Below are 47685 nucleotides of genomic sequence, written 5' to 3' on the forward strand. Positions count from 1 at the left end.
CTTTTTAATATTTTATCTCCTAATACAATTATAAATTATAATCGACTAATTTCGCCACACTTACGAAAAATTAATAAAATGCCATTTTTTATAATATCTTAATTATTATAAAACTGACATTTTATTTTTAATCATCTATTCAAATGTTAAATCGCTTGCTGTAAGCGTGATATAATTATATCCATTTTCACCATCAACAGCTATATGAAACTCATATCCTTTGTCGCATAAATACATTTCATCATAAACCCAATAACAACCTTCAACAAAGTTATTTTCTAATATCTCTGCATCTTTATATATTACTTTATTTATATTTGTAAATCCACCGCTATTATCTAATTCAAATACTATATCATTTCCTTCTTTTTTTATATCTAAAATTCTACAATCGTGGAAATTATAATTTTCTTTTATATTAGCTGGCACTTTATCACTTATACTATACCAGTGTTTATTATATTCATTGAATGCTTTTTCAAATCTTTTTTCACATTCTTGACTGTATTTTTCTACTAAATCCTTAACATTTTGCGTTGAAAGTCCAAGTGCTAGTACTCTTATATCCGCTACTTCATCTAGTATTTCTTTTGCTAAAGAAGTTTTTAAGTCTTCTATTTCACCTTGATGCATTTCTAAGAAATCTTTTGTAAGTTTCTCTTCATCATATTCTTCTACTTCATATTCTGCACTATCTTGTTCATTTTGTAAAAGCTCTTGTCTTAATTGTTCAAATTCTTCATCAGACATTATATCTCTAGCATTTACTATATTACCTTCATCGTCCATAAGTTGTATATCTTCCCAAGTTTCCGGTTCATATTCTATTTCTGATGCTTCCTTTTCAGCTTCTAAAAATTCATTTAATTTTTCATTATAAAGTTTTTTATAATAATCCTCTGATAATTGTTCTGCATTTGAATCAACATCTAAGTCTAAACAAATATCTTTATTTCCGTAATACCATTCTTTTGTAAGGTACTTCATATTTTTTCCTCCTAAAATCTTCGTATGTATTTAAAATTATAAATTATTTTACCTAAATTCATATAAAATCTCAACTCTTTTTAAAAATAAGCAACTCTTTCTTGTAAAATTTAAAATTTCATAAGAATTAAAAAATTCGCTTCGCTCATGTCGCCAACGAATCGAAGATTCCGTTGCTTAAGTTAAATAGGTTGAAAATTAAAAAAGCTACCTCATATTGAGATAGCTTTTTTTAAATTATTTACTAATAATTATTTTCTAGGATTTTTTATAGTCGCTCTTGCAGCAGCAAGTCTAGCTATTGGAACTCTATATGGTGAGCAAGATACATAGTTAAGTCCTGTATTGTAACAGAATTCTACTGAAGATGGTTCTCCACCATGTTCTCCACATATACCTAATTTGATATTGTCACCTTTTTCTCCTCTTGCTAATTTTGCAGCCATTTGAACTAATTTACCAACACCGTCTTGGTCTAATACTTGGAATGGATCTTTTTCAAGTATTTCTCTATCAACATATTCACCTAAGAATTTACCTGCATCATCTCTTGAGTATCCAAATGTCATTTGAGTTAAGTCATTTGTACCGAAACTGAAGAAATCTGCTTCTTTTGCTATTTCATCAGCTATCAAGCAAGCTCTAGGTATTTCTATCATTGTACCAACAGTGTATTTAAGTTCTACACCAGCTTCTTTTATAATTTCTTCTGCTGTATCAACTATTATTTGTTTAACTGTTTTAAATTCGTTTATAGCACCAACAAGAGGTATCATTATTTCTGGTTCAACGTTTAAACCTTCTTTATTTACTGCTATAGCTGCATTTATTATTGCTTTAGTTTGCATTACAGCTATTTCTGGATATGTTACAGCAAGTCTACAACCTCTGTGACCTAACATTGGGTTGAACTCTGCTAATTCTTCACATCTTTTCTTAATTGCTATAGGTTGTATTCCCATATCTTTAGCTAGTTCTTCTATAGTTTCGTCGTCTTGTGGTAAGAATTCATGTAGTGGTGGGTCTAATAGTCTTATATTAACTGGACGCTCACCCATAACTCTATAAATATCTTCAAAGTCTTTTTGTTGCATTGGAAGTAATGTTTCTAATGCTTTAACTCTTTCTTCTACAGTATTTGATAAAATCATTTTTCTAACTGCAGGTATTCTTTCTTCATCGAAGAACATATGCTCAGTTCTACAAAGTCCTATACCTTCTGCTCCAAACTCAACAGCAGCTTTTGCATCTCTTGGATTGTCTGCATTAGTTCTAACTTGCATTTGTCTTATTTCATCGACCCAACTCATTAATTTTTCAAAGTTACCAGTCATATCTGCTGTAGCTTTGTTTACATTTCCTAAATAAACTACACCAGTAGATCCGTCTAAAGATATATAATCTCCTTCTTTAAGCACTAAATCGCCAACTTCTAAAGTTTTTGCAACTTCGCTTACTTTTATTTCTCCACAACCAGCTACACAGCATTTACCCATACCTCTGGCAACAACTGCAGCATGTGAAGTCATACCACCTCTTGCAGTAAGTATACCTTGAGCACTTACCATACCTTCGATATCTTCTGGAGAAGTTTCTTGTCTAACAAGTATTGTTTCTGTACCGTCTTTTGATGCTTCAACTACATCTTCAGCACTGAAGTATATTTTACCGCTAGCAGCTCCTGGAGATGCAGGAAGACCTTTTGCTAAAACTTCAGCTTCTTTTAAAGATTTATCTTCAAATTTTGGATGTAGTAATTGATCTAATTGGTTAGGTTCAATTCTCATTATTGCTTCTTCTTTTGTGATTAAACCTTCTTGTACTAAATCAACAGCTACATTTATAGCTGATTTTGCTGTTCTCTTACCATTTCTAGTTTGTAATAAGAACAGTTTTCCTCTTTCTATAGTAAACTCGATATCTTGCATATCTCTGTAATGTTTTTCTAATTTGTCTGCAGTTTCTACAAATTGTTTATATATATCTGGCATTATATTTTCTAGTGTTGCTATTTTTTGTGGTGTTCTTATACCCGCAACAACATCTTCACCTTGAGCATTTATTAAGTATTCACCTAATAATTTATTTTCTCCTGTAGCAGGGTCTCTTGTAAATGCAACACCTGTACCACTATTGTCACCCATATTACCAAATACCATTGATTGTACGTTTACTGCTGTTCCTAAATTATTAGGTATATCATTTAATTTTCTATATACTATTGCACGAGGGTTGTTCCAAGATCTAAATACTGCCTCAACAGCTAACATTAATTGTTTTTTAGGTTCTTGTGGGAAGTCTTCTTTTACCTCTTTTTTGTATATAGCTTTAAATTCTTCAACTATTGCTTTTAAATGGTCTGTAGTTAATTCTGTATCAAATTTAAATCCATTTGTTTCTTTATATCTGTCTAATACGCTTTCAAATTTATATTTAGGCACTTCCATAGCAACATCAGAAAACATTTGTATAAATCTTCTATAACTATCGTATGCAAATCTTTCATTTTCAGTAGCTTTAGCAAGACCTACAACAGTATTATCATTTAAACCTAAGTTTAATATTGTATCCATCATACCTGGCATTGATATAACTGCACCTGAACGAACAGATACTAATAAAGGATTTTCTGTTGAACCTAATTCTTTACCTAATTCTGATTCTAATTGCGCTAATTTTGATTCTATTTGTTCTATTATTTCTGGTTTTATAGTTTTATTGCTAACATAGTAGTCATTACATGCTTCTGTTGAAATTGTAAATCCTGGAGGCACAGGTAATCCTATCTTAGTCATTTCAGCTAAATTAGCTCCTTTTCCTCCTAATAAAGATTTCATGTCTTTATTTCCTTCGTTGAAACTGTAAACATATTTAGTTTCCATTTTCTTTTCCTCCAATAACTTCTATTATTTTCTTTAGAAAAATTTTTATATTAAAGTCAATTTTAAAAATGCTATTAAAATCGGCTATTTAAACAATACTAATGATCTCTATGCGTCTTTATGTGTTTTTTTATGTATCCCTTTTTCTTTCATTATATCTAAAATATCACTTGCTGTTTCTTCGATTGCCTTATCAGATACATTTATAACTGGACAACCTATTTTTTTCATTACTTTTTCTGCATAATCAAGTTCTTCTAGTATTCTGTCAAACTTAGCATAATTTGCACTACTAGATAGTCCAAGAGCTTTTAATCTTGTTGTTCTAACTTGATTAAGCACTTCTGGTGAATTAGTAAGACCTATTATTTTTCTTGGATCTATTTCGTATACTTCTTTTGGTATCGGTATTTCTGGAACTAAAGGCACATTAGCTACTTTTATGTTTCTATTTGCTAAGTACATACTCAGCGGTGTTTTTGAAGTTCTTGATATACCTATTAAAACTAATTCAGCTTCTAATATACCTTTGTTTGGTTCTTTACCATCATCATACTTAACAGCGAATTCTATAGCTGCAATTCTTCTGAAGTAACTCTCGTCCATTTTTCTGATAATGCCCGCTTCCCCTTTTGGTGCCCTACCAGTTTTTTCAGATAATATTCTCAAGATATCTGTTAATAAATCTATTTTTAAGATACCATTTGCCTCACAGTAGTCACTTGCCATTTTTGCTAACTTAGGATTAACTAATGTATAAACAAACATTGCATTGCATCTTTTTGCGCTTTCTAATAATTCCATTAAAACTTCTTCAGTATTCACAAATGGATGTCTTCTTATATCATATTCATCTTCCGATAATCCAAATTGTGATATTGCAGCTCTAGAAACTTGTTGTGCTGTTTCTCCTATTGAATCTGAAACTGCATAAATTAGTAAATTATCCATCGGGTAATCCTCCTTATTCTCCAGCAATCTCTAAGAATAGTTTTGTTATATTTGTCTTTGAGATTCTGCCTATTACCTTCATTGTGTGGTTATCTTTATCAGTATCTACAACTGGTATAGAATCTATTTCATGTTCAATAATTTTTCTAGCTGCTAATACTATACTGTCTTCTCTTTCAACTGTCACAACATTAGGCGTTCTAGTCATAACCATTCCTATTGGCATTTTATTGATATCAAGACCCCCAATTGTTGCTTTTAATAAATCTTTACGTGAAACTACTCCACATAAATTTTCTTGGTCATCTATAATAAATATACTTCCTACATCAGATAAAAACATCTCTACTATTACATCGTATAAACTTACATCTTTTTTTACTACTACAGGCATTCCCATCATATCTTCAACTTTTTTTTCTTTTATGTCATTTCCTAATAAATTAATTTGGCTGACACCTGTATAAAAATATCCAACTTTTGGTCTTGCATCTAATATTCCTGTCATTGTTAAAATAGCTAAGTCTGATCTTAGTGTCGCCCTAGTAACGTTTAACATTGATGCTATATTTTCACTCGTTATAGGTTGATTTTCTTTTACTATTTCTATTATTTTTTGTTGTCTTTGATTAAGTTGAATTATAATCACCTTCTTTCAATACGCTATACTTTTTGCCATCTTTTTCCTATATAGTATATTATAGAACTCTATTTGCTATTCTGTAAACACTTTTTTTATTTAGTGTGTCCTATTTTCCATATTTTATATAAATGCTATATGTTATTTATGATAATTATTAAACATAATTAATTTACTTTTTTATTTTTCTAATTATTTCTACATTTATGTTGTATACTTTTAGATAAAATTTACACACACTTATATATCTTATTGTTTAATTATACTATATAATATATATTTTGGAATATATATATTAATTAAATACATACTAAATCAATTTTTTTTATATAAAAAGAGAATTTATTTTCATTTATAGTAGATAAATGTTTATTTTTGTTGATAATTATTATTACTCATTTCCGAAAAAAAACAAGCATATAGGTTTACTCATGTTTAATAAAAGTTTGCCTATATGCCTATTTTATTTTTAAGGTTATATTTAATAATTACATATACAGTGTTTTATAAGTATTATCTTTATTTATAAACTATTTTAGATAAATCACATATAGTTAACATTGTATCGTATATTTGTTTTAATAATCCTAATCTATTTTCTTTAACAGCTTCGTCTTTGTCCATTATCATTACATTGTCGAATAGATTATCTACAAGTGGTTTTATTGAAGCAAAAGCATCTAAAGCTTTGTTGTATTCTTTATTAGCTAAGAATCCTTCAACTTGTGCTTTTATTTCTTTAAATCCAGCATTTAATTTAATTTCTGCATCTTCTTTTAATAGAGATTCTTCAACTCTATCAGATTCAGCTTTTTGAGCTAAAGTAGAAACTCTGTTAAATGCAGTTAACATTTCAACTAATTCTTCTTTTTGAAGCCAGTTATTTAATTCAACTGCTCTTGTATGTATATCAGATATACTGTTTAAGTTAGAGCTTAATACTGCATCTATTACATCATATCTTATACCTAAATCTTTAAATAAGTTTTTGATTCTTTCTATGAAGAAGTCCATTATTTGAGAAGTAACTTCAGCTTTATCGAAAGCTAAGTGACTGTAGTTATCAAGAGCATCACTTATTAATTGTTCTAAGTTTATGTCTAGTTTTTGGTCTAATAATATACTTAATATACCTAAAGCTTGACGTCTTAAAGCATAAGGGTCTTGAGAACCTGATGGTTTTATTCCTATTGCAAAGAATCCTGCTATAGAATCTAATTTATCAGCTATAGATAATGCTATACCAGCTTTAGTTTGTGGAAGTATATCTCCAGCAAATCTTGGTAGGTAGTGTTCAAATATAGCTTGTGCTACATCGTCATTTTCACCACTAACTTTAGCATATTCACGTCCCATTACACCTTGAAGTTCAGTAAACTCGAATACCATATTAGTTACTAAGTCTGCTTTACATAATTTAGCTGCTCTTAAAGTGTCATTTAATGCTTCTTTTTCATCAAGATTATTTATTATATCTGATGCTAATTTTTCTATTCTTAAAGTTTTGTCATATACTGTTCCTAATTTAGCTTGGAATACAACAGTTTTTAAATTTTCTACAAATGATTCAAGAGGCTTTTTGATATCTTCATCATAGAAGAATAAAGCATCTGCAAGTCTAGCTTCTAAAACTTTTTCGTTACCTGCTTTAACTGTTTCTATTCCGTTTTTGTCACCATTTCTAACAGCTATAAAGTATGGTAATAATTTACCGTCTTTAGAAACAGGGAAATATCTTTGGTGCTCTTTCATAGGAGTTGTTACAACTTCTTTTGGAAGTTTTACATAATCTGCGTTGAACTCTCCATAAAATGCAGTTGGATATTCTACTAAATAAGTTATTTCTTCTAATAAATCGTCTTCTATCTCAACTTCTCCACCTAAAGATTTTGCTACTTCTTCAGCTTGTGCTTTTATAGCTTCTTTTCTTACATTTTGGTCTAAAACTACAGAGTTTTTACTTAATTGTTTGAAGTAGTCTTCTATTGAGAAAACTTCTATTTGGTTTCTTCCTAAGAATCTGTGGCCTCTAGTTATATTAGATGCTACTATTCCCTCTAAGTTTATTGGTAATACTTCATCATTTAATAAAGCAACCATCCATCTTATTGGTCTAGCAAATCTCATATTTTTTCCACCCCAACGCATAGCTTTTGGGAATGTAACACCTTTTATAGCAGCTGGAACTATTTCTTTTAAAACTTCAGAAGTCGCTTGTCCTTCTTGTTTTAAAGTACCGAATAAGTATTCATCTTTTCCAACTTGCTTGAAGTATACGTTAGCTTCGTCTAATCCTTTACTTTTCATAAATCCTAAAGCAGGTTTTGTAAAGTTTCCATCAGCATCTACTGATATTTTTTTAGATGGTCCTTTTAATTCTTCTTCAAGATCACTTTGTTTGTCACATATATTGTTTATAACAAAAGTAAGTCTTCTTGGAGTTCCATATTTCTCTATATTTTCAAATTCAACTCTATTTTCTTTTAATGATTTTTCTAAGTTTTCTTTTATTTGTGTTAATGTAGATTCAACAAATCTTGATGGTAATTCTTCTACACCAACTTCTAGTAAAAAGTAATTTTTCATTATTTTTCACCTTCCTTTATAAGAGGGTATCCCATTTCTTTTCTTTGATCAACATAAAGTTGTGAAACAGCTTTTGCCATATCTCTAACTCTTCCTATAAATGAAGCTCTTTGACTTACCCCTATAGCTCCATTTGCATCTAATGTATTAAATGCATGTGAACATTTTAAAACATAGTCATACGCTGGTATAACTAATCCTTTATCTAATATTCTTAATGCTTCTTTTTCATATATATCAAATAAATTGAATAACATTTCTGAATCACATTCTTCAAATGCATACATTGTGTTTTCAAATTCTTGTTTTTTGAATACATCGCCGTAAGTTATTTTGTCATTCCATTTTAAATCGTATACGCTATCTACATCTTGTATATACATAGCAAGTCTTTCTAAACCATATGTAATTTCACCAGTTTCTAATTCACATTCTATACCACCAACTTGTTGGAAATAAGTGAACTGAGTAACTTCCATACCATCTAGCCAAACTTCCCATCCAAGTCCCCAAGCACCAACAGTTGTTGATTCCCAGTTATCTTCAACGAATCTTATATCGTGTTCTAATGGATTTATTCCTATAGCTTCTAAACTTTTTAAATATAAATCTTGTATATCATCTGGTGATGGTTTTAATATAACTTGGAATTGGTGATGTTGATATAATCTGTTTGGATTTTCACCATATCTACCGTCTGCAGGTCTTCTACATGGCTCAACATAACACACGCTCCATGGTTCTGGTCCTAAAGAACGTAAAAGTGTGTTAGGATTCATAGTTCCTGCACCTTTTTCAACATCATAAGGTTGCATCATGATACATCCTTGCTTAGCCCAATAGCTTTGTAAAGCAAGTATCATTTCTTGAAAATTCATAATAATACCTCCTGTAATATTTTCTAATATATTATGAAAATTATTTATTTTATTTAATAATATTAAAGCCTCTCGCTTACACGAAAGGCTTTAAAGTACTTCGTTAATACGATTAGGATAACAAAAGTGCTTTAATTTGTCAATATTGTTGCCCTATCTACTATTATAAGCCAAATTGTATTTTTTTTACCATAAAATAAACTTTATTTAATATATAAAATTTAATATACAAAAAATTAAGGTAGAGATAAAAATTATCCTACCTAAAATTTTTAATATATAGATGTATTTTTAGTTTATTTTAAATTATTGTTGATTATTGTTGTCGTCTTTTACATCGTATGATTTTTTATCTAAACTTATTACTATTTCATCATCTTGTTTTTTCATTTCATCATTAGGATAAGTGTTTGATTCTTTATTTTTGTCCATAGCTTCTTTTACGTCTTTTGCTTTATTAGATACCATGTCTTTTATAGTGTTGAATTTTTCTTCACTAAATTCTCCTAAATCGATAACAGTATCTCCATCTTCATTAGCTATTTTGATTTTGCATTTTGAAAGTACTGCAGCTGATAATCCAACTAAAGTAAGCATTGGTCCTATTATAACACCTACTACACCTACAGTAAGTGGTATATTTAACATAGTTTCTCCTTTTCTTTCGATGATTAATCTAACAACATTACTTTTCTTTATTAGGTCTAAAACTTGTTCTTTTAGTTCGTCTGTATTTTTCCCAAAGATTTCTGTAGTTTTCTTTGAAGATCCTTTTAAATCACTGTAGTTTGATTCTAAGTATATAATAGCTTCAACTACATTTCCGTCAGTTTTTTGTAATGCTTCTTTAGCTTGTTTATAAGTTGCCTTTGGCAATCTAGCCAATACTTTATCTATGGCTTCTATTGTTACTTGACTCATATTATTCAGCTCCCTTTTTATTTTCTATGCTCTCTATTAAGTTTAATGACTTAAACCCTCTGTTGTCAATATATTGATTTAAATACCTTTTCAATAGTATATCCAATTCTTTTACTATATATTTTGATACTTTTGCTTTATTACATGTCAAAATGTCATTATTTAATATATATTCCATTAGTCTAATAGTTGTTAAATCTATTTTCATATTGTAGTCAAAAAGTTCTCTACAATTTTCGCAGATAACTCCTCCTTCATATATATTAAATACACTATTATTTAGATTTTTATTACCACAATTACTACATCTATTAACTACAGGTCTAAACCCTATATAATCTAAAAACTTTAATTCAAATACATCTTTTATATATATCATGTCTATTTCTTCTTTAGCAAATAGATATAAAGTCTGTGCTAATAAAATAAATAATCTGTTGTTAGTTATCTCGTCTTCTAAATTATAGTCAATAAGTTGAATAATATACGTAGCATATGAAAAAGCATCTAAATTATAAGATATTTCATAAAAACTCTTTATTATTTCAGTTTGAGTTACGCTATACATACTTCCTTGCTTTTTTAAAGTAAAGGTTGAATATGCAAAAACTTGACAAGATGATAAAAGGGCACTTTTAGTCCTTCTCGCACCTTTTGCTATTGCAGATATTTTGCCAAGCTTTCGTGTAAATATAGTTAATATTAAATCATTTTCCTTATATTTTACAGCCCTAAGGACTATTCCTTGGGTGTTTACAATCACCATTATTATTCAACGTCTCCCTTTTCTCGAATTTTTGTTTATTTAAAATTCGATAGTCATATAAATATAGATATGCTTCTATACTTCCAGTTTTTTTAAAAACTTCCCAAAGTAATTTATACATCTAAAAAACCCCCTTCTTACATTTTATTCGTAGTTTTTGTAAGAAGAGGTTAAAAAATTCATCTATTTAAGAAACAATTTTTGACAAAAATATTGTCGTAATTATGAAAAATAACACTACGCCTATCATATCTAATAAAACAGATATAAGAGGTGAAGATATTATAGATATGTCTCCTGATAAATGTTTTAGCATAAGTGGTGTAAAGCTACCTATCATAGAGCCTACAACCATATTTATTAATACACAAATAGCTATTACTACAGCCATATTTAAATTATCTAAGATTAAATAAGCCATTATTCCGATTATAATGGAACATAATAATCCTGTTATCAATCCAACAGCACCTTCTTTTAGTACTGTTTTAAAATCTATATTTTCCTCATTATTGGATAAAGTCATTATTGTAAGTGATGAAGCCTGCATTCCAACACTTCCACCCATACCTAAAATTACAGGTACAAAGCATAGAAATTTAACATAAGTTAACCCTTCTACAAAAGTAGTTTTAGTTAATATGATAGCAGTGAATAATCCCCCTATTAATATTAATATTAACCAAGGAATTCTAGCTCTTACTGATGATGCTATTTGCTCTAACATAGTTGAATTTGGTTTTTCTGCGACATCTCTTTCATGTTCAGAAGACCCAGCCAATTTATATAAATCCTCTGTTGCTTCTTCCTCCATAACGTCTATTATATCATCGACAGTTATTATACCTTTTAGAACATTTTCTCTATCTACAACAGGTATAGCTATTAAATCGTATTTTGATACTAATTTTACTGCTAATTCTCTATCGTCGTCATCGTATACTGAGATAATATTTTCACTCATTAAATCTCCAACAACAACAGAATCTCTAGCTGTTATAAGCTCTCTAAGAGATAATACACCTACTAATTTTTCATCATTATCGACAACGTATATGTAGTAAATAGTCTCAGCATCTTCTGCATTTTGTCTCATATGGTCTATAGCTTCTTTTGCTGTCATATTTTCGTTGACTTCGATATAACCAGTAGTCATTATTCCACCAGTTGATTCTTCTTCATATCCAAGAAGTTTTTTAACGTCTTCGGCGTCTTCTTTATTTAATAGATTTATTATTCTTTGTCTTTCATCTTCGTCTAATTCGCTTAATATATCTGTTAAGTCATCAAGAGACATCTGTTCTAATATGTTTCTTCCATGTTGTACGTCTATTAACGAAAGCATTGTTCTAAAAAAGTCTGATCCGCTTTCCTCTAGTATTGATGCTGATACATCAATTGGTAAAACCTCAAAAAGCTTTACTTTCATTTCTTCATCTAAGTTTTCCATTACATCTAGTATATCCATTGTGTGATATTCTTCTAATAGTTCCCTTAGTTCCAATACTTTATTGTTTTCTAATAAATCATTCACCTGTTCTAACAACAGTCTAGAATCATCATTTTTCCTATCCATATAATCCACCTTTATTTATCATTATATCCAAAATCACTGATGTAATTTTGTAGATTTCTCCAGTTCTCTTTTACTTTTACCCATAATTGGAGATTTATTTTTGAACCTAATAAAAGCTCCATGTCTTCTCTTGCTGATTTTCCTATACCTTTTAATTTTCTACCGTTTTTCCCTATTATGATACCTTTGTGAGAGTCTCTTTCACAGTATATAACAGCTGATATATCTACTATATCTTTGTCATTTCTTGATTTCATTCTCTCAACTTCTACAGCAACTCCATGAGGTACTTCATCATTTAAGTAGTGTAATACTTTTTCTCTTATTAATTCTGAAACAAGCACTCTTTCTGGTTGGTCTGTTATCATATAATCTGGGAAGTATTTTGGACCTTCTTCAAGATACTTTCCTATAACTTTTAATAGTTCATTTACATTTCTTCCTTTAAGAGCTGATATTGGAACTATTTCTTTGAATACTTCTTCTTTTGAATATAAATGCATTAATTCAAATAACTCAGCTTCTTCTAGTTTGTCTATTTTGTTTAAAACTAATATAACTGGAGTTTTTATTCCTTTTAAGTCTTCGATTATTTTTCTATCTCCAGGCCCGATTTTTTTAGAATCATCTACTACGAATAATACTAAATCAACATTTTTAAATGCATCTGTTGCTGATTTTACCATGAACTCGCCTAGTTTATTTTTTGGTTTGTGTATACCTGGTGTATCCAAAAATACAATTTGGCAATCTTCATCAGTGTACACAGCTTGAATTGTGTTTCTTGTAGTTTGAGGTTTGTCACTCATTATAGCTATTTTTTCCCCTACTACGTTATTCATTAATGTTGATTTCCCTACGTTTGGTCTACCTACTATACTAACAAATCCTGATTTGAACATTTACATTTTCTCCTAACTTTCTGTCTTTTACTAATTTTGTTTATTTTGTCATTGCTTAAAAGTCGCCCTTAGCAAAATAATTATGGTAATCATTTTTCGATATTAATCTTATTCATATTCTTACCATAATACTATATTATAACACAAAGATATAATTTAACTATTATCTATTTGCTTTAATTAATTTTTTTTAATAAAAATTAAATATCTTAATTTGGAAGACGAGCATTGCTACTAATATTCCGAGCAATGCTCCCGCTACAGTCTCCCAAAATGTATGTATTTTACCTTCTATACGGCTTTGTGCAACTAACACAGCCATTATATATCCTAAAGCTGCTACAATTGGATTTTCTATAATCATTGTTATAGATGTTGCAAGTGCAAATGCAAGTGCCGCATGACCACTTGGCATTCCACCTTGAAGCGGTGTACCCGTAGCTGTAAGCGCCTTTACTACAACTACAGAAATTAAAACTAATACTATGCATATTAAAGTTACATGCGGATCTGATTTTCTGATTGAAACTATTACTGACTGAGATAAATGCATAAATTTATTATAAAAAATCAAATATCCCACTGCCACCGCATTTAATGATGCAATTAAAACTCCACCTGCTGCTACATCCTTTGCGATTTTTGCCAATGGATGAATCTCATTTGTAGTTAAATCTACTGCATTTTCTACAGCTGTATTAAACATTTCTGATACGATTACTAAACTTATTGATAGTAATAATATCATCATTTCTACTCTACTTAAATTTAGAAATAGACTTATTAAAAGTACTACTACTGCTATAACATAATGGATTTTCATATTTCTTTCGTGTTTAAATGTATATATAACACCTTCAATAGCTGCATTAAATGCCTTTATTATATTTTGGCGTGGTTTGTTTCTTTTCATAAAAACCTACTCCCTTGTTATTCCTAACTTGTTTAAAATATACTCTTCCTTTTGTCTCATTTCTTTTGTATTTTCTTCAGTATCGTGGTCATATCCTAATAAGTGGAACATACTGTGGCAAACTAAGAAGCATACTTCCCTTTCAAAGCTATGGTTGTACTCTTGACTTTGCTCAAACGCTCTTTCTAATGATATTACTATATCTCCTAGAGATTCTTCTCCAAAATCTATACCAAATTCATCTTCTACTAAAAGAGGGAATGATAATACGTCTGTCGCTCTGTCTATTCCTCTATATTCATTATTTAATTGATGTATTTCTTTATTATCTACAAAAGATAAGCTTACTTCATAATTATCATCATAATCTTCATAATCTAAACATTCTAATATAATATCTTTTATTTTTTCTATTAATTCTTCGCTAACTTCTAATTTGTCTTGTCTATCGTCTATTATTAATTCCATAAATTCACCTACTATTTTAACATTTATCTTTCTATTTATTTTATATAGGAAATTATTTAATCCTATATTTGTTATTATCTTTATAATTTATTTTTAAATTCTTATCTTCTAGAATTTTTCATTGTTTTTTCTTTTTTACTTTTTTTGAATTCTTCTTTTTTTTCATACTTATCGTATGCTTTTATTATTCTTTGAACTAATTCATGTCTTACAACGTCTTTTTCTGTAAGTTCTATTTTACCAATTCCTTTTATATTTTCAAGTATTGTTGTCGCTTGAACTAGCCCACTTCTCTTTTTATCTGGTAAATCTGTTTGAGTTATATCTCCTGTTACTACAGCTTTAGACCCAAATCCAAGTCTTGTTAAAAACATCTTCATCTGTTCTGGAGTTGTATTTTGAGCTTCATCTAGTATTATGAAGGCATTGTCTAATGTTCTACCTCTCATAAATGCAAGTGGTGCAACTTCTATAGTACCCCTTTCTAGGAATTTGTTTACTCTTTCTCCACCAAGCATATCGAATAAAGCGTCGTATAATGGTCTTAAATATGGATCTACCTTATCTTTTAAATCTCCTGGTAAAAATCCTAAACTCTCTCCCGCCTCTACTGCTGGTCTAGTTAATACAATTCTATTTACTTCGTCCTTTTTAAAAGCACTAACAGCCATCGCAACTGCCAGATAAGTTTTACCTGTACCAGCTGGTCCTATTCCGAAGGTTATATCATTTTGATTTATTAATTCAATATATTTCTTTTGACCTAGCGTCTTAGGTTGTACTGCTTTTCCCTTTTTTGTTACAACTATAACATCATCTAGTTCTTTTATCATCATTTCACTGCCCTCAAGCAATAATGATAAACTGTAAGTAACTGACTGTTTATCTAGTGATTTTCCTTTTATAACAGTATCTTGTAATTCAGTCATAAGCTTATATGCTAAGTCTACGTTTTTTTCTTCACCCATTAAAACAATATTACCTTCTCTTAAAATAACATCAATACTTAATGTATCTTCTATTAATTTAATATTTTCATCGAAGTTTCCAAATAATTCTCTTTCAAATTCTTGTTCTGCAATTAAAAATTTTCTTTGTGTTATCAATTAAATTGTGCCTCCTTAAAAGTTTTACCCTTTTTATTCATATATTTTATTAACTATTCTTCGTTTCATCATCTTTGTTATTTTGTTGTTGTTCAAATTCATTTTTTATATCATTTATAGGTCTTTTAGTTGGGTTAGATGGCACTGGTTCTCCATCTTCACTCTTGTTATTTTCTTGTAAAATTTGATTTATTTCTTGCTTACTAAGAGAATATACTTTGGATATATCTTCACTTGCTTGTACTGTTACAATATATTCTAACATATTTTTACTAACTTTATGTTGATAATTTACATCCCCCATTTTAGCAGATGCAGGCATCATATAATATAAATCTTTCAATGCTTTTTGTTTTAATTCTTCTTTTAATTTGTTTGAATCTACTTCAACTTGTTTTTTTTGCACTTCATAAAATGTGCTCACTACTATCTTAATTGGGAAAGTATAATTGCCAAGTTTAATATCTTTAGTTTTATTTTCAATTATGTAATCTTTATATTTTATATTTCTATTTATTTCAAATTCTTTGTCATAAAAAGTTATAGTGTATACGTTTTTGCTCTTGCCTGTCTTTTTATTTATTGTTTTTATGTACGGTTTTTTCTGAACACTTTCATAAAAAGTTGTCGCCCATACTTCCGGCATAGATGTAGTATTTGCACCCTGAATTAGAAGATCTCCTTTTTTGACTATATCCCCTACTTGAACAACAGCTTCTCCACTTCTTGCAATTACCTTCTCTATTATACCATTTTTAGATGCAATAATATTACAATAATTAGAATTAGCTACTTTTGTACTCTCATCATCTTTTTTTGTAACTGTTACAAATACATTTGTTCCCTTTACATTGATAGATAAGTACGCAACTTCGTCTATTTCCTGCATTATATGATCTCTAATAATTTTTCTATCTATTGTATTTTTAAATACTCCAGGTTTTAATCCACATTCTTCTAACTCTGCTTTTAATACTTTTTTATCTATACCTTCAGGACAGTCTATGTATATATCTGTTACAAATTGAGTTGTCGAAAGAAGTAATAAAAGAGATACTATTGCAGAAAAAACCATTGTTTTGTATTTATATATTCTTCTTGCTAAAAATGGAATTCCTGTTTTTTGTTTTATTTTAACCTCAAACTTATTACCTCTATACATATTTTTTATTTTTTTCAAATCACTTCTAGATACACTAAATTCTACTTTTGTTTTATCAATTCTTTTTACATTATAAATAGGTACTCTATTTTTACAAATAAAATTTAAATATTTCTCTGTATCTATCCCTTCCACAACTAATACATAATATCCTTTAATATAATTAATCAATTTTATTCCTCCCCTTAATCAACATATTCTAGAGAATAAATTATCCCCTTTATGCCTATCTCCCCTTCGTTTATATACTTTAGAACAAGTTTATCGCCAGTTATTTTAACTATTTTTTCTTTTGTCTTTATTCTTATTAAATTATTATCAAATTCAACTATATTTACGTAATTTTCTATACTCAAAAACGTATTACTAACAATAGTAATAATAGGTTTTATAACTTGTAAATCTGATGATATCTCCATAAACTTCCTCCTTAAATAGATTTTCTTCATATATTTTATGAATTTAAATGCTTATAAATGTTATATGTTATATATTATGTATATGACACAAACTCTTTTTTAATATTTAAACAAAAAAAATTACTACCCTATAGGTAGTAAACTTATTTATTTAATATCCATATAAAATAGCTTAAAAATATTACAAAAAATATCCAAAGTAAATAAGGTATGTTTATTAAACTTGCTCTTTGATCTACTTTATAAAATTTATAAATCATTGCTATAAGGACAAGACCTAAAAGTATGCTTTCTATAAATGCAACAAATCTTAAGTTTAATCCAAAGAACAATATACTCCATAGAAAATTTAAAACTAATTGAAGATAATAAAAGAACATAGCATCATTTATTTTTTGAGTACTTTTCTTTGAACTTAGAATTATGTACGCTGATATACCCATCAAGATATATAATATCGGCCAAATAATAGGAAATACTGATGCCGGAGGAGAAAAATCCGGTTTTATTAATTGCATATACTGCATTTTAAAAGGCATTTGAGATAGTAAAACTGCAATTGAACTACTTAGTATACCTGTTACTAGCGGAATAGCAACACATATAATAAATTTTTTTATCTCTTTAACAGATATAATCAATATTTTCACCTTCCTAATAATTATTAAATATAAATCACTAAGTTTTTAATTTATTTTTATTTTAAAATTCTTTTATAATAATTATGTAGAAGGATTTAAATATATTACACTATAAATTTTATAGACTTATTTATTTTACAGTGTAAATTTTATAGTTTTATTTATTATTTTTAATAGATATAGTCTTATATTATTTGACGAAATTTGTCTTTTTATTGTTTTTAAAAACGTAAAAAGGTCTAGAATATTATTCTAGACCTTTTAATCTATTGTAAGTTTTTTCTAACTAATTCATTTATTAGCTTTCCATCAGCACGCCCTTTTACTTTAGGCATTATTGATGACATAATATGCTTCATATCTTTCATTGAAGTAGCTCCAACTTCTGATATAGTAGCAATTACGATTTCGTTTAGTTCTTCTTCGCTTAATTGTTGAGGTAGGTACTCTTTTAAAACTTCTATTTCAGCTTCTGCTTGAGTCATTAAATCTTCTCTTCCGGCTTTTTTAAACTCGTCTAGAGAATCTTTTGTTTGTTTTAGTAGTTTAGCTATAAGATCTATAATTTGAGAATCATCTAGCTCAACCCTATTATCGACTTCATATTGCTTAATTGAAGCCCTAATTAAAGTTACTACTGATTTTTTAGTATTATCTTTGTTTTTCATAGAAGACTTTAGATCTTCTTGTAACTTTTGTTTAAGGGACATTCCCTTCACCTCTTTATTTCATATTACTACTTTTAGATATTACTATCTTTTAGCATTTTTTCTTCTAGCTGCTTCAGCTTTTTTCTTACGTTTAACACTTGGTTTATCATAGTGTTCTCTTTTTCTTACTTCTGACATTATGCCAGACATAGCGCATTGACGTTTAAATCTTCTTAAAGCACTATCTAATGATTCATTTTCTCTTACTCTTACTTCTGACATTCTTTTTCCCTCCCTCCGATTTCGCGAATTATGTATAAAATCGTGTTAGTCCTTACAAAACCTCTGCGATTTCATACTTGTATATTATAAACTATATTTTTATATTTATCAAGTATTTTAATTAAATATAAAATGAAATTATTAATATACAAGAACATTTTTACTTTTTTCACCAAAAACATTCAATTTATTTGGCATCTTTTTCATACATTGGAAGTTTCTTTCCAGCTAACACGTGGAAATGAATGTGTTTTACCTCTTGACCACCATCAGAACCGCAGTTATTTATTATTCTAAATCCTTTATCTGCAAATCCTTTTTCTTTTGCTATTATATTAATTACTTTATGAATATGTGCAATAATATCCATATCTTCTTCATTAACATCTATCATACTATCATAGTGTTTTTTAGGTATTACTAAAATATGATATGGTGCAACAGGGTTTATATCATTAAATGCTAAAACCTTGTCATCTTCATATACTATATCGCCTGGTATTTCTCTATCTATTATTTTACAAAATAAACAGTCCATCCCCTCTACACCTCCTGTCTAATTATATGTATTTCTACATACTATACCAAAATTCCTTCTAAGAATTCATTTTTTACATCTGTTATTTTTACTTTTAAAATTTGTTCTGATAAATCTTTATCGCTTTCTACTATAACTTTAACATAGTTTTCTGTTAAACCTTCAAATTTATTATCTCCAACTTTTTGTTCAAATAATACATTAAATTCTTTGTCTAACATTTTTTGCCCAAATTTTTTGAAGTTTTCTTCGTTTAATTGAAGTAATTTTTCACTTCTTTCATGTTTTGTGCTTGGGTCTACTTGATTTTCCATAGTAGCAGCTGGTGTTCCTTTTCTTGGTGAATATTTGAAGATATGCATATGAGTAAGTTCTATATCTTTTAAGAACTCATATGTTTTATCAAATTCTTCATTTGTCTCACCTGGGAATCCAACTATAACATCTGTAGTTATAGATACATTTGGTATAGCTGCTCTCAGTCTATCTACTATTGTTTTATATTCTTCTGTTGTATATCTACGTTTCATTCTTTTTAAAGTTTCATCACATCCACTTTGAAGTGATAAGTGGTAGTGTGGACAAACTTTATCCATAGCTGAAACTGCTTCTACAAATTCATCTGTAAATAATATAGGTTCAACAGAGCTAAGTCTTATTCTCTCTATTCCTTCTATATTATTTATTTGTTTTATTACGTCTAGAAGTTTTATATCAGTTTCTTTTATGTCTTTTCCATAAGATGCAACATGTATTCCTGTTAAAACTACTTCTTTATATCCATTAGCTGCAAGATTTTCTACTTCTTTAACTATACTTTCTAAATCTCTACTTCTAACTCTGCCTCTTGCATATGGTATTATGCAGTATGAACAGTATCTATCACATCCATCTTGTATTTTTAAGAAAGCTCTAGTTTTTCCGTTAGTTTTGTTTATTTCGATTTCTTCGAAAGCTTTAACTTTCATTATATCGTCAACTGTACTAATTTTTCTGCTTGCATCGATTTTTTTAACTTCTTCTACGATTTTTTTTCTATCATTTGTACCCATAACAAGATTTACTTCGTCTATTGAAAGTATTTCTTCTGGAGATACTTGTGAATAACATCCAACTACAGCGATTATCGCGTCTGGATTTTTCTTTTTCATTCTTCTTATATATTGTCTTGATTTTCTATCACTCATATGAGTTACTGTACAAGTATTTATAACATAAACATCTGCATAATCTTCTGTTTCTGCTTTTTCATATCCTTCTTTTTCGAATAATTCAAGCATTGCTTCTGTTTCGTATTGGTTTACTTTACACCCTAAAGTATAAAATGCCACTCTTTTCATTAAATATTTCCTCCTAAGTCACTTAGTTCATATAAAACTATTGAAGAAGCGACTACTGATGCAGTTTCCGTTCTCAATATTCTCGGTCCTAATGATACAACTTTAGAATCTATATCTTGAATATTTTCTATTTCTTCTTCTTCAAATCCACCTTCAGGTCCTACAAAGATTCCTATTGTATTTATATCGGCATCTTTAATTGCACTTTTTATAGATACAGTTCTTTCATTTTCATAAGGACATATATTCATATCGTTGTTTTTCATGTCTTCTAAAGCTTCTTTAAATGGCAAAATACCTCTTAATTTAGGTATCTTACCTCTTTTACTTTGTTTAGCAGCCTCATACATAATTCTTTCCCAACGCTCTATTTTTTTGCCTTCTTTTTTGTCGTCAACTTTGACTACACTTCTCTTTGTAGATACTAAAATAATTTCATCAACTCCAACTTCCGTAAGTTTTTGAAGTATTAATTCCATTTTAGTACTTTTAGGAAGACCTTGATATAGTTTTACTTTTAAGTCTGATTCTCTTTTTATTTCTCTTTTTTCGATTATATCTAAATCTACTTGCTCTTTGTTTATTTCTGTTATTTCACAGATGTATTCAGAGTTGTCATTATCACATATTTCTAATTTTTCACCGATTTTACATCTTAAAACTTTAGATATATGTTTTACATCTTCTCCTACTATTACACATGTGTTGTTTTCTAAATTTATATTAGTCTTATCTACGAAAAATCTATCCATTATTTCACCTACTTAAGTTTAGAAACTATAGCTGACCATTCTCCTAATCTCTCAACTTTAACTATTTCAAATCCGTTTTCTTCTAAAGCTTGACAAACTTCATCTATTTTAGCAAGTATTATACCAGAAGATATGAATACACCATCATCTTTTAAGAATTTGCTTACATCTTTAGCAAGTATTTTTATTATATCTGCTATTATGTTTGCAACTATTACGTCTGCTTTAGAGTCTACAACTTCAAATAATGAACCATGTTTAACTACTACTTTGTCAGATATGTTGTTTATTTCACAGTTTTCTTTTGATACTTTTACTGCTACTTCGTCTAAGTCACCTGCTACTACTTCTTTTGCACCTAACTGTGCAGCTGCAATTGCAAGTATACCACTACCACAACCTATATCAAATACAGTTTTTGTTTCGTCTACGTAGTTTTCTAATTCTCTTATACACATAGAAGTAGTCTCATGAGTTCCTGTTCCGAATGCCATCCCTGGATCTAATTCTATTATTAGGTCACCTTCTTGTTTTTCATACTCTTCCCAGCTAGGTTTTACAACTATTTTTTTACCTACTTTTGTTGGTTTGTAGTATTTTTTCCATTCATTTGCCCAATCAGATTCGTTGACATTGCTTAAAGATACAGAACCTTCACCTATATCTAATCCGAATGATGGTAATAAAGCTATTCTAGCTTTTACTGTTTCGATTAATTCTAATACATTTCTTTCTTCTGGTATGTAAGTTTTTATAAGTACTCCGTCTTGTCCACTTTTGTTGAATACTTCTTCTTCAACATAATCCCAATCTAGTTCATTTTTCTTTTGGAATAAGAAGTCTTTTGGGTCTTCTATCATAACCCCTCCACATCTTTCTTCCATTAATATGTTACTTATTGCTTCTACAGCTTCTGTAGTAGTTTTTATAGTTACTTCTGTCCAATTCATAATATAATTATCTTCCTTTCTAGGTTTTATTATTTAAAGTTATAATTTTATACTTATGATTTTCAATTTTAAAAATTTCATTTAATTATTATATCATATTTAATCTATTGGTTAATTACTAAATTACATCTATCGCCAAAATTCTGCAATTTTTTTAGTTTTTAAATCATATAATTAACAGTTTTTTCTGTATTTATATATTTTGTCCTAAATATTGTAATTTTATAATTCATACAAAAACTTCTTATAGATTTAATAACCATTATTTCTCTTATTAAAACTTTTTAGTTTTAAATTTTTAGCAAAAAAAAGTATTTTAAATAGCAGTTAACTATTTAAAATACTTTTTAAATAAATTTATTTCTTTAAATTTTTGAAAAAAGTGTCTATCTTGTTCTTCCAATTCCTCTGTTTTTCGTGGACTTTGTTTCCGCAAGATTCATCAAATTTTCTTAATAATTCTTTTTGATCTTCGTTTAATTTTTTAGGTGTATCTATTATAACTTTAACGTATTGGTCACCTCTAGAATTACTTCTTAATTTAGGTATACCTTTTTCTCTAAGTCTAAATACTGTTCCTGTTTGAGTTCCTTCAGGTAAAGTGTATGAAACTTTTCCGTCTAGTGTAGGTACTTCTAATTTATCCCCTAATGCCGCTTGAGTAAATCTTATTGGCATTTCTATATAAACGTCGTATCCTTCTCTTGTGAATATATCGTGTTTTTGTACATTAACTACGATATATAAATCTCCTCTAGGACCGCCTTTTTCTCCTACTTCACCTTGACCAGAAAGTTTTATCATTTGACCATCATCTATACCTGCTGGTATATCAACTTCTATTGTCTTAGTTTTTCTTACGCTACCTTTTCCATGACATTTGTTACATGGTGATTCATTTATTTCCCCTTCACCATCACATGTAGAACATGTTCTTTGGCTAGCTATATTACCGAATGGAGTTCTTTGAACACTTTGAACTGTTCCTGAACCATGACAAGTAGGACAAGTTTTTTTAGATGTTCCTGGTCTTGCTCCACTACCATGACATTCTTCACATTCTTCACTTCTATTTATTTTAACTTTTATTTTCTTACCGAATGCAGCATCTTCAAAACTAATAGTAACTGATTGTCTTATATCTGCACCACGTTTTGGTCCTCTTCTTCTAGATGAAGAACTTCCGAATCCACCTCCAAAGCTAGAACCGAATATGTCTCCGAATATATCTTCGAATCCACCGAAGCCACTTCCTCCGAATCCGCCGAATCCTTGACCGCCGCCAAATCCGCCTTGACCATTTAATCCGTCGTGTCCAAATCTATCATAAGTACTTCTTTTTTCTTCATCAGAAAGAACTTCATAAGCTTCATTTATTTCTTTGAATTTTTCTTCAGCATCTTTATCACCAGGATTTTTGTCTGGGTGATATTTCATTGCTAATTTTCTATAAGCTTTTTTAATCTCTTTAGCGTCTGCGTCTTTGCCTACACCAAGTACCTCATAGTAATCTCTTTTTTCACTCAAGGATTTCACCACCTTTACATCTTACAAAATAATAGCTTGTAGAATGTTAAACTACAAGCTATTATAAATTTATTTTAACAGACTAATCTTCTTTACTAAGTACTTTTAAAAAGTACGTTAATTTTATTATACACAAATACTCTGTCTTTGTAACCTATTTATCATCAACTTCTGTAAAATCTGCATCTACTACGTTGTCATCGCCATTTCCAGCGTTTGAACCTTGGTCATAACCAGCATCTTGAGCTTCTGCACCTTGTGCTGCTTGAGCTTGTTGATACATTTGTTCAGATATTTTATGGAATTTGTTCATTACTTCATCCATTGCAGTTTTTAATTCTTCAGCTGTTGCGCTTTCTTTATCTTTAACTGCTTTTAAGTTTTCTAAAGCACTTTCTATAGCTGATTTATCTTCTGCACTTACTTTATCTCCTAATTCGTTTAAAGTTTTTTCAGTTTGATAAATAGTTGATTCAGCTTGGTTTAATGCTTCTATTTTTTCTTTCTTTTGTTTATCAGCTTCAGCATTCATTTCTGCTTCTTTAACTTTTCTTTCTATTTCTTCTTCTGATAAGTTAGTTCCTGAAGTTATAGTAACTTTTTGTTCTTTTCCAGTTCCTAAATCTTTAGCAGTAACGTGAACTATACCATTAGCATCTATATCGAAAGTAACTTCTATTTGAGGTATTCCTCTTGGAGCTGGTGGTATTTCAGATAATTGGAATCTACCTAATGTAGTATTATCGTAAGCCATTGATCTTTCACCTTGTAATACGTGTATATCAACAGCAGTTTGGTTATCTGCAGCAGTTGAGAATACTTGAGATTTTTTAGTTGGTATAGTAGTATTTCTTTCTATTATTTTAGTCATTACGTTACCCATAGTTTCTATACCTAATGATAATGGAGTAACATCTAATAATAATAAGTCGTTAACTTCACCAGTTAAAACACCAGCTTGTATAGCAGCACCAGCAGCAACACATTCATCTGGGTTTATACCTTTGTGAGGTTCTTTTCCTATGAAGTTTTTAACAGCTTCTTGAACTGCAGGTATTCTTGTTGAACCACCTACTAATAATACGTCGTCTATTTCTGAAACTGAAAGTCCAGCATCAGCTAAAGCACTCTTAGTTGGTCCCATAGTTTTTTCTACTAAATCAGCAGTTAATTCGTTGAATTTAGCTCTTGATAAATCTATATTCATGTGTTTTGGTCCTTCTGCAGTTGCAGTTATGAATGGTAGATTTATGTTAGTTGACATTGTTGAAGATAATTCTTTTTTAGCTTTTTCAGCAGCTTCTTTTAATCTTTGTAATGCCATTTTGTCTGATCTTAAATCAACACCTTCAGCTTTTTTGAATTCGTCAGCTAAGTAATCTATTATAACTTTATCGAAGTCGTCTCCACCTAATCTGTTGTTACCAGCAGTAGCTAAAACTTCGAAAGTACCGTCACCTATTTCAAGTATTGATACGTCGAAAGTACCTCCACCTAAGTCAAATACTAATATTTTCTTTTCTTCGTCTAATTTATCCATACCGTAAGCAAGAGCTGCAGCAGTTGGTTCGTTTATTATTCTTTTAACGTCAAGTCCTGCTATTCTACCTGCATCTTTAGTTGCTTGTCTTTGAGCATCTGTGAAGTATGCTGGAACAGTTATAACTGCTTCTGTTACTGTTTGACCTAAGTAACTTTCTGCATCTGATTTTAATTTTTGAAGTATTATAGCTGATATTTCTTGTGGAGTATATCCTTTACCATCTATATCTACTTTGTAATCTGTACCCATATGAGTTTTTATTGAAGTTACAGTTCTTTCTGCATTTGTAACTGCTTGTCTTTTTGCAGGTTCCCCTACTATTCTTTCACCATCTTTTGTAAATGCTACTACTGATGGTGTAGTTCTCATACCTTCGTTATTTGCTATTATTTGAGGTTCTCCACCTTCTAAAACTGCTACACAAGAGTTTGTTGTACCTAAATCTATACCTATTACTTTTGCCATGTTAATACGCCTCCTGGAATTTTCATTTTAATTAATTTATTTAATTTGTTAGCTATTTTCAATTATTAGCTATTTATTATTTACAAATTTATTAGCAAGATACTTTAACCATTGTTGGTCTTATTACTTTTGCACCAAGTTTGTATCCTTTTTGTAGTACCATAACAACTTTGTTTGGTTCTACTCCATCTATGTTTTCTTGCATTACTGCCATGTGAACATTTGGATCGAAATCAGCATCTTCTGCTTCTATTTCTTCAACACCAAATTTTACTAATGAATCTTTTAGTTGTTTATAAACTAAATCTACACCTTTATAAAGAGCTTCTTCTTTATCTGGGCAAGCATCTAATGCTCTTTCCATATTATCTATAACTGGTATTAATTCAGTTATTATTTTTTCATTAGCAAATACGCCAATTGTCTCTTTTTCTTGTTGTGTTCTTCTAATATAGTTAGAATATTCTGCTTGAAGTCTTCTATATTTATCTTCAGATGCTTCTACTTTAGATTCTAAGTCTTTTATTTTATCTTCAACTTTCTTTTCTTCTAATTTAGAATTTATATCTGTTACATTATCATCTTCAGTTTGTTGTGTTTTTACTTCCTCAGCCGCTTGTTCTTCAACTGAAGTGTTAGTATCGTTTTTAACTTCAGATTGTACATCTTTATTTTCCAAGATATTACACCCCTCGATTCTTTTATTTTTCTATTTATTATTAAGCAATATATTCATATAATTTATTATCGAATATATTCTAGAATAATCCATTCTCGTTGGACCTATAAAACTTATACGTCCGATTTGCTCATTGTCTACTTTGTATGTAGCTGTTACAACACTACAGTCTTGGGCTTGTTGACAGTCATTATCACTACCAATTATTATATTGGTATTGTCTTTTAATATTCCTTTTGATTGTATTATTTTAGCTACTGTTTCTTTTGTTTCAAGCATGTCTAAAAAGCTTCTAGCTTTTAATACATCATTAAATTCTGGATAATCAAGTATGTTTGTAACACCGTTTAATGTTATCGATACATCATCATCTGATACATTTGAATTTAATACGCTAAGCAATTTATCCACTATAGAAGAGTATTCTCCTATTTCATATTTTATAAAAGCTATTAAATTGTTATCAATATCTGTTATACTTTTTCCTGCAAGCTTTTTAGTAAGATTATCAGAAATTATATTCAACTTAGCTTGATCTAAATACTTTTTAGTAGGAATATCAGTCTTTTTAATATCTCCAATATCTGTTACAACAATTAATAATATACTGTGTTCACCCATGTTAACTAGTTGGATATGTTTAATCACACTTGGTTTTACTATTTTAGTAGTACCTATAGTTGTGTAATTAGTAAGCTGTGATAACATCTTAGAAGTTTCATGAATTAAATCTTGTATGTGATTCATGTTGCTTTCTACACATTTTTCAATTATTTCTTTGTCGCTATCATTTAATTCATTAGTTCCCATCAACAAATCTACATATAATTTATAACCTTTTTCTGTTGGCACCCTTCCTGCTGATGTATGTGGCTGAACTAAATATCCCAATTCTTCCAAATCCGCCATTTCATTTCTTATAGTCGCAGCGCTAACTCCAAGATTATGCTTTTTAGAAATTGTTCTAGATCCTACAGCTTCAGCTGTTTCAATATAATCTTTAACTATCGCTTTGAGGATTTTCATTTTTCTTTCATTAAGTTCCATTTTTCATTTCCTCCCTGCTGTTAGCACTCACTATTTTCGAGTGCTAAAAAGATTATATATATTATATAACACTTATTTTTATTTTTGTCAACAGTTTTTATTTAATCTATATAATCTAAAAAAATATTATTTGATATTTCTCTTCCCTTTTGAGTAAATTTAAATCCGCCCTGTGTCATTTCTATTAATTCTAAATTTAAATGTTTAGCTATTTGTTCTTTATATTTTTCTTCAAAGTTTATTTCAAATTCCTCAAAATCTTTAAAAATTATACCTTCATTCATTCTAAGTCCCATGATAATCTTTTCTTCTATTTCGTCTTTTTGAGTAAGAGTTTCAAAGAAATCTATAGGCTTTTGATTTTGTAATAATTTTTCATGATAATCATCTAAACTTTGTACATTGTTGTATCTAACATTATTAATATATCCAGATGCTCCCGGTCCTAATCCTATGTAATTTTTACATTTCCAATATAATATGTTATGCTTGCATTCATATCCCACTTTAGCATAATTTGATATCTCATATTGATTATATCCATTTTCTTTTAAATAATTTATAGCATATTCATACATTTTTATATCTTCATCTTCATCACCAAGATCAAACTCTTTTTTCATATACATGTCGTATAATTTAGTTCCTTCTTCTAAAATTAGAGAATACGCTGATATATGTTCTGGATTCAAGCTTACTATTTTATGTAGAGTTTCTTTCCAATCTTCAAAAGTTTGATGTGGAAGATTATACATTAAATCTATATTTATATTTTTAAATCCTACTTTTCTAGCTTCTAAATAGTTTTTTTCAAATTGTTCATAATTATGTATTCTACCTATATATCTAAGTAAATTTTCTTGCACAGCTTGAAGTCCTATACTAAGTCTATTTACTCCAATACTTCTCATAAATTTTAGTTTATCTTCTGTAAGTGTACCTGGGTTGCACTCCATTGATATTTCTGCATCTTCATCTATAGAGAAGTTTTCTTTTATTTCGTCCATTATAAATTGCATGTCATTATTGTTTAATATGCTAGGCGTCCCTCCACCAAAAAATATGCTATTTATTTTTCTATCTTTATTTTTATATAAAGCCATCTCTTTTTTTAAATCAGATAAAAATCTATCTTTTTCATTTACTATCATTTTATATGAATTAAAATCGCAGTATTTACATTTTTGCACGCAAAAAGGTATATGTATGTATAATCCAAGCAAAAAATCACCCTCTCTATTTTTATTTCTTATAGCTTTTATAAGTTTTTATTATCTTATTTATAGTTTTCACAATGAAATTATAAGTATACATTCTATTGCTATTATAAATTATAATCACTCTATATAAAATAACTTATTTTTTTAATTAAAAATTCATCAACAGACTTACTACATTGCTTTAGATAATATATAATTACCTTAAAATTAAAAAAGGTAAACTTAAAAAATAAGTTTACCTTTTTGTATTTATATTTACCATACCTCTAAGGCATGTTTTTTCATCTATTCCTAGTGCTTCTCCTACAGCAATAGATAAGGCAGCATTTTCTACAGATACATCATCATAATCAAATAAATCTAAGTATTTATATGTAATCTTTGAGTTATCCGCAATTATTACTTTAGTATTTCTCTCTCTTGCTATACTTTTAAAATAATCTGTGTAATTATTGTTAGTTGTTACTAAATATCCTTCATAAGGTATAACTTGCGCAAATGATTGAACAAGTTTATCATCTTCTTCTACATAATCCTCAGAAATCTCACTTATAACAGCTATATTTTCATTTAGCTCATTAAATTTAGATACTTTTTTAGAAGCTGAATCTGCATCTATATTTTCATAAATTACAGCATCGACGCCTAACTCTGATGCATTTTTTAAAACTGAAAATTTATCATTATTAGTTTTATGTTGTAATTTTGAATATTCATCATCTGAACCATTTTGTAGTCCTAAAATTATATCTGAAGATTCGTTTGCAGTTTTTCCTATAACTTTATAACCTGCTTCTATTAATATATTACTGACTAAATTAGTTATTATAGATTTCCCCTTTATTCCATTTAGACTTATTCTTATTGGTATTTTATCGATGATTTGTTGTCTTTGTGATTTATTTTTGTTAATTAAAATTATGCTTAAAACCACTATTATTGCTACGATTGCTATTATAATAAAAATAACTCATCCCTCCTAAAGATTTACTTTACATAAATATAATTTCCTATGCGCTATAAAATAAGCTTAAATGCTGTATTAGCATAAGTTTATTTTATATTATTTTATAACCCTTTTCAACTTATATTATAGTATAAAAATGATGTTAAAAAAGCTCTATAAAATAGATACTTCATCTTTTATAGAGCTTTTATTTATTTTAATCTAGTCGTCTAATTTTAAAACTGCCATAAATGCTTTTTGTGGTACTTCTACGTTTCCGATTTGTCTCATACGTTTTTTACCTTCTTTTTGTTTTTCAAGAAGTTTCTTCTTACGAGATATATCCCCACCGTAACATTTAGCAAGTACGTCTTTTCTAAGAGCACTTATAGTTTCTCTAGCTATTATTTTATTTCCAACAGCTGCTTGTATTGGCACAGCAAATTGATGTCTTGGTATTTCATTTTTAAGTTTTTCACACATAGCTTTTCCTCTAGCATATGCTTTTGATTCATGTACTATAAAACTTAGTGCATCGACTTGTTCTTTATTTATTAATATATCTAGTTTTACTAGTGTAGATGGAACATATCCTTTCATTTCAAAGTCTAATGAACCATATCCTCTTGTTCTAGATTTTAATGCATCAAAGAAATCGTATATAACTTCATTTAGTGGTAAATCGTAATGTAACATAACTCTCTTAGGATCTATATACTCCATATTATGCATAGTTCCACGTCTCTCTTGACATAATTCCATTACTATACCAACATAGTCTTTTGGTACTATTATGTCAGCTTTTACGATTGGTTCTTCTATCATTTTTATTTCTGATGGGTCTGGTAAGTTAGTTGGGTTTTGTATCATAACTACTTCACCAGTATTCTTAGTTACTCTGTATATAACAGATGGAGCTGTTGTTACTAGGTTTAAGTTGAATTCTCTTTCTAGTCTCTCTTCTATTATTTCTAAGTGTAATAATCCTAAGAATCCACATCTAAATCCGAACCCTAATGCTGCAGAAGTTTCAAGTTCAAATTCTAATGCTGCATCGTTTACTTGTAATTTTTCTAATGCATCTTTAACATTTTCATATTTTTCACCTTCACCTGGATAAATACCACAGTAAACCATTGGTGTAGCTTTTTTGTATCCTGGAAGTGCTTCTTCTGTAGGTCTTGATGCATCTGTTATAGTATCACCAACATGACAACTTCTTATATCTTTTATACTCGCTGCTATATATCCAACATCTCCAGCTTGAAGGCTATCAAGTTCAGTTGGATGTGGAGCCATAACCCCTACTTCTGTAACTTCGAATTTCTTTTTAGTATTCATCATCTCGATTGTCATACCTTTTTTAACTTCACCTTCGAATACTCTAACATATGCTACAACACCTTTATAAGCATCATAGTATGAGTCGAATATTAAAGCTTTTAATGGTTTTTCTATATCACCTTCTGGAGCAGGTATATTATTTACTATATCTTCTAATACGTCTTGTATATTTAAACCACTTTTAGCTGATACTAATGGAGCTTCACTAGCATCAAGCCCTATAATATCTTCTATTTCTTCTTTTATTTCGTCTGGTCTAGCACTTGGAAGATCTATTTTATTTATTACTGGTAATATTTCTAAATCTTGATCTAATGCTAAATATACATTTGCTAATGTTTGTGCTTCTACACCTTGAGCAGCGTCTACTACTAATAGAGCTCCTTCACACGCAGCTAAACTTCTTGATACCTCATAATTGAAGTCGACATGACCTGGAGTATCTATTAAGTTTAGATAGTACTCATTTCCATCCTTAGCGTTGTATTTTAATCTTATATTTTGTAATTTGATAGTGATTCCTCTTTCTCTTTCTAAATCCATGTTATCTAATAACTGATTTTTCATTTCTCTATCACTAACTAAACCTGTATATTGAATTAATCTATCCGCCAAGGTAGACTTTCCATGGTCTATATGTGCAATAATACTAAAATTTCTCGTTCTACTTTGTTTATTGTCCACCTTTTTTCCTCCTTAAAACTTAGTTTAAATTATTTTAATCATAGATTTTATTTTATAATATATCAGCTTTTCTGTAAATATAAGTTATGACAGAAAAATAAGACTTATTCATATATTAAGCCTTATTTTTCCAAGTTTATACAATCATTATAGTACTATCCTTTTATATTTAAGTTAAAATTTTTTAAAATTTCTTCTATAGAGTTTATTTTTTTCTGTATTAATTCTATATTCATATCTATTATTGATTTTTTATTAAGATTTTTATTCATATTATAATCTGTAAAAAATATACATCCTATAGCTATATTTATCATAAAAATTATAGATAATGTTTTAAAAGTTATTGTTCTCTTCTTTTTATTTTTTCTATTATTTATTCTTTCATCTAATGTAGGCATTTATTTATTCTTTCTCAATTATTTTTTATATTTTGTTCTTTAAAATATCCATCTATTACTTGTGCTATATATTTTGCACTCGCTTGAGCTTCTGCAGTAGTAGTACCATTACTTCCTACTTCTACTAATATAGCATTGTCTGAGATACTTTGATTGAATCTACCATAAGGTTTTAATACTACTGGCATTATTAAATCAGGATATTTTTTCTTAGCGTATTCAGTCAATCCATCAGCTAATTTTTGTACTTTTTCAACATCATCATTTCTAGCACCTACAACAAAGAAAAATTTAGCTACTTTTTCTCCATTTATTGTTGTAGTGTATTTATTGTGAATATTATTTTTTGTAGCTTGATTAGCTATATTAAGACCGTCTCTATGTAGGTCTATAGTTATATTTACATCATTATATTGATTCATTACAGATTTTATAGTTTCTGCACTTCTTGCATATGAATTATTATATGTAGGACTATCATGAAAAGTAGTAGAATGAACTACTCCCCATCCCAAGTTAGACAGTTGGTTTGTAAGTAAACATCCAACAGACATAACTGAGTGGTCCTTATCTTCAGAGTGATAATTTCCTTTTGGTGAATCAGAATATGTTTCACAACTGTGACTGTGGTATATCAAAATTTGTGGTTTATTGTTAGTAACTCTTAATTTTGAATTATATACACTACTGTCTAATGTTATACCATTAGCATTTGTCGTTTTTGCAACAGGAATATTATCTTCTCCTACATATACATTAACAAACTGATTATTTGTAGCTTTATTATTATTTGTAGTTGTATCTTCTTTATTTGATTGATCGCTTTTATCTGTATTTTGTTCATCTTTTTCTATAACTTTAACTTCGGGATAAGAATATTTTATTAAGTTTTTAAATAATCCATTCTTATCAAGCCCTAATGTAGTACTTGGTATTGTAAATAATAAAATAGCTATACTTATTACTTTAGCAAATTTATTATACATATTTCTCCTCCTTAGTTTTAAATCCTTCCTGGATGGAGGGACCTATTTAATCCTTCGCTTATTATTATCGCTAGATTTTCTATTGTTTCGTCTATGTCTTTTGGAGTTACAATTAAATTTTTATCATATGGGTCTAAAGAATCTTTAATTAATTGGTATTTTTCTTCTTCTTTTAATTTTTTAAGCATTGTATAAAATCCACTGCTTTCTTCAGATACTTCCATTAAATTATCTATAGCTAAATCTAGCACATCTATCGTAAGTGTGGCAGCATCTACTACTGTAGGTACGCCTATTGCAATTACATCTACACCTAAATAAGATTTATCTAATGCTTTTCTTTTATTACCAACGCCTCCTCCTGGTGCTATACCACCAGTTGATATTTGAATAGTTGCATTAACTCTATCCATTTTTCTAGATGCCAATGCATCTATTGCAACTACTCTATCTGGTTTAATTTTGTCTACGATTGATTTTACTATTTCTACTGTTTCAATACCTGTAATCCCCATAACTCCTGGACTCAATGCTGCTACTTCAGAAAAGTCATCATCATAGTCTTTGTTGTAGTTTTTAAAAATATGGCGAGTTACAAGTGTTTTTGATACTGCTCTAGGCCCTAGTGCATCTGAGGTAATGTTCCAGTTTCCTAGTCCTATTACTAGAGTTCGTTTAGATTGATCTGTTCCAAATATATCTATTAGTTCGTCTTTTAGATAATTTATAACTTTTTCTCTAGAATCGTCATCATCAAATTTCATTAAGTCGCTTTCTAGAGTTATATATTTACCTATTTCTTTATTCATTATTTTTGAACCAGTTTCATTTATTATTTCGACTGTAGTAACAGTGCAATCTTCTAGTTCTTTTGTGTCTACTACGACTCCATCAAGAGCTGTCGACTGTTCTTCACATATTTCTGTCGCCTCAAGTGCTAAATCTGTTCTTATACTTATCATAAAAACCTCCAAATGTTATTAAGTCTTATTGAAAAACATTTTAATCATATTTAGTAAACAGAATTATAGTTTTAATTTCTGTTTTTTAACTTTGGTTATAATTATTAACTCTTTTACGATTTTTAAACATAATTTAAATAAAAGTTAAATTAAATTAAAACTATTGAATATTAATACTTGATTTTTATTTTTATTTCTGTTAAAATCAAATATGTTGACGATGAGAATAATAAATTTTATGGGAGGTGAACAGGTTGGCTAATATAAAATCTGCTAAAAAGAGAATAAAAGTTATCGATAAGAAAACTGCTTTAAACAGAGTTAGAAAATCACAAGTTAAAACAGCTATAAGAAGATTCGAAGAAGCTGTTACTGCTGGTAACGTAGAAGAAGCTACTCAAAGATTCCAATTCGCTCAAAAGAAAATATCTCAAGTTGCTTCTAAAGGAACTATACACAAAAACGCTGCTGCTAGAAAAGTAGCTAAATTAGCTCAAAAATTAAACTCTATGAACGCTTAATAAGAAGTTTAATTTGTGCATAAATTGGCCCTTGATTAATTTCAAGGGTTTTTTATTTTGTAAAAATTTAAATAAAAGAAAAAGTCTTCCCCTTTTTAGGAAGACTTTAACTCACTCTTCTCTGGCAGTACTTACTTACTAACATTTCTATAGCAAGTGTATCCCTCATCAGACCATTTTTTATTTTATAATCACTCTCTAGTATATAATTTAACATATCTATTATCATATCTTCTGTAAAGTTCTTACTTATTTTTATCGATTTATTTACTATAAATAAAGAAGTTTTTAATTTTTCTGATATACTTTTATTATTTAGTCCTTTATTTAATAATTCTTTTACTTGGAGCACTGTTTTAAATTGTCTATTTATCATAGCAAAAATTCCTAAAACAGATTCCCCTTCATTTATCATATCATTTAGTATTTTTATAGCACTTTGTGAATTTTTATCTCCAATATAATCAATTAGTTTAAAAATATCATTTTCTATCTTTTTTTGTGAAAGTCTATCTATTATTTCATTTGTAACTTGTGTATCTGTTCCTGCAAAAGAACTTATCTTTTTTATTTCGTTGTCTATATCAGATAATGTAAATTCATTATTTTTATCTTTATATCCAGTAGACTCAATAAAGTACATAATTTGTGCATTTTCTATCATTATGTTGTTTTCTGTAAATTTCTTTTTAGACCATTTAAACAGTTCCATATCAGATATTTTTTCACAATTATAGACAACTCCATTTTTACTTATTCTGTTTACAATGCTTTTTCTTTTATCAATTTCACCATATACAGTAAAAACTAAAATAGTAGTATCAGGAATATTTTCTAGGTGCTCAGCAAGAGTTTTTTCTTCTTTATCAGAAAAATTCTTTTTCTTAGCTTTTGTAAGCAATTCGAAATCCTTTACTATTACTATTTTTCTTTCATCCATAAATGGAAGTGTTTCTATAGAACTAAGCAATTGTTCTAATGTAATTTCTTTGCCATCTATTATATCTAAATTGAAATCGATCATACTTTCGTTCAAAGATTCTCTAAATAATTTTATAGTATTATCTATTAAATAGTGCTCTCTACCATATAATAGATAAATTTTTTCAAAATTTTTAGCTTTTATATTATAGACAATATCCTTGTATTTCATTTTCTTGCTCCTTCATAGTTTTAATTTCTTTGTATATCATGTAAGAGAAAATTAAAACATAATAAATTATTACATATATTATATTAGGATTTTCAACTTCTATATATCCAATTTCTATTTTGCTCAACTTATCCAATATATAATATACCATATTAATAAGGTTTTTGTTTATATAAACTATAACTTTTGTAATATTTAAATTTACCTCAAATAATAAAATACTAAAAAGACTTAAATTCATAATAATGCCTATAAAAGGTATTATTACTATATTGCCTAAAATCGATAAAAGAGCAATTCCTCCAAATATATAGTAAACTATTGGCATAGTTAGAATATTGGCAGCTATAGTCATTGATATGATATCAAATTTCAACTTTCTTTTAATTATTTTATTAAAATACAAGATAGACAGTGTCGCTAAAAATGACAACTGAAAACTAATATTGTATATAGTGTATGGATTATTTATAATTAATAAACTAGCAATTAATGATAAAGTTGTTATTCCATCTCTTTTCCTAAATAAAAATATTGCTAAATACATAATTGTGACAAAAAATACTGCTCGTGTTATAGATGGAGAAAATCCAACCATTATACTATATAAAGCCATAATAATAACTAAGATAAATAATTTATATATTTTATTTATTCCTCTTATTATATAAGCTATCAATACACATAGTATTCCTGTATGAAGTCCTGATATTGCAAGTACATGACTCGTTCCTGTTTTAGAAAACATATCTTTTTCTTCTTTTGTTAAGTCGTCTTTTATTCCCAATAAACATGAATTTATAAAGTTAGATGAATCTTTATATAGATATCTAAATGTATCTCTCATGTATATTTTTATCTTTCCCAAATTTATATAAAATTTATTTTGTCCAATTACATTAAAGTAGTTTGAATTTATTAGTCCTTTATAACCACAACTTTTTATATATCTTCCATAATTAAAGTCGTCTAAATTTAGGTTATCTAAATCTTTTAAATTACCTTTTACTTCTACAATTTGTCCTATTTTAAGGTTGTATTTTCTTTTATAATCGTTTACTAAGTATCCATCTATTATATATTGAGTATATTTACTTTTTTCTTTTTTATCTTTTACAACTCCATTTATAGTTATGTTAGTATCAGAATTTATATTGTCTAATTCTTTATTTGATGTGATAAATAATCCTAAAATTAAAATTATTATAAAAATCAATAACAACGGTCTTCTCAAAGTCTCACCCCTAAAAGTTTATTTTTAGTATTATTGACCTTATTTAAAAAGTATACTCAATTTTAAATAATTATTTTTTTAGATTTCTATTATTTATAAAATCATATAATATTTAAGTTATCAAAACTACAACGTAATTTGATATATTTGTAATTAGACTATATATTAAAGAGTCTTAATATAGATTTTTATATGATATAATCCCAAAAAATAAAGGAATACATAGTTATATACTATCTATTCCTTTTTATATAAGAGTTTTGTATTTTTAAATTTTAGTACCAACGAACAATTGGTAAATCATTATTTACTCCTTTAGATACTAATATTTGATGGATATCTATTATTCCATTGTGGAAAATTGCCGCACAAGCTGAAAGATATAAATCCCACATTCGTACAAATTCTTCATCAAACATTTCTCTAACTTCGTCTATATGTTCTTTATAATTCTTTTCCCAGCATAAAAGTGTGCGATTATAATGATTTCTTAAGTTCTCTACATCTAGTGTATGGAAATTATCTTCTGCTAAACAATTCATTATTTCTCTTAAACTTGGGATAACTCCTCCTGGGAATATGTATTTTTTTATCCATGGATCGCCTGGATGCTCTTTCAGACCACTTATAAAGTGTAGTAAAAATAGCCCATGAGGTTTTAATACTGTATTTACACAGTCTATAAATAATTGATAATTATCGCGCCCTACATGTTCAAGCATACCTACACTTACAACTCTATCAAATTTTAAGTCACTATTTTTTAAATCTCTATAGTCCATAAGTTTTACTTCTAAGTAGTCTTCTAAACCTTCGTCTACTATTCTTCTTCTAAATTCATTGTATTGCTCAACACTCAATGTAATTCCTGTTCCATGAATTTTATATTTTTTAGCTGCTTCAATTAATAAAAATCCCCATCCACAACCTATATCAAGTAGTGTCATTCCTTCTTTTAAGTATAATTTTTTTAAAATGTAGTCTACTTTATTGACTTGAGCTTGATATAGAGTATCATTATCATTTAAAAAATATCCGCAAGAATAACTCATAGTTTCATCTAGCCATAACTTATAAAAATCATTTCCTATGTCATAATGACTTCTAACTTCTTTTTCTTGATTTTTCTTAGATATTGATGTGAAAATTAATTTTTTCATTGCCTTTTTATCTATAGAGAATTTATCCATTTCACTCATAAAGTAATCAAGGGCATGATATAAATCCCCCTCTATTTCTAAATTTCCACTCATATATGCTTCTCCTAATGCAAGAGATGTACTGCTAAGCAATTTACTTACTGGTATAGATTCTTTAAATTTTGCTGTAAATGTTGGTTCTCCCTCTCCTATTTTATACTCTTCTCCATCAACTATAACCAAAAAACAAATATCGTCAAATTTATTTAATGCTTTAACCATTAAATTTTCTTTTAACATTCTATACCCTACCTCCTATATTAAAAATTTTATATTATTAATCATAATATTTATGATAAAATACCTGTTTATGATAAATTGCCCTTAATTTATATATTTATGTATATTTTTATAAATTCTCCTATAAGTTATAAAAATAAGACATATATTTAACCATATGTCTTATTTCTAATTTTACAAGTATAAACTTTCTATTATTTTAATTCATTTTTTATAACTTCAGCTATTCTCTTTATACCTGTTACTATTCTGTCTTCATCCATATTTGAATAATTTAATCTGAAGTTATTAGTTTTAGTTCTTCCCGGATAAAAAGCAACACCTGGAACATATGCTACATTGTTTTCGACACATTTTTTCATCATTTCAGTAGTATTTATGCTTTCAGGTACTGTTACCCACATAAATAATCCACCTTCTGGATGAGTCCATTTTACTTCTTCTGGGAACTCTTCTTCTATTGTTTTTAACATTAAATCTCTACGCTTTTTATATAAATCTCTTATTTCTACTACATGTGCATCAACATCACATTCATCTAAATATCTACTAACTTCTAATTGAGAAATTGTAGATGTTTGTAAATCCCCATCTTCTTTACATCTTATATATTTAGATAATATTTCTGGCGTTGCACATACCCATCCAAGTCTATATCCTGGACATAGTATTTTTGAAAATGTTCCTAAATATACTACATATCCTTCTTTATCAAAAGATTTTAATGAAGGTAAAAATTCTCCTTCATATCTTAACTCACCATAAGGATTATCTTCTAAAGCAACTACTTTATATTTAGTTATTAATTCAACAAATTTTTTACGTTTTTCAATTGGCCACGTTCTTCCAGTTGGATTTTGAAAATCTGGTATAACATATATCATTTTTACTCTGTCAGTTGTTTGTAAAACTCTTTCTAAAGCTTCCATATTCATACCATCTTCATCTGTTTCAACTTCTATGTATTTTGGTCCATATCCATTAAATGCATTTAATGCCCCTAAATAAGTTGGACTTTCACATAATATTACGTCGCCTTCATCTATAAATATCTTTGCTGAAAACTCTAATGCTTGTTGTGAACCACTAGTTATTAATATATCATCAGCTTTAACATTAGTTTTTTGTTTATCATTCATTCTATCAGCTATCTGTTGTCTAAATTTTGGGAAACCTTGAGCTGAAGAATATTGTAAAGCTACTCTTCCTACTTCCTCTAAAACTTCGTTAGCCATTCTCTCCATATCTTCTACAGGAAATAATTCTGGCGCAGGTAGCCCCCCTGCAAAAGATATTACTTCTGGTTTAGCTGTTAATGCTAATATATCACTTATTTCAGATCCACCTTCTGTCATCATTCGTTTTGCATATTTTACTTCCATCATATATCACCCCAGTTATTTATTAATTGAATATCCAGTTATTTTTTATTCATGAATATATTGTATACTTATTTCTATTTTTTTCCATCATATTTTTAAATTTTTATATAAAAAATTCACTTTGTTCATGACGCCAACGACTTCGTCCGTTGCTTAAAATTTCACTTTGTTCATAGCGCCAACGACTTCGTCCGTTGCTTAAAAATTTCACTTTGTTCATAGTGTCAATGGCTTTTTCCGTTATTCTAGATAATACATAATTTCCTTAGAATTTAAATTTTTTCCTATTTTTTATTCTAAATAAAAAAAAATGGCATTTTACTTTTTAGTAAAACGCCATTTTTTTAAACAAGTTCATCTATATAGTTTACCTTTTTTTCAAATAAAATATTTAATAATTTTATTTGATTTGATGTTAAAGAATTTTCATCAATTTCATTTAACATAAAAATTTCTTCTATATTTAAATAAGAAAAAGCTAATTGCGTTATAGAGTTTATATCCAACTCTATATCATAACTTTCTTGTGTTTTTTCTATTTTTACTTTGTTGTCTTTTATATATATTTCAAATACATTATCATTTTGAGGTATATATTTATCTATAACTTTTATTTTTATAGATTCACCTTCAATATGGTATGTATTTATATTATCTAAATTTATACTTTCGATATATTTTTCAAAGTTAATAACTCTTCCCGCCATAAATGGAATTAATTTAATTTCACAAGTTTTTAAATTAGCAATTATTAATTTAATTTTGTCATCTACAGGTGCATTTATAACTGTATTTTTGCATTGTGTATTGTGATTGTATATATAAGCTAATATAGATTTTAATGACGAAATATTGTTGTATATAAGCTCTCTAACAAAGATTGTGTCTCCTTGTATATAATATGCTATATAACTTTTGTTTTCTTCATCAATATATATATATCCATCTTCAGATTCGATTTCTTTCATAAATCTATCAAAGTAAACTTCATCTCTCAATGCATATCCATTTAAGTTTTTCACTGCATTTGTATAAATTTCAGATAATATTTTAGAATCTTCAAAATCAGCTTTTCTCAATTTAGATGTTACTCTAAATCCTGAAAGCTCATCTGTTTTTATATTATATTGAATTTGGTCATAGCAATGGTCAAATCCATATCTTTTATACAGTCTATAATCAATCGCCATTAAAAGTGATACTATTTCTCCACTTTTATATAACTCTTCTAACGTATATGTCATTAGATGTTTCATATAACCAAGCCCTCTAACTTCAGGCTTCGATGAAACACCTACAACATAAGATACATCGTATTTTCTGTTTCTAAGGTCTATTTTGTATTTGTTTAATTGAAGCGCAGACAACACCTCATTATTTTCTTCTATTATAATAGTATTTTTTTTATCATATAAATTTTCAAAATAGTATTTTACAAAATCTTCTCCATCCTCAAAACAATAATTCCAAAGTGAAACTATTTGATTTTTATCAGTTGCTCTAGCATATCTAATATTCAATTAGTTAGCCTCCCTAACAGTGTATTTTTCAACAAGTTTACATGGATGGTAAGATAATTTTGCTTTTCTAAGTCCTTCTATTCCCATATCTTCTTCTCTATTTACAAATTCAACTTCAGGGAATTCATGAACTAAAAATTGTTGGTTTATATAAGGATATAATCCTCTTATTTCTGGATTAGCTTTTTCTATGTGAATTAAAGCCATATTTTTGTTTAATAATTCACCCATAGTAAATGCTTCTAATTTTCCATCTATATATATACCAGCTATTTTTAATCTGTCACATATTTGGTCATAGTGAGTAAATAATTTTTCTATACCAGATCTTTCATCATCTACCCCTTCTTCTATGTTGTCGTTTTCTTCTTTATTTATTGTCCACTCATCTAAAAGAGCTCTACAATCGTCGAAATCTTCTTTTCCAAGAAGTCTATATTCAAATCTTCCGTCGTATTCAGTTAAGAAGTAATTTATATGATTTCTTTTTTTGCTATTTTTTCTACCTTTTAGAGTTCTCATTATTTCACCATCATAAACATAGTCAAATAAATCTCTTTCTGCTATATATTCAAATCTATCTCCGTATTCTTCCTTTAAATAATCTACTACTTCTTCTGTAATACCTCTAAAGTAAAGTTTTTCTTCTATTTGTGCAAAGTAATCTAATACGAAATCTATTACTTTTGGTAAATCTTCTTTTTTAGCAAGAGGTAAGATTGAGAATACTTCACCGTCATACTCTCCTACTAAAACTGCAAAATTATCACCTACATAATATGCAGTTTTGTATGCATGTTGCCACATATATAATGTGTTGAAGTTGTATTCACATGCTTCATAATCCACTAAATCAAAATATGGATTTAATATTTCTCTATCTTCAATAGTTATTTCCTTAAAATAAGGTCTTGAACTATTTGGATCTTTTTTTATTATTTCTTCAAAAAGATTTATATTATCTCTTTCTTTTGTTATTTGCATAACAGCCTCCTATAAATTAAATGAAAGTTTACATTTTAAATTTATTTTCAATTTATTGTATTTATTTCTATTTTAACGTCAAAACTCTTAATATATTTATTTCAGTATTCTATTTTACCCAAGATAGCATCCAATAAACATGTATTTTAATGGAGTGATTGTAACTTGAATAAAAAAATTTTAATATTTTCAATTATTATAATAGCACTTTTTACTGGCTGTAACAAAAATAAAGATTTTTGCATCCATATAATAGATGTTGGCCAAGCAGATTCTATTTTAATCACAACACAATCAAATAAAAATATGTTAATTGATGGTGGAGATGAAAATAGTGCTAAAATAATAAAATCCTATTTAAAAAATAAAAAAGTTAAAACTTTAGATGTAGTTGTGGCGACACACCCTGACAGCGACCATATTGGTAGCCTAGACGATATAATTGATAATTTTGATGTAGAGAAAATTTATATGCCTAAGCAAACCACAAATAGTGAATGCTACATCAACTTAATTGACTCTTGTAATAAAAAAAATTTAAAAGTAAATTATCTGTCTAAAGATGATTCTTTCAACTTAGATAAATACACAGAAATATATGTTCTAAGTCCAGATTATATCACAGATAATAATAATTCAAATTCCATTGTACTAAATATTTCATATAAAAACAATAATTTTTTGTTTACTGGCGATTGTGAAGAATCTAACGAGATGGACATGATAAACTCCTATGACCTTGAAAATATAGACTTTTTAAAAGTTGCCCACCATGGAAGTTCAACCTCCAGCTCCTTAGAATTTTTAAAAGAAATTTCACCTTCTATAGCTGTAATATCATGTGGGTATAAAAACGACTACGGTCATCCACATAGGTCAACTTTACAAAATTTAGAATCTGTCAACGCAAAAGTTTTTAGAACTGATGTAAATGGAAGTATGCAATTTTATTCCGATGGGAATAAAATTTACTCTACAATCAAATATAAACAAGAGTAAACTAAAATAAGAGCATCAATTATATGCTCTTATTTTTTTATCATAAACACCTCTACAAATAAATCATTTTATATTCTTATAACTTCTCCTACATAGATTAAGTTTGGATTTGTCATATTATTTTTTTCTATTAATTCTTTATAATCTACTCCAAATTTTTTCGCAATCGAACTTAATGTATCTCCCTTTTGAACTGTATAAAGGCTGCTAAAGTTTTCACCTCTACTTCCAGTATTTATAGAAGTTCTTATTTTTAAAATTTCGCCTGTATAAATTAAATTCGGATTGGATATATTATTTATACTCACTATACTTTGGACTGTTGTATCAAATTTTTGAGCAATTGAACTTAATGTATCTCCATTTTGTACTATATATGTCGTCATATATTGTCTTGTTGATGGGACTGCGATATTTCCTCTAGAATCTGTCGGTATTTTCAATATTTCTCCTACATAAATTAAATTTGGATTTTCTAAATCATTTAAGTCTACTATAGCTTGAACTGTTGTATCAAATCTTATTGCAATAGAAGTTAGTGTATCACCACTTTGTACTATATATGTTGTTGTAAATATTTTTCTTCTTTTTTTAATACTCCTATTACCCGGATAAATTTTCAAGACTTGACCTACATAAATTAAATTTGGATTTGTAATTGAATTTATAACTGCGATTTCATGAACTGTTGTACCGTATTTTTGAGCAATTGAGCTTAATGTATCTCCTGCTTGAACTGTATAATATATAACTGGGCTTTGTGTTGATGGTTGTTGTCTATCTCCTGGAATTTTACGTGGCTTTTTTTGTTCCTTTGGAACATCTTCGCTATCATCTAAAAACATTCCATCATAAATTAAATCTAAATCTGTACTTGCATTAATACCTCTCACTCTTCCTGTATCAGAATACTGCCACGCAACATATCTATCTCCCCAAATAGGATTTGGTGATGGTCCACCTTCACTAAGTTGTGCAATCCACAAAGGATACTCAGAAAGTCCAAGTCCTTCATATAAATAATGTTGTGCAAAATAAGTGTATGTGTAAATTGCTGTATCTAATCCACTATACTCCTTTACTTCTCTTAAGAATTCTATCGCTTGGAGAGTCAATTCGTAATTATCAAGACCTCCTATTTGTTCAAAATCCAATATTAATTTTAAATCGGAATCTAAACCTCTAATAGTATCTACAAAATATCTTGCTTGTTCTTGTGGTGTTGGGGATGAACCTGGATTAAAAAAGTGATAAAACCCAACTTTTAATCCATATGCTTTTGCTCCATCATAATATTCATGTAAATAAGGATCTCTATAGAAAGTTCCTTCAGATGCTTGTATTATTACAACTTCTACACCTGAATCTGCTACAGCTCTCCAGTCTATAGTTCCTGACCAATTACTTACATCTATTCCTCTATAAGTAGCCATATTAAACCTCCTAGATGATATTTATAATTAAAACTATTGTTTTATTATTATATTCTGCTTAAAGTTTTTAGTGATTTAATATGGCTATTATTTTATTTATATCCTATAATCGCAGCACCCAATGCCCCTATTATCTGTGCTTCATCAGATATAAATATATTTTTATTTAAATCTTTTTCTAACATTTTTACCAATTCACTTATATTAGCTAAGCCACCTGTAAAAGCAATATCATCTACTATTTTTGATTTATTTAATAAAGATACGCCTTTGTTTGATATTGATTTTATTATTCCAGCGGCTATTTTTTTCTTACAAACATCTCTTGCTAATAAACTTACTATCTCTGATTCCGCAAATACTGTACACATACTAGATATATTTTCTGGCTCGGCACCTTTTGCAAGCTCATCTATATTATAAATATCGCTGTCTAATTTGTTAGAAGTTATCTCTAAAAATTTTCCTGTTCCAGCTGCACATTTATCATTCATTAGAAAGTTTTCTACACTTCCATTTTCATTTATATTGATAACTTTTATATCTTGCCCGCCTATATCAAGTATCGTTCTTATCTTTGGATTTAAAAAGAATATTCCTTTTGCATGACATGTTATTTCTGTAACTTTTTTATCTATAAAATCCATGCTAACTCTTCCATAACCAGTTCCTACAACCTTTTTTATTTGAGAGTTATCAATATCTTTAGTAAGATATTCATATACTTCTTTTGATGTAGATTTTGGACTAGACCCAGTTGGAATTATAAGTTTTTTTGATATATTTTCTCCGTCAAATAATACCCCTTTTGTATATGTAGACCCTGCGTCTATACCAATACTATACATAGATTTCCTCCATTTTACTTCTTATCTTCAATCATTTCAATAAATGCTTCAAATCTCGTTCTAAGTTGTTCAGTATCTGTTTCTGAATAATCTGTCTCGATAGCCATATAATCTATATGTTTTTTATTTACTACAAAATCTTTTATTTTATGACTTTCGACATTAAATGGATGGCAAGACTGAAGTGCTACATCTATTACTCCATCTATTTTATATTCATCAATTAATTCATCTAAAAGATCTATTCTCTTTTGATTATTCATCATACATGCACAACCTATATTTAAATATCTCTTTGCAATCGCTTCATATATATCTGGATTATCCTCATCTATTAGCTCCCTGTTACTTCTTATAGATGAACATAGCTCATAAGCTACAATAGATGCTCCACTTTCTTCTAATGTTCCAATTATTTTTTTTACACATCCACCGATTGGAGAACCTGTAACTAATATTCTCGGTGCATCCTTTTTAACCGGACACTTTCCTTCTTCATATCTTTTTTTAGTGTCATCTATCACTTTTCTAAGTGATGATTTTAATTCTTCTCTATCGAATTTAAATTGAGCTTGGTATGAAACATTATATAATTCAGATGAAGTTAGTGCAGATGGCTCTAATTTAGCTAATTCATAAAATTCATTTAATAACTTTCTTTCTTCATTTTTATCTTTTATAGAATTTTTTATATCGTCGTCTGTTATTGTTACATCTAATTCTTTTTCTAAAACTTCTTTTAATAAAATAACTTCGTCTTTCCAAAGGTTAAACTCATTTTTACCACTTGCTCTATTTGGAAGTTGCATAACATGCATTGGTTTTATTTTTGATAATTCTTCATACATCTTTTTCTTTCCATCACAAGTAGTTTCTCCAACTAATAAATCTGAAAAATAAAAATATGGACAGGTATCTGTTATAACGTGTCCATAACTTGATTTTATTAATGGACATAAATTTCTAGGTAGTACCTTTTCTGCATCCTTTATAGGCTCTTCACTAACACCGCAAACGCCTACTGGAACAGCACCTGCTGCTAGCATAAGTTCAGTTGGTGTAAAACAACAAAAAACTCCGACCATCTTTTTCCCATTATCTTTTATATTTTTTGCTGCTAGAAAACCATTTCTTCTAGCTTCTGTAAAACTTTCAAATTGTTTTGGTAAATTATTATCCATTCCATTCCTCCCTTTTATCTTAATCAATAAATTATAATTAAATAGTAACAAATAATTTTCCATATTTCTACAAAATATACTATTAAATTATATTTATATACAAACAAAAAGGAGCAAATGATTTATATCTCATTTACTCCTTTTCAATTTATATTAAATTTTATATCTTATAACTATTTATAATTTCTATATTTTTTATTATCTTTCTAATAATTCTCTAACTACTACAGATGCTATAGTAAGTCCACCTACTGAAGGTACAAAAGATACACTTCCTGGAGTTACTTTTCTTCCATTCATTATTCTTTCTTTTAATTCTCTTGGTTGCTCTGTTGAGTAAACTACTTTTAATTTTTTGATTCTTCTATCTTTAAGTTCTCTTCTAAGAACTTTTGCAAGTGGGCAAGTATGTGTTTTATATATATCTGTAACAACTATTTTAGTTGGATCTAATTTATTACCCATTCCCATAGAACTTATTATGTTTAATCCTTTTTCTTTACATGTTTCTATAAGTTTTATTTTTGAAGTAACCATATCTATTGCATCTATAACATAGTCGTAATCTTCTGTTAATATTTCATCACTAGTTTCCACATTGTATAATTTTTTAATTGCTTTTATATTTAAATCTGGGTTTATATCTAAAAGTCTTTCTTTCATAACTTCTACTTTATATCTTCCTACTGTAGAATGAAGTGCTGGTATTTGTCTGTTGATATTAGTTATATCAACGTCATCAAAGTCAACTATAGTTATATTTCCAACTCCAGCTCTTACTATAGCTTCACAGGCGAAACTTCCAACTCCACCTACACCGAATACTATAACATTAGCATTTTTTAATTTATCTAGTCCGTCTTCTCCAACAATCAGA

The 47685-nt window shown here is 28.4% G+C and carries 45 protein-coding genes; 2 read left to right on the forward strand and 43 right to left on the reverse strand.

The window, feature by feature from the left end; translation table 11 throughout:
* Positions 1 to 135 precede the first annotated feature (135 nt).
* The 33 genes from RDX53_RS03935 to gpr form a co-directional block, all read right to left on the reverse strand.
* Positions 136 to 987 (reverse strand): DUF4085 family protein, encoded by an 852-nt coding sequence (locus tag RDX53_RS03935; protein WP_307993741.1) that lies wholly within the window; start codon positions 985 to 987, stop codon positions 136 to 138.
* A 251-nt stretch (positions 988 to 1238) separates the two neighbouring features.
* Positions 1239 to 3869 (reverse strand): pyruvate, phosphate dikinase, encoded by a 2631-nt coding sequence (gene ppdK / locus RDX53_RS03940; protein WP_195930250.1) that lies wholly within the window; start codon positions 3867 to 3869, stop codon positions 1239 to 1241.
* A 108-nt stretch (positions 3870 to 3977) separates the two neighbouring features.
* On the reverse strand, positions 3978 to 4820 hold the full coding sequence (locus tag RDX53_RS03945) for a pyruvate, water dikinase regulatory protein (protein ID WP_307993742.1): 843 nt from the start codon (positions 4818 to 4820) through the stop codon (positions 3978 to 3980).
* A 13-nt stretch (positions 4821 to 4833) separates the two neighbouring features.
* A complete protein-coding gene (locus RDX53_RS03950) occupies positions 4834 to 5469 on the reverse strand; it encodes a helix-turn-helix transcriptional regulator (protein ID WP_195930248.1) in 636 nt (211 codons plus the stop codon).
* A 510-nt stretch (positions 5470 to 5979) separates the two neighbouring features.
* Complete coding sequence (gene glyS, locus RDX53_RS03955) at positions 5980 to 8046, reverse strand: glycine--tRNA ligase subunit beta (RefSeq protein WP_195930247.1); 2067 nt, start codon at positions 8044 to 8046, stop codon at positions 5980 to 5982.
* Complete coding sequence (gene glyQ / locus RDX53_RS03960) at positions 8046 to 8924, reverse strand: glycine--tRNA ligase subunit alpha (protein WP_195930246.1); 879 nt, start codon at positions 8922 to 8924, stop codon at positions 8046 to 8048. The genes glyS and glyQ overlap by 1 nt, the downstream gene beginning before the upstream one ends.
* 306 nt (positions 8925 to 9230) lie before the next feature.
* A complete protein-coding gene (locus RDX53_RS03965; RefSeq protein ID WP_195931656.1) occupies positions 9231 to 9845 on the reverse strand; it encodes a DUF4342 domain-containing protein in 615 nt (204 codons plus the stop codon).
* 1 nt (position 9846) lies between these two features.
* Positions 9847 to 10611 carry a DNA repair protein RecO gene (gene recO, locus RDX53_RS03970; protein WP_195931657.1) on the reverse strand — a complete coding sequence of 255 codons (765 nt, stop codon included), beginning with the start codon at positions 10609 to 10611 and terminating at the stop codon, positions 9847 to 9849.
* Positions 10577 to 10732: a YqzL family protein gene (locus RDX53_RS03975; RefSeq protein ID WP_295571534.1), complete on the reverse strand. Its 156-nt coding sequence runs from the start codon at positions 10730 to 10732 to the stop codon at positions 10577 to 10579. Before RDX53_RS03975 ends, recO begins: the two co-directional genes overlap by 35 nt.
* 66 nt (positions 10733 to 10798) lie before the next feature.
* Positions 10799 to 12187 (reverse strand): magnesium transporter, encoded by a 1389-nt coding sequence (gene mgtE / locus RDX53_RS03980; protein WP_195931658.1) that lies wholly within the window; start codon positions 12185 to 12187, stop codon positions 10799 to 10801.
* Positions 12188 to 12198: 11 nt separating this feature from the next.
* Positions 12199 to 13089, reverse strand: a complete 891-nt coding sequence (gene era / locus RDX53_RS03985; RefSeq protein ID WP_195931659.1) for a GTPase Era — start codon at positions 13087 to 13089, stop codon at positions 12199 to 12201.
* Positions 13090 to 13279: 190 nt separating this feature from the next.
* Positions 13280 to 14002 carry a diacylglycerol kinase gene (locus RDX53_RS03990; protein WP_295761405.1) on the reverse strand — a complete coding sequence of 241 codons (723 nt, stop codon included), beginning with the start codon at positions 14000 to 14002 and terminating at the stop codon, positions 13280 to 13282.
* 6 nt (positions 14003 to 14008) lie between these two features.
* Positions 14009 to 14470: an rRNA maturation RNase YbeY gene (ybeY, locus tag RDX53_RS03995; RefSeq protein WP_195931661.1), complete on the reverse strand. Its 462-nt coding sequence runs from the start codon at positions 14468 to 14470 to the stop codon at positions 14009 to 14011.
* Between the two features lie 101 nt (positions 14471 to 14571).
* Positions 14572 to 15576, reverse strand: a complete 1005-nt coding sequence (locus tag RDX53_RS04000) for a PhoH family protein (RefSeq protein WP_307993743.1) — start codon at positions 15574 to 15576, stop codon at positions 14572 to 14574.
* 49 nt (positions 15577 to 15625) lie between these two features.
* Positions 15626 to 16909, reverse strand: coding sequence for a sporulation protein YqfD (locus tag RDX53_RS04005; RefSeq protein ID WP_307993744.1), 1284 nt, complete (start codon positions 16907 to 16909; stop codon positions 15626 to 15628).
* 14 nt (positions 16910 to 16923) lie between these two features.
* Positions 16924 to 17157: a YabP/YqfC family sporulation protein gene (locus RDX53_RS04010; RefSeq protein ID WP_195931792.1), complete on the reverse strand. Its 234-nt coding sequence runs from the start codon at positions 17155 to 17157 to the stop codon at positions 16924 to 16926.
* A 143-nt stretch (positions 17158 to 17300) separates the two neighbouring features.
* Positions 17301 to 17798 carry a TspO/MBR family protein gene (locus RDX53_RS04015; RefSeq protein WP_295676044.1) on the reverse strand — a complete coding sequence of 166 codons (498 nt, stop codon included), beginning with the start codon at positions 17796 to 17798 and terminating at the stop codon, positions 17301 to 17303.
* A 266-nt stretch (positions 17799 to 18064) separates the two neighbouring features.
* Positions 18065 to 18508 (reverse strand): GatB/YqeY domain-containing protein, encoded by a 444-nt coding sequence (locus RDX53_RS04020; RefSeq protein WP_195930839.1) that lies wholly within the window; start codon positions 18506 to 18508, stop codon positions 18065 to 18067.
* A 42-nt stretch (positions 18509 to 18550) separates the two neighbouring features.
* Positions 18551 to 18730, reverse strand: a complete 180-nt coding sequence (rpsU, locus tag RDX53_RS04025; protein WP_002844447.1) for a 30S ribosomal protein S21 — start codon at positions 18728 to 18730, stop codon at positions 18551 to 18553.
* A 187-nt stretch (positions 18731 to 18917) separates the two neighbouring features.
* A complete protein-coding gene (locus RDX53_RS04030) occupies positions 18918 to 19268 on the reverse strand; it encodes a histidine triad nucleotide-binding protein (protein ID WP_295676046.1) in 351 nt (116 codons plus the stop codon).
* 41 nt (positions 19269 to 19309) lie between these two features.
* The gene (gene mtaB, locus RDX53_RS04035) at positions 19310 to 20608 is read right to left on the reverse strand and encodes a tRNA (N(6)-L-threonylcarbamoyladenosine(37)-C(2))-methylthiotransferase MtaB (RefSeq protein ID WP_307993745.1); all 1299 of its coding nucleotides are present in this window, start codon (positions 20606 to 20608) and stop codon (positions 19310 to 19312) included.
* Positions 20608 to 21360: a 16S rRNA (uracil(1498)-N(3))-methyltransferase gene (locus RDX53_RS04040; protein ID WP_307993746.1), complete on the reverse strand. Its 753-nt coding sequence runs from the start codon at positions 21358 to 21360 to the stop codon at positions 20608 to 20610. Before RDX53_RS04040 ends, mtaB begins: the two co-directional genes overlap by 1 nt.
* An 8-nt stretch (positions 21361 to 21368) precedes the next feature.
* On the reverse strand, positions 21369 to 22310 hold the full coding sequence (gene prmA / locus RDX53_RS04045) for a 50S ribosomal protein L11 methyltransferase (protein WP_307993747.1): 942 nt from the start codon (positions 22308 to 22310) through the stop codon (positions 21369 to 21371).
* 357 nt (positions 22311 to 22667) lie between these two features.
* Entirely contained in the window at positions 22668 to 23837 is a 1170-nt protein-coding gene (gene dnaJ / locus RDX53_RS04050) for a molecular chaperone DnaJ (protein ID WP_307993748.1), read from the reverse strand.
* A 154-nt stretch (positions 23838 to 23991) separates the two neighbouring features.
* A complete protein-coding gene (gene dnaK, locus RDX53_RS04055; RefSeq protein WP_295761412.1) occupies positions 23992 to 25845 on the reverse strand; it encodes a molecular chaperone DnaK in 1854 nt (617 codons plus the stop codon).
* Positions 25846 to 25936: 91 nt separating this feature from the next.
* Complete coding sequence (gene grpE / locus RDX53_RS04060) at positions 25937 to 26524, reverse strand: nucleotide exchange factor GrpE (RefSeq protein ID WP_195930832.1); 588 nt, start codon at positions 26522 to 26524, stop codon at positions 25937 to 25939.
* A 30-nt stretch (positions 26525 to 26554) separates the two neighbouring features.
* Positions 26555 to 27571, reverse strand: a complete 1017-nt coding sequence (hrcA, locus tag RDX53_RS04065) for a heat-inducible transcriptional repressor HrcA (RefSeq protein WP_295676059.1) — start codon at positions 27569 to 27571, stop codon at positions 26555 to 26557.
* A 101-nt stretch (positions 27572 to 27672) separates the two neighbouring features.
* On the reverse strand, positions 27673 to 28794 hold the full coding sequence (gene hemW / locus RDX53_RS04070) for a radical SAM family heme chaperone HemW (RefSeq protein WP_195930830.1): 1122 nt from the start codon (positions 28792 to 28794) through the stop codon (positions 27673 to 27675).
* 232 nt (positions 28795 to 29026) lie between these two features.
* Positions 29027 to 29725, reverse strand: coding sequence for a hypothetical protein (locus tag RDX53_RS04075; protein ID WP_295571521.1), 699 nt, complete (start codon positions 29723 to 29725; stop codon positions 29027 to 29029).
* Between the two features lie 234 nt (positions 29726 to 29959).
* Positions 29960 to 31765, reverse strand: a complete 1806-nt coding sequence (lepA, locus tag RDX53_RS04080; RefSeq protein ID WP_295676091.1) for a translation elongation factor 4 — start codon at positions 31763 to 31765, stop codon at positions 29960 to 29962.
* A 155-nt stretch (positions 31766 to 31920) separates the two neighbouring features.
* The gene (locus RDX53_RS04085; protein ID WP_295676095.1) at positions 31921 to 32166 is read right to left on the reverse strand and encodes a hypothetical protein; all 246 of its coding nucleotides are present in this window, start codon (positions 32164 to 32166) and stop codon (positions 31921 to 31923) included.
* Between the two features lie 14 nt (positions 32167 to 32180).
* On the reverse strand, positions 32181 to 33152 hold the full coding sequence (gene spoIIP / locus RDX53_RS04090) for a stage II sporulation protein P (RefSeq protein WP_307993749.1): 972 nt from the start codon (positions 33150 to 33152) through the stop codon (positions 32181 to 32183).
* Between the two features lie 17 nt (positions 33153 to 33169).
* Positions 33170 to 34114: a GPR endopeptidase gene (gene gpr, locus RDX53_RS04095; protein ID WP_295734684.1), complete on the reverse strand. Its 945-nt coding sequence runs from the start codon at positions 34112 to 34114 to the stop codon at positions 33170 to 33172.
* A gap of 254 nt (positions 34115 to 34368) precedes the next feature.
* On the opposite strand from gpr, the gene rpsT reads away from it, so the two are divergent.
* Entirely contained in the window at positions 34369 to 34635 is a 267-nt protein-coding gene (gene rpsT / locus RDX53_RS04100) for a 30S ribosomal protein S20 (RefSeq protein ID WP_295571515.1), read from the forward strand.
* A 106-nt stretch (positions 34636 to 34741) separates the two neighbouring features.
* Here rpsT and holA read toward each other — a convergent pair whose 3' ends face one another.
* From holA to RDX53_RS04130, 6 genes are all read right to left on the reverse strand, one after another.
* Positions 34742 to 35788, reverse strand: a complete 1047-nt coding sequence (holA, locus tag RDX53_RS04105) for a DNA polymerase III subunit delta (RefSeq protein WP_195931764.1) — start codon at positions 35786 to 35788, stop codon at positions 34742 to 34744.
* On the reverse strand, positions 35763 to 37022 hold the full coding sequence (locus RDX53_RS04110; protein ID WP_295571512.1) for a ComEC/Rec2 family competence protein: 1260 nt from the start codon (positions 37020 to 37022) through the stop codon (positions 35763 to 35765). Before RDX53_RS04110 ends, holA begins: the two co-directional genes overlap by 26 nt.
* Positions 37023 to 37297: 275 nt before the next feature.
* The gene (locus tag RDX53_RS04115; protein WP_295676110.1) at positions 37298 to 38461 is read right to left on the reverse strand and encodes a cyclopropane-fatty-acyl-phospholipid synthase family protein; all 1164 of its coding nucleotides are present in this window, start codon (positions 38459 to 38461) and stop codon (positions 37298 to 37300) included.
* A gap of 194 nt (positions 38462 to 38655) precedes the next feature.
* Positions 38656 to 39843: a PLP-dependent aminotransferase family protein gene (locus RDX53_RS04120; protein WP_195931715.1), complete on the reverse strand. Its 1188-nt coding sequence runs from the start codon at positions 39841 to 39843 to the stop codon at positions 38656 to 38658.
* Between the two features lie 344 nt (positions 39844 to 40187).
* Positions 40188 to 41363, reverse strand: coding sequence for a GNAT family N-acetyltransferase (gene eis, locus RDX53_RS04125; protein ID WP_307993750.1), 1176 nt, complete (start codon positions 41361 to 41363; stop codon positions 40188 to 40190).
* On the reverse strand, positions 41364 to 42347 hold the full coding sequence (locus tag RDX53_RS04130; RefSeq protein ID WP_295571508.1) for a DUF2156 domain-containing protein: 984 nt from the start codon (positions 42345 to 42347) through the stop codon (positions 41364 to 41366).
* A gap of 165 nt (positions 42348 to 42512) precedes the next feature.
* Between RDX53_RS04130 and RDX53_RS04135 the strand changes: the two genes are divergently transcribed.
* Positions 42513 to 43346, forward strand: a complete 834-nt coding sequence (locus RDX53_RS04135; RefSeq protein WP_195931614.1) for a ComEC/Rec2 family competence protein — start codon at positions 42513 to 42515, stop codon at positions 43344 to 43346.
* Positions 43347 to 43414: 68 nt separating this feature from the next.
* Here the strand turns inward: RDX53_RS04135 and RDX53_RS04140 are convergent, their stop codons facing one another.
* The 4 genes from RDX53_RS04140 to RDX53_RS04155 all read right to left on the reverse strand — a co-directional run bounded on the left by RDX53_RS04140 (position 43415) and on the right by RDX53_RS04155 (position 47684).
* Positions 43415 to 44779: a LysM peptidoglycan-binding domain-containing protein gene (locus RDX53_RS04140; RefSeq protein ID WP_195931615.1), complete on the reverse strand. Its 1365-nt coding sequence runs from the start codon at positions 44777 to 44779 to the stop codon at positions 43415 to 43417.
* A 92-nt stretch (positions 44780 to 44871) separates the two neighbouring features.
* Positions 44872 to 45627, reverse strand: coding sequence for an acyl-CoA dehydratase activase (locus RDX53_RS04145; protein ID WP_195931616.1), 756 nt, complete (start codon positions 45625 to 45627; stop codon positions 44872 to 44874).
* A gap of 14 nt (positions 45628 to 45641) precedes the next feature.
* Positions 45642 to 46808, reverse strand: a complete 1167-nt coding sequence (locus RDX53_RS04150) for a double-cubane-cluster-containing anaerobic reductase (RefSeq protein WP_195931617.1) — start codon at positions 46806 to 46808, stop codon at positions 45642 to 45644.
* A 198-nt stretch (positions 46809 to 47006) separates the two neighbouring features.
* Positions 47007 to 47684 carry a tRNA threonylcarbamoyladenosine dehydratase gene (locus RDX53_RS04155; protein ID WP_307993751.1) on the reverse strand — a complete coding sequence of 226 codons (678 nt, stop codon included), beginning with the start codon at positions 47682 to 47684 and terminating at the stop codon, positions 47007 to 47009.
* Position 47685 lies beyond the last annotated feature (1 nt).

Source organism: uncultured Intestinibacter sp. (assembly GCF_902468165.1).
Taxonomy (GTDB): Bacteria; Bacillota; Clostridia; order Peptostreptococcales; family Peptostreptococcaceae; genus Intestinibacter.

Coding starts and splice junctions, on each gene's coding strand:
- RDX53_RS03935 (WP_307993741.1), bottom strand. CDS start 987: ATGAAGTACCTTACAAAAGAATGGTATTACGGAAATAAAGATATTTGT.
- ppdK (WP_195930250.1), bottom strand. CDS start 3,869: ATGGAAACTAAATATGTTTACAGTTTCAACGAAGGAAATAAAGACATG.
- RDX53_RS03945 (WP_307993742.1), bottom strand. CDS start 4,820: ATGGATAATTTACTAATTTATGCAGTTTCAGATTCAATAGGAGAAACA.
- glyS (WP_195930247.1), bottom strand. CDS start 8,046: ATGAAAAATTACTTTTTACTAGAAGTTGGTGTAGAAGAATTACCATCA.
- glyQ (WP_195930246.1), bottom strand. CDS start 8,924: ATGAATTTTCAAGAAATGATACTTGCTTTACAAAGCTATTGGGCTAAG.
- RDX53_RS03965 (WP_195931656.1), bottom strand. CDS start 9,845: ATGAGTCAAGTAACAATAGAAGCCATAGATAAAGTATTGGCTAGATTG.
- recO (WP_195931657.1), bottom strand. CDS start 10,611: ATGGTGATTGTAAACACCCAAGGAATAGTCCTTAGGGCTGTAAAATAT.
- RDX53_RS03975 (WP_295571534.1), bottom strand. CDS start 10,732: ATGTATAAATTACTTTGGGAAGTTTTTAAAAAAACTGGAAGTATAGAA.
- mgtE (WP_195931658.1), bottom strand. CDS start 12,187: ATGGATAGGAAAAATGATGATTCTAGACTGTTGTTAGAACAGGTGAAT.
- era (WP_195931659.1), bottom strand. CDS start 13,089: ATGTTCAAATCAGGATTTGTTAGTATAGTAGGTAGACCAAACGTAGGG.
- RDX53_RS03990 (WP_295761405.1), bottom strand. CDS start 14,002: ATGAAAAGAAACAAACCACGCCAAAATATAATAAAGGCATTTAATGCA.
- ybeY (WP_195931661.1), bottom strand. CDS start 14,470: ATGGAATTAATAATAGACGATAGACAAGACAAATTAGAAGTTAGCGAA.
- RDX53_RS04010 (WP_195931792.1), bottom strand. CDS start 17,157: ATGGAGATATCATCAGATTTACAAGTTATAAAACCTATTATTACTATT.
- RDX53_RS04020 (WP_195930839.1), bottom strand. CDS start 18,508: ATGTCCCTTAAACAAAAGTTACAAGAAGATCTAAAGTCTTCTATGAAA.
- rpsU (WP_002844447.1), bottom strand. CDS start 18,730: ATGTCAGAAGTAAGAGTAAGAGAAAATGAATCATTAGATAGTGCTTTA.
- RDX53_RS04030 (WP_295676046.1), bottom strand. CDS start 19,268: ATGGACTGTTTATTTTGTAAAATAATAGATAGAGAAATACCAGGCGAT.
- mtaB (WP_307993745.1), bottom strand. CDS start 20,608: ATGAAAAGAGTGGCATTTTATACTTTAGGGTGTAAAGTAAACCAATAC.
- RDX53_RS04040 (WP_307993746.1), bottom strand. CDS start 21,360: ATGGATAGATTTTTCGTAGATAAGACTAATATAAATTTAGAAAACAAC.
- prmA (WP_307993747.1), bottom strand. CDS start 22,310: ATGAATTGGACAGAAGTAACTATAAAAACTACTACAGAAGCTGTAGAA.
- dnaK (WP_295761412.1), bottom strand. CDS start 25,845: ATGGCAAAAGTAATAGGTATAGATTTAGGTACAACAAACTCTTGTGTA.
- hrcA (WP_295676059.1), bottom strand. CDS start 27,571: ATGGAACTTAATGAAAGAAAAATGAAAATCCTCAAAGCGATAGTTAAA.
- RDX53_RS04085 (WP_295676095.1), bottom strand. CDS start 32,166: ATGCCTACATTAGATGAAAGAATAAATAATAGAAAAAATAAAAAGAAG.
- spoIIP (WP_307993749.1), bottom strand. CDS start 33,152: ATGTATAATAAATTTGCTAAAGTAATAAGTATAGCTATTTTATTATTT.
- gpr (WP_295734684.1), bottom strand. CDS start 34,114: ATGATAAGTATAAGAACAGATTTAGCACTTGAGGCGACAGAAATATGT.
- holA (WP_195931764.1), bottom strand. CDS start 35,788: ATGAAATACAAGGATATTGTCTATAATATAAAAGCTAAAAATTTTGAA.
- RDX53_RS04115 (WP_295676110.1), bottom strand. CDS start 38,461: ATGTTAAAAGAAAATTTAATGGTTAAAGCATTAAATAAATTTGACGAT.
- RDX53_RS04120 (WP_195931715.1), bottom strand. CDS start 39,843: ATGGAAGTAAAATATGCAAAACGAATGATGACAGAAGGTGGATCTGAA.
- RDX53_RS04130 (WP_295571508.1), bottom strand. CDS start 42,347: ATGCAAATAACAAAAGAAAGAGATAATATAAATCTTTTTGAAGAAATA.
- RDX53_RS04140 (WP_195931615.1), bottom strand. CDS start 44,779: ATGGCTACTTATAGAGGAATAGATGTAAGTAATTGGTCAGGAACTATA.
- RDX53_RS04145 (WP_195931616.1), bottom strand. CDS start 45,627: ATGTATAGTATTGGTATAGACGCAGGGTCTACATATACAAAAGGGGTA.
- RDX53_RS04150 (WP_195931617.1), bottom strand. CDS start 46,808: ATGGATAATAATTTACCAAAACAATTTGAAAGTTTTACAGAAGCTAGA.